Origin of the sequence: Prescottella equi (genome assembly GCF_020171745.1) — a bacterium.
Classification (GTDB): Bacteria; Actinomycetota; Actinomycetes; order Mycobacteriales; family Mycobacteriaceae; genus Prescottella; species Prescottella equi_A.
In genome coordinates, this window is the sequence record NZ_JAIVAH010000007.1 from 229461 (window position 1) to 287131 (window position 57671).

The 57671-nt window shown below is 67.6% G+C and carries 51 protein-coding genes and 1 pseudogene (2 of these 52 cut by a window edge); 17 read left to right on the forward strand and 35 right to left on the reverse strand.

Going from position 1 to position 57671, the window contains the following annotated elements; translation table 11 throughout:
* A protein-coding gene (locus LCL87_RS06120) for a non-ribosomal peptide synthase/polyketide synthase (RefSeq protein ID WP_225017711.1) crosses the window boundary here: on the reverse strand, positions 1-3017 show its 5' portion. It extends 21334 nt beyond the left edge of the window; the window shows 3017 of its 24351 coding nt (coding positions 1-3017); it begins with the start codon at positions 3015-3017; the stop codon falls past the left edge of the window.
* Between the two features lie 174 nt (positions 3018-3191).
* On the opposite strand from LCL87_RS06120, the gene LCL87_RS06125 reads away from it, so the two are divergent.
* The 4 genes from LCL87_RS06125 to LCL87_RS06140 all read left to right on the forward strand — a co-directional run bounded on the left by LCL87_RS06125 (position 3192) and on the right by LCL87_RS06140 (position 6576).
* Entirely contained in the window at positions 3192-3917 is a 726-nt protein-coding gene (locus LCL87_RS06125) for a TetR family transcriptional regulator (RefSeq protein ID WP_225017713.1), read from the forward strand.
* 156 nt (positions 3918-4073) lie between these two features.
* Entirely contained in the window at positions 4074-5231 is a 1158-nt protein-coding gene (locus LCL87_RS06130; protein WP_225017715.1) for an acyl-CoA dehydrogenase, read from the forward strand.
* Between the two features lie 167 nt (positions 5232-5398).
* On the forward strand, positions 5399-5563 hold the full coding sequence (locus tag LCL87_RS06135) for a hypothetical protein (RefSeq protein ID WP_225017717.1): 165 nt from the start codon (positions 5399-5401) through the stop codon (positions 5561-5563).
* 164 nt (positions 5564-5727) lie between these two features.
* Positions 5728-6576 carry a 3-hydroxybutyryl-CoA dehydrogenase gene (locus LCL87_RS06140; protein ID WP_225017718.1) on the forward strand — a complete coding sequence of 283 codons (849 nt, stop codon included), beginning with the start codon at positions 5728-5730 and terminating at the stop codon, positions 6574-6576.
* A gap of 66 nt (positions 6577-6642) precedes the next feature.
* Here the strand turns inward: LCL87_RS06140 and LCL87_RS06145 are convergent, their stop codons facing one another.
* The 6 genes from LCL87_RS06145 to LCL87_RS06170 form a co-directional block, all read right to left on the reverse strand.
* Positions 6643-6780: a hypothetical protein gene (locus LCL87_RS06145; protein WP_225017720.1), complete on the reverse strand. Its 138-nt coding sequence runs from the start codon at positions 6778-6780 to the stop codon at positions 6643-6645.
* Between the two features lie 223 nt (positions 6781-7003).
* Positions 7004-7678: a hypothetical protein gene (locus LCL87_RS06150; protein WP_225017722.1), complete on the reverse strand. Its 675-nt coding sequence runs from the start codon at positions 7676-7678 to the stop codon at positions 7004-7006.
* 92 nt (positions 7679-7770) lie between these two features.
* Positions 7771-7989, reverse strand: coding sequence for a hypothetical protein (locus LCL87_RS06155; RefSeq protein ID WP_225017724.1), 219 nt, complete (start codon positions 7987-7989; stop codon positions 7771-7773).
* 2 nt (positions 7990-7991) lie between these two features.
* Positions 7992-9149, reverse strand: coding sequence for a 3-ketosteroid-9-alpha-monooxygenase, oxygenase component (locus LCL87_RS06160; protein WP_225017726.1), 1158 nt, complete (start codon positions 9147-9149; stop codon positions 7992-7994).
* 132 nt (positions 9150-9281) lie between these two features.
* A complete protein-coding gene (locus LCL87_RS06165) occupies positions 9282-10088 on the reverse strand; it encodes an RsiV family protein (RefSeq protein ID WP_237691781.1) in 807 nt (268 codons plus the stop codon).
* 48 nt (positions 10089-10136) lie between these two features.
* Positions 10137-10646 (reverse strand): WKL family lipoprotein, encoded by a 510-nt coding sequence (locus LCL87_RS06170; protein WP_225017729.1) that lies wholly within the window; start codon positions 10644-10646, stop codon positions 10137-10139.
* Positions 10647-10815: 169 nt separating this feature from the next.
* Here LCL87_RS06170 and LCL87_RS06175 point away from each other — a divergent pair, with 169 nt between their 5' ends.
* Positions 10816-12279: an MFS transporter gene (locus tag LCL87_RS06175; protein ID WP_225017731.1), complete on the forward strand. Its 1464-nt coding sequence runs from the start codon at positions 10816-10818 to the stop codon at positions 12277-12279.
* A 47-nt stretch (positions 12280-12326) separates the two neighbouring features.
* Here the strand turns inward: LCL87_RS06175 and LCL87_RS06180 are convergent, their stop codons facing one another.
* The 3 genes from LCL87_RS06180 to LCL87_RS06190 form a co-directional block, all read right to left on the reverse strand.
* Positions 12327-13181 (reverse strand): alpha/beta fold hydrolase, encoded by an 855-nt coding sequence (locus tag LCL87_RS06180; RefSeq protein WP_225017733.1) that lies wholly within the window; start codon positions 13179-13181, stop codon positions 12327-12329.
* Positions 13178-14503 carry an MFS transporter gene (locus LCL87_RS06185; RefSeq protein ID WP_225017735.1) on the reverse strand — a complete coding sequence of 442 codons (1326 nt, stop codon included), beginning with the start codon at positions 14501-14503 and terminating at the stop codon, positions 13178-13180. The genes LCL87_RS06180 and LCL87_RS06185 overlap by 4 nt, the downstream gene beginning before the upstream one ends.
* Positions 14504-14810: 307 nt before the next feature.
* On the reverse strand, positions 14811-15497 hold the full coding sequence (locus LCL87_RS06190; protein ID WP_225017737.1) for a TetR/AcrR family transcriptional regulator: 687 nt from the start codon (positions 15495-15497) through the stop codon (positions 14811-14813).
* Positions 15498-15646: 149 nt separating this feature from the next.
* Between LCL87_RS06190 and LCL87_RS25770 the strand changes: the two genes are divergently transcribed.
* The 6 genes from LCL87_RS25770 (at position 15647) to LCL87_RS06215 (ending at position 21227) form a co-directional block, all read left to right on the forward strand.
* Positions 15647-16588, forward strand: coding sequence for a PDR/VanB family oxidoreductase (locus tag LCL87_RS25770; protein WP_225017739.1), 942 nt, complete (start codon positions 15647-15649; stop codon positions 16586-16588).
* Between the two features lie 173 nt (positions 16589-16761).
* Positions 16762-17892 (forward strand): Rieske 2Fe-2S domain-containing protein, encoded by a 1131-nt coding sequence (locus tag LCL87_RS06200; RefSeq protein WP_225017741.1) that lies wholly within the window; start codon positions 16762-16764, stop codon positions 17890-17892.
* Between the two features lie 75 nt (positions 17893-17967).
* Complete coding sequence (locus tag LCL87_RS25775) at positions 17968-18099, forward strand: hypothetical protein (protein WP_510850700.1); 132 nt, start codon at positions 17968-17970, stop codon at positions 18097-18099.
* Positions 18096-19433, forward strand: coding sequence for a zinc-binding metallopeptidase family protein (locus LCL87_RS06205; RefSeq protein ID WP_225017743.1), 1338 nt, complete (start codon positions 18096-18098; stop codon positions 19431-19433). The genes LCL87_RS25775 and LCL87_RS06205 overlap by 4 nt, the downstream gene beginning before the upstream one ends.
* Complete coding sequence (locus LCL87_RS06210) at positions 19426-20388, forward strand: DODA-type extradiol aromatic ring-opening family dioxygenase (protein ID WP_225017745.1); 963 nt, start codon at positions 19426-19428, stop codon at positions 20386-20388. Before LCL87_RS06205 ends, LCL87_RS06210 begins: the two co-directional genes overlap by 8 nt.
* Positions 20385-21227, forward strand: coding sequence for an alpha/beta fold hydrolase (locus LCL87_RS06215; RefSeq protein WP_225017746.1), 843 nt, complete (start codon positions 20385-20387; stop codon positions 21225-21227). Before LCL87_RS06210 ends, LCL87_RS06215 begins: the two co-directional genes overlap by 4 nt.
* A 62-nt stretch (positions 21228-21289) precedes the next feature.
* Here the strand turns inward: LCL87_RS06215 and LCL87_RS06220 are convergent, their stop codons facing one another.
* The 8 genes from LCL87_RS06220 to LCL87_RS06255 form a co-directional block, all read right to left on the reverse strand.
* Positions 21290-22726, reverse strand: coding sequence for an amidase (locus LCL87_RS06220; protein WP_225017748.1), 1437 nt, complete (start codon positions 22724-22726; stop codon positions 21290-21292).
* A 99-nt stretch (positions 22727-22825) separates the two neighbouring features.
* Entirely contained in the window at positions 22826-23815 is a 990-nt protein-coding gene (locus LCL87_RS06225; RefSeq protein WP_225017750.1) for an ABC transporter ATP-binding protein, read from the reverse strand.
* Positions 23815-24882 carry an ABC transporter ATP-binding protein gene (locus tag LCL87_RS06230; RefSeq protein ID WP_225017752.1) on the reverse strand — a complete coding sequence of 356 codons (1068 nt, stop codon included), beginning with the start codon at positions 24880-24882 and terminating at the stop codon, positions 23815-23817. The genes LCL87_RS06225 and LCL87_RS06230 overlap by 1 nt, the downstream gene beginning before the upstream one ends.
* The gene (locus tag LCL87_RS06235) at positions 24879-25985 is read right to left on the reverse strand and encodes an ABC transporter permease (protein ID WP_225017754.1); all 1107 of its coding nucleotides are present in this window, start codon (positions 25983-25985) and stop codon (positions 24879-24881) included. The genes LCL87_RS06230 and LCL87_RS06235 overlap by 4 nt, the downstream gene beginning before the upstream one ends.
* Positions 25978-26931 (reverse strand): ABC transporter permease, encoded by a 954-nt coding sequence (locus tag LCL87_RS06240; protein WP_225017756.1) that lies wholly within the window; start codon positions 26929-26931, stop codon positions 25978-25980. Before LCL87_RS06240 ends, LCL87_RS06235 begins: the two co-directional genes overlap by 8 nt.
* A 64-nt stretch (positions 26932-26995) precedes the next feature.
* Positions 26996-28609, reverse strand: a complete 1614-nt coding sequence (locus LCL87_RS06245; protein WP_225017758.1) for an ABC transporter substrate-binding protein — start codon at positions 28607-28609, stop codon at positions 26996-26998.
* 31 nt (positions 28610-28640) lie between these two features.
* Positions 28641-30245 (reverse strand): amidohydrolase, encoded by a 1605-nt coding sequence (locus LCL87_RS06250; RefSeq protein WP_225017760.1) that lies wholly within the window; start codon positions 30243-30245, stop codon positions 28641-28643.
* Positions 30246-30444: 199 nt separating this feature from the next.
* On the reverse strand, positions 30445-31155 hold the full coding sequence (locus tag LCL87_RS06255; protein WP_225017762.1) for a GntR family transcriptional regulator: 711 nt from the start codon (positions 31153-31155) through the stop codon (positions 30445-30447).
* Positions 31156-31684: 529 nt separating this feature from the next.
* Between LCL87_RS06255 and LCL87_RS06260 the strand changes: the two genes are divergently transcribed.
* Entirely contained in the window at positions 31685-33289 is a 1605-nt protein-coding gene (locus tag LCL87_RS06260; protein ID WP_225017764.1) for an ABC transporter substrate-binding protein, read from the forward strand.
* A gap of 75 nt (positions 33290-33364) precedes the next feature.
* On the opposite strand, the gene LCL87_RS06265 is transcribed toward LCL87_RS06260, so the two are convergent.
* The 3 genes from LCL87_RS06265 to LCL87_RS06275 form a co-directional block, all read right to left on the reverse strand.
* The gene (locus LCL87_RS06265; RefSeq protein ID WP_225017766.1) at positions 33365-35089 is read right to left on the reverse strand and encodes an amidohydrolase family protein; all 1725 of its coding nucleotides are present in this window, start codon (positions 35087-35089) and stop codon (positions 33365-33367) included.
* Positions 35082-36062, reverse strand: coding sequence for an alpha/beta hydrolase (locus LCL87_RS06270; protein WP_225017768.1), 981 nt, complete (start codon positions 36060-36062; stop codon positions 35082-35084). Before LCL87_RS06270 ends, LCL87_RS06265 begins: the two co-directional genes overlap by 8 nt.
* Before the next feature lie 110 nt (positions 36063-36172).
* Positions 36173-36799, reverse strand: a complete 627-nt coding sequence (locus tag LCL87_RS06275; protein WP_225017770.1) for a TetR/AcrR family transcriptional regulator — start codon at positions 36797-36799, stop codon at positions 36173-36175.
* A gap of 100 nt (positions 36800-36899) precedes the next feature.
* Between LCL87_RS06275 and LCL87_RS06280 the strand changes: the two genes are divergently transcribed.
* Entirely contained in the window at positions 36900-38519 is a 1620-nt protein-coding gene (locus LCL87_RS06280; protein ID WP_225017772.1) for a flavin-containing monooxygenase, read from the forward strand.
* On the opposite strand, the pseudogene LCL87_RS06285 reads toward LCL87_RS06280, so the two are convergent.
* From LCL87_RS06285 to LCL87_RS06295, 3 genes and pseudogenes are all read right to left on the reverse strand, one after another.
* Positions 38506-39008, reverse strand: a pseudogene (locus LCL87_RS06285) (nucleoside deaminase). The gene LCL87_RS06280 and the pseudogene LCL87_RS06285 sit on opposite strands and share 14 nt — an antisense overlap.
* Before the next feature lie 35 nt (positions 39009-39043).
* Positions 39044-39514, reverse strand: coding sequence for a cyanase (cynS, locus tag LCL87_RS06290; RefSeq protein WP_225017775.1), 471 nt, complete (start codon positions 39512-39514; stop codon positions 39044-39046).
* 54 nt (positions 39515-39568) lie between these two features.
* Positions 39569-40135, reverse strand: coding sequence for a carbonic anhydrase (locus LCL87_RS06295; protein ID WP_225017777.1), 567 nt, complete (start codon positions 40133-40135; stop codon positions 39569-39571).
* A 111-nt stretch (positions 40136-40246) separates the two neighbouring features.
* On the opposite strand from LCL87_RS06295, the gene cynR reads away from it, so the two are divergent.
* Together cynR and ilvD are read left to right on the forward strand one after the other, a co-directional pair.
* Positions 40247-41203 carry a transcriptional regulator CynR gene (gene cynR / locus LCL87_RS06300; protein WP_225017779.1) on the forward strand — a complete coding sequence of 319 codons (957 nt, stop codon included), beginning with the start codon at positions 40247-40249 and terminating at the stop codon, positions 41201-41203.
* A gap of 24 nt (positions 41204-41227) precedes the next feature.
* Positions 41228-42964 carry a dihydroxy-acid dehydratase gene (gene ilvD, locus LCL87_RS06305; RefSeq protein ID WP_225017781.1) on the forward strand — a complete coding sequence of 579 codons (1737 nt, stop codon included), beginning with the start codon at positions 41228-41230 and terminating at the stop codon, positions 42962-42964.
* Between the two features lie 18 nt (positions 42965-42982).
* Here ilvD and LCL87_RS06310 read toward each other — a convergent pair whose 3' ends face one another.
* From LCL87_RS06310 to LCL87_RS06325, 4 genes are all read right to left on the reverse strand, one after another.
* Positions 42983-44284 carry an MFS transporter gene (locus tag LCL87_RS06310; protein ID WP_225017783.1) on the reverse strand — a complete coding sequence of 434 codons (1302 nt, stop codon included), beginning with the start codon at positions 44282-44284 and terminating at the stop codon, positions 42983-42985.
* Positions 44285-44331: 47 nt separating this feature from the next.
* Entirely contained in the window at positions 44332-45978 is a 1647-nt protein-coding gene (locus LCL87_RS06315; protein WP_225017785.1) for an AMP-binding protein, read from the reverse strand.
* A 252-nt stretch (positions 45979-46230) separates the two neighbouring features.
* Positions 46231-46887 carry a S1 family peptidase gene (locus LCL87_RS06320; protein WP_225017901.1) on the reverse strand — a complete coding sequence of 219 codons (657 nt, stop codon included), beginning with the start codon at positions 46885-46887 and terminating at the stop codon, positions 46231-46233.
* Positions 46888-47071: 184 nt separating this feature from the next.
* Positions 47072-47833, reverse strand: coding sequence for a DUF6319 family protein (locus LCL87_RS06325; protein ID WP_225017787.1), 762 nt, complete (start codon positions 47831-47833; stop codon positions 47072-47074).
* 124 nt (positions 47834-47957) lie between these two features.
* Here LCL87_RS06325 and LCL87_RS06330 point away from each other — a divergent pair, with 124 nt between their 5' ends.
* The gene (locus LCL87_RS06330) at positions 47958-49001 is read left to right on the forward strand and encodes an adenylate/guanylate cyclase domain-containing protein (protein WP_225017789.1); all 1044 of its coding nucleotides are present in this window, start codon (positions 47958-47960) and stop codon (positions 48999-49001) included.
* Here LCL87_RS06330 and LCL87_RS06335 read toward each other — a convergent pair.
* Positions 48921-49664: a TetR/AcrR family transcriptional regulator gene (locus LCL87_RS06335; RefSeq protein WP_225017790.1), complete on the reverse strand. Its 744-nt coding sequence runs from the start codon at positions 49662-49664 to the stop codon at positions 48921-48923. The two genes, LCL87_RS06330 and LCL87_RS06335, sit on opposite strands and share 81 nt — an antisense overlap.
* Positions 49665-49737: 73 nt before the next feature.
* On the opposite strand from LCL87_RS06335, the gene LCL87_RS06340 reads away from it, so the two are divergent.
* Positions 49738-51303, forward strand: a complete 1566-nt coding sequence (locus tag LCL87_RS06340; protein WP_225017792.1) for an MFS transporter — start codon at positions 49738-49740, stop codon at positions 51301-51303.
* 7 nt (positions 51304-51310) lie between these two features.
* Here the strand turns inward: LCL87_RS06340 and LCL87_RS06345 are convergent, their stop codons facing one another.
* The 6 genes from LCL87_RS06345 to casG all read right to left on the reverse strand — a co-directional run.
* Positions 51311-52117, reverse strand: a complete 807-nt coding sequence (locus LCL87_RS06345) for an ATP-binding cassette domain-containing protein (RefSeq protein ID WP_225017794.1) — start codon at positions 52115-52117, stop codon at positions 51311-51313.
* Positions 52114-53169 carry an ABC transporter ATP-binding protein gene (locus LCL87_RS06350; protein ID WP_225017796.1) on the reverse strand — a complete coding sequence of 352 codons (1056 nt, stop codon included), beginning with the start codon at positions 53167-53169 and terminating at the stop codon, positions 52114-52116. The genes LCL87_RS06345 and LCL87_RS06350 overlap by 4 nt, the downstream gene beginning before the upstream one ends.
* A complete protein-coding gene (locus tag LCL87_RS06355; RefSeq protein ID WP_225017798.1) occupies positions 53156-54043 on the reverse strand; it encodes an ABC transporter permease in 888 nt (295 codons plus the stop codon). Before LCL87_RS06355 ends, LCL87_RS06350 begins: the two co-directional genes overlap by 14 nt.
* Positions 54040-54981 carry an ABC transporter permease gene (locus tag LCL87_RS06360; protein WP_225017800.1) on the reverse strand — a complete coding sequence of 314 codons (942 nt, stop codon included), beginning with the start codon at positions 54979-54981 and terminating at the stop codon, positions 54040-54042. Before LCL87_RS06360 ends, LCL87_RS06355 begins: the two co-directional genes overlap by 4 nt.
* A 39-nt stretch (positions 54982-55020) precedes the next feature.
* Positions 55021-56598 carry an ABC transporter substrate-binding protein gene (locus LCL87_RS06365; protein WP_225017802.1) on the reverse strand — a complete coding sequence of 526 codons (1578 nt, stop codon included), beginning with the start codon at positions 56596-56598 and terminating at the stop codon, positions 55021-55023.
* A 371-nt stretch (positions 56599-56969) separates the two neighbouring features.
* Positions 56970-57671: the end of a steroid-24-oyl-CoA synthetase gene (casG, locus tag LCL87_RS06370; protein ID WP_225017803.1), read on the reverse strand. 942 nt of this gene lie beyond the right edge of the window; 702 of the gene's 1644 nt are visible here — the last part of the coding sequence; the start codon falls outside the window, past its right edge — the gene reads right to left on this strand; its stop codon occupies positions 56970-56972.

Here is a 57671-nt window from a genome sequence, read left to right on the forward strand (position 1 = left end):
GTGATCGTTATGTCCCCGACGACGGCGTCACCGTTCCCGGCGACCGCCGCGAGGATCCCACCGAACCGCTCCGCGAAGGCGCGGACGGTGTCGTCGTCGAACACGTCCCGCGCGAAATGCATTGCTGCCGAAAGCCCGCCAGGCTCGCCGGACGGATCGACGTGTTCACGCACACTCAGCTGCAGTTCGAACTTCGCGACACCGGCATCGGTTTCGGTGACGTCGAGGGCCAGCCCCGGAAGCTCCATCCGCGACAGCTCGGCGTTCTGCACTTCGAGCATCACCCCGACGATCGGCGCACGGGTCGGGGAATGCTCGGTGGCGAACTCCTCGACCAGTCGCTCGAACGGCAGTTCGGTGTTCGCGAGCGCACCGAGGTCGGTCTCGCGCACGCGGGCCAGCAGTTCGACGAACGTGATTCCGGCATCGACATCGGTACGCAGCACCAACGTGTTGACGAACATGCCGACGAGGTCGTCCAGTTCGGGTGCGCCCCGGCCCGCGACGGGAGTGCCGACGGCAACATCAGGTCCGGCGCCCAGACGCGACAGCAGGATCGCGAACGCCGCGTGCAGCACCATGAACAGGGTGCAGTCACGGTCGCGGGCCAGTGCGAGCAACCGGCGGTGGACGTCCGGGGTGATCTCGAACGGGATCCGGCCGCCGTCGGCGGACGGAGTCGTCGGGCGCGGACGGTCGAGTGGCAATTCGATCACGGCGGGCAGTCCGGCGAGCCGGGTGGACCAGTAGCGCAGTTGTCGCGCCGAGATCGAGTCGGGATCGTCCTCGGCGCCGAGCATCTCCTTCTGCCACAACGCATAGTCCGCGTACTGCAGCGGGAGCGGATCCCAGCCGGGTGGCCGGTGCCTCAGCCGGGCGGTGTAGGCGGCCATGACGTCGCGCGTCAGCGGCGCGACCGACTGCCCGTCGGCCGCGATGTGATGGACCACCACCGCCAGCACGTGCTCGGTCGGCCCGATCCGGAACAGATTCGCGCGCAACGGCGGATCCCGGGTCACGTCGAATCCGACGGCCGCGTCGGCCCGCACCGCGTCCCACACGGCGGCCCGGTCCGCGGCCACCGGCAGCAGCTCCGCGGCGACGCTCTCCGCGGGGAGGATCACCTGGCGCGGGCCGTCCTCGTCGGCCGGGAAGACCGTGCGCAGCGCCTCGTGCCGCTCGACCACGTCGGCGACGGCACTGCCGAGAGCCGCCACGTCGAGCTCTCCCTGCAGCGTCACCGCGAAGGCGATGTTGTAGACCGGCGAGCGCGGGTCGAGTTGGTTGACGACCCACATCCGGCGCTGCGGCGCAGACAGCGGCAGCCGGCCGGGCCGGCCGCCGGGGCCGAGCAGCGGCGGGGCGGACGCGGCGGTCCGGTCCACACCGGGCTCCGCGGCGGCCTCGACGTGCCGCGCGAGCTGCGCCACCGTCGGCCACTCGAACAGCTCGCGCACCGTGAGCGCCGTGCCCAGCGCCGCGTTGACTCGGGCCACCACCCGCGTCGCGACCAGCGAGTCGCCCCCGAGGTCGAAGAAGCTGTCGTCGGGGCCGACGGCCCGCCCGGTCCCGAGCACGGCGGTGAACGCCTCGGAGATCTCCTGCGCGGCAAGGACGCTGGGCGCGGGCAACTGTGAATCGTCCGCACCGGAATCCGGAAGTGGCTCCTCCACCGCAGGTTCCGGGGACGGCACCGGCCCGCCGGTGTCCAGCGTGGCGAGGGGAACTCGCGGAGCGGCGAGCGTGAACCGTTCCAGGAACGGGACGAACAGACGGTGGTAGGCGACCTCCAGATCCTCCGGGTACCGCCCGGGATTGGCCCGGAAGTCGACGTAGGTCCGCACCGGCGAACCTGATTGGTAGACGTTGACCAGCAGGTCGTCGACCGGCCCCGACGTGACAATGTGGAATTCGGTGTCGAGGTCGCCCATCACGATCTCGGGATGGAAGAACATGACGTTGACGATGGGGGCGGCCAGCTCGTCGACGGCGTCCCGCTGGATGTCGGTGCGGCTGCAACGCTGATGACGCAGGGTCGCAACCAGTTCGAGCTGGACCCGATCCGTGATCGAGCCGACGGTGTCGTCGTCCCGGATCTCGATCGGCAACGGGACCAGGTTCACCGCCATGCCCCCGGACCGGCGCAGGACCGCGGTGGTGCGCGCGGACACCGGGATGTTCACCAGGACGTCGGACCGCCCGGTCATCCGGTTCAGGAAGCACGCGAACGCCGCGAGAATCCGGGCGGCCGCGGAGGCGTCGGTCTCCGCGCCGTCGGACAGTGCGCGAACAGCGTTGTCGGACAGGGCGGCACCGACGAGCCTGCTCGCCGCTACCGCCGGCGCGCGCGAGTGCGTCAGCCCGGTCGACCGAACCCGGACGAGTCGGTCGGACCAGTACGCCCGGTCGGCTTCGTGGCGGTCAGATGCCCGGTAACGTTCGTCGATCTCGTGGAGCGTGACCAGATCCGCGGCACGGGCGGGTTCGGGTTCCCGGCCCCCGATCGCGGCGGTGTAGAGATCGGCGATGCGGTACAGCATCGTCGCGGCACCGAAGCCGTCGAGAGCGATGTGGTGACTTCGGCTGTACCACAGGTGATGTCGATCCCCCACCCGCAGGATCACGGTCTGCACGAGCCGGTCCACGGACAGGTCGATCGGCGTCGATATCTCCCGGCGCATCCAGGCGTGGGCGGTCCGCAGCGGATCCGCCTCGGCCCGCAGGTCGATCAGCGCGATCGACGTGTCCCGCGCGGGGTCCACGTACTGGACGGGTTCGCCGTCGACCGTGACGATCCGGAGGAACGGCGACTGGAACTCCTGCGCGGCCCGCACGTTGACCTCCCGAAGGAGGTCGATGTCCAGCGGCCCGTGTATCTCGACGTACTGCGCGATGAACAGCGGAACCTCGGGCACCAGCTGCTGCGCGAACCACAGCGCGCGCTGAGCCTCCGACAGCGGGAACCGGCGCGATCGAGGATCGGCAAAGCGGGGTTCGGGAGGTTCGGCAGAGTCCACGTATCGCCCCCAAGGAGGTTCGCTTCGCCACGGTGGCCCGCGCCACCGTCGTCCGACGAACACTCCCTCGGGCGGAAGCCGTCCCACGACGGGCAGCGCCTTACGTGCAGTATCCGCCCGCCGCGCAGTGCGGTCCAGATCGGCTGGTCAGGCGTGGTGTGGATACTGGCACGCATGAGTGAGCGCGTCGAGGGCACGGGACCCGACACAGGCGGCGACACCGCGGACTTCCGGGTGCACGTCGCGACCCAGGCCATCCGCCTCTTCGCCGAGCACGGGTACGAGGCGACCACGGTCGATCAGATCGCGGCGGCCGCGGGCGTCTCGCGGCGGACCTTCTTCCGCCAGTTCCGGTCGAAGGAGGACGTGATCTTCGCCGATCACGAATCACTGATCGCGCAGGCGTCCGCCTTCCTCGCGAGCACGACCGCGGATCCGTGGGAGGCGGTCTGCGATGCCGCCCACCTGGTGTTCAATCGGTATCGCGAGAACCGAGAACTCTCGGTGCGCCGCTACCAGGTGGTCCAGCGCGTGCCGGCACTGCGTGACCGCGAACTCGTCACCGGATACCGGTACGAGCGGGTGTTCAGCGACTACCTCCGGGACGCCGTGCCCGCGGCTCCGCCCCTCGACGTCGTCGGCTTCACGGCAAGCGTGACGGCGTGCCACAACTACCTGCTCCGGGCCATGATCCGGGGTGACGAACACGCGACGCCCGAGGCGCTGCGCGGCGCCCTGGCCGAGATCCGACACAAGTTCGCCCCCGGCGTCGCCACACCTCGGGGCGCCGCCACCTCCACCCCCGGCGAGTCGGTGACGGTCGTGACGTACCCGGCCGGCACGCCGGCCGACGAGGTGGCTCGGCAGGTGCGCCGGCAACTCGAGGCCCGCCAACCTTGACTGGCACTAAGTGCCATGCTTGACTGAGGGCATTCGTGGACGTACGTACGCGATCGGTAGAAACGTGCCGAAGAGTACGCACAGCCAGCCCAACCAGGCCTGGCACTGAGTGCCCGAACACTCGGCGCCGGCGCCCGCACGACGAGGAGCGTCCCCATGTCCGGCAATCCCGATTTCCCCCTCTTCCAGCTGAACGAAGAGCACGACGAGCTGCGGGCCGCGATCCGCGCCCTGTCCGAGAAGGAGATCGCGCCGTACGCGAAGGAGGTCGACGAGAAGGCCCGCTTCCCCCAGGAAGCGCAGGTCGCGCTCGTGAACTCGGGCTTCAACGCCGTCCACGTCCCCGAGGCCTACGACGGCCAGGGCGCCGACTCGGTGGCCACCTGCATCGTGATCGAGGAGGTCGCGCGCGTCTGCGGTTCGTCCTCGCTCATCCCGGCCGTCAACAAGCTGGGCACGATGGGCCTGATCCTCAAGGGCTCCGAGGAGCTCAAGAAGCAGGTCCTGCCCGAGATCGCGGCCGGTGCGATGGCGTCGTACGCCCTCTCCGAGCGTGAGGCCGGGTCCGACGCGGCGAGCATGCGCACCCGTGCGAAGGCCGACGGCGACGACTGGATCCTCAACGGCTCCAAGTGCTGGATCACCAACGGCGGCCAGTCCACCTGGTACACCGTGATGGCCGTGACCGATCCCGACAAGGGCGCCAACGGCATCTCCGCGTTCATGGTCAACAAGGACGACGAGGGCTTCGTCGTGGGACCGCTCGAGCACAAGCTCGGCATCAAGGGCTCCCCCACCGCCGAGCTGTACTTCGAGAACTGCCGCATTCCGGGCGACCGCATCATCGGCGCGCCCGGCACCGGCTTCAAGACCGCCCTCGAGACCCTCGACCACACCCGTCCGACGATCGGCGCCCAGGCGCTCGGTCTCGCGCAGGGCGCGTTCGACGCGGCGCTCGCATACACCAAGGACCGCAAGCAGTTCGGCAAGTCCATCGCGGACTTCCAGAACACCCAGTTCATGCTCGCCGACATGGCGATGAAGATCGAGTCCGCCCGCCTCATGGTCTACACCGCGGCCGCTCGTGCCGAGCGCGGCGAGAAGAACCTCGGATTCATCTCCGCCGCCGCGAAGTGCCTGGCATCGGACGTCGCGATGGAGGTCACCACCAACGCGGTCCAGCTGTTCGGCGGCGCCGGCTACACCACCGACTTCCCGGTGGAGCGAATGATGCGAGATGCGAAGATCACCCAGATCTACGAGGGCACCAACCAGATTCAGCGTCTGGTCATGTCACGCGCACTGCTCAAGTGACGCACGGTTCCGCTGCGAAGGTTCCCCCGGTCGGGCTCCCCGGCGTTCAATGAGGGAACGGCGCCCACGGGTGCCGCAGTAGGTGACAGCACGGTTCGAACCGGGTACTGCGCCAAGCAGGCCGTTCGGGGGCCGGCACCGTGACCGACGCAGGGGAGTTGATACGCATGGGTTCGATCAGCATTCTCGGTGAACTGGTGGACGTCCTGGGCCAGCTGATGGCCATCATGGGCGGTGAAGGACTCGGAGGCGGTGGCGGCATCGGCGGCGGCCTGGGAGGCGGCAGCCTCGGTGGCGGCGGCGGCCTGGGCGGTGGCAGCCTCGGCATCTGACCGTTTCGCGGCACTCACGATGTCCGTCACCCCGGCGCCGGAGCTTTCGACGCCGGGGTGACGGATGCCCGGCCCCTGAATAGCAGAATGATCCGGATAGCAGAATGACCGTGACAGCACTTCGCCCGACGGCGAGGTGACGAGACGACAGTGGAGATTCGACTGTGGAGCTAGTTGGTGTGATCGGTGGCGGCACGATGGGTGCCGGCATCGCCGAGGTGTGTGCCAAGGCCGGAAGCAACGTCCTGATCCTCGAGACCAAGCAGGAGTTCGCCGACGCCGCCCAGGCCCGCGTCGCGAACTCGATCGGCAAGGGCGTCGCCCGCGGCAAGATCACCCAGGAGGAGGCGGACGCCGCCATCGCCCGGGTCCGGGTCACGCTCGACATCGAGGAGTTCGCCGATCGCGATCTCGTCATCGAGGCCGCACCGGAGATCGAGGCGCTCAAGTTCGAGATCTTCGGCAAGCTCGACAAGATCGTGAAGCCGTCGGGCATCCTCGCGACCAACACGTCGTCGATCCCGGTCATCAAGATCGCCAACGCGACGCAGCGTCCGTCGCAGGTCGTCGGCGTCCACTTCTTCAACCCGGTCCCGGTCATGCCGCTGGTGGAGATCGTCGTCAGCCTGGTCACGTCGGAGGAGACGGTCGCGGCGGTCACCGAGTTCGCGCGCGACACCCTGGGCAAGAAGGCCGTTCGCGCGGGCGACCGCGCCGGCTTCATCGTCAACGCGCTGCTGATCCCGTACCTGTGCGACGCGGTCCGCATGCTCGAGTCGGGCTACGCGTCCGCCGAGGACATCGACGAGGCCATGAAGGGCGGCTGCGGCTACCCGATGGGCCCGCTGACGCTGCTCGACACCGTCGGCCTGGACGTCGCGCTCGCGGCAGCCGAGTCGCTGTACGCCGAGTTCGCGCAGCCGAACTACGCGCCGCCGGCCCTGCTCCGTCGCAAGGTCGACGCCGGCCACCTCGGCCGCAAGACCGGCCAGGGCTTCTACAGCTACAAGTAGAGACTGCATACGCCTCCGGCCCGCATCCCTGCACGGGATGCGGGCCGGAGGCGTTCTGCCGAAAGATCAGGCGGCGGGGAACAGCGCGCCGAGGGCGCCGATCACCGACAGGATCGCGCCGAGGCCGCCGATGATGGTGCCGACGCCACTGACGACGGGCTGGATCTGCTTGAGCAGGGCGAGATCAGCGGTGGAAGAACCCATGTCGAAAACTCCTCACAGTGAATGATGTGTCCGCGCTTCGCGGCGCGTCCCGGGTTGCTGCACGGTGCCCACGACACTAATCGCGAGATCCGGGCAGAGATTCTGCGAGACAGTCGATTTCGCTTCGGCCTGCTCGAATCTCCGTGAGTTATATTCACGTGACCCGGCAACGGTCCCGGAACGATCGGGTGTCGAACAGGCGAACAGAAGCGGTCGAATCGGGTCAGCCGACCGCCAGAGAGCGGATGATCCGGACAATTCCGGAGAGAGGCGTCTGTCGGTCCGAGCAGTCGTAGTTGGGTACGCGTCCGTTCCCCAGGTTGAAGTAGGTCCCCACCTGGCCGAGTGCCGGAAGAACCGGCGGGGTCGTGCACGCATCCGCGACGAGGCACGGGTAGTCGGCGAACAGTGCCGCGAGACGCTCACGATGGGGTGCGGATATCCGGAACCCGGGATCTATCAGCGATACGGTCTCCACCTGGAAGTACTCGACGCCGGCGGCTACGAGTCGGTCCAGATGCCTGCGAGTGTCGAGCAGGCCGACGTCGTCCTTCATGACGAAGAGGCCGTTCGCGATCTTCGGAACCGGCAGCCGCGCCAGCAAGTCCAACTGTTCGGCCGCCGCCGATTCCTTGGGTGCGTCGACGACCGTGAATTCGAAATAGGTGGGCCGGAGCGCCTCGACGGCATCGACGACGTCCTGCGCCGACAGGGCCGCCGAGGCATCGATGTACAGCGATGTCCGCGGGCCGACCAGGTCCTGCAACATCGTGAACGTGCCCGCGTCGACGACTCGCCGGTCGGTTGTCGCGGCGTCGCCCAGGCAGATACCCACGATGTCGACGCCGCGCAGCTTGTCCGCCTCGCGGCGCGAGGTCACCTGGTTCACCTTGATCACAGAAACCTCCCCCGCGTAACCCGACCCCCGGATAGTAGGCGAGGTCCCCCGCTCGCGCGGGGGACCTCGTTCACGCACGGCACGAACGGAACTCAGTCGTCGAGGACGCCTATCCGCCCCTCGACGGCCGCCCGCGCAATCGATTCCTGCATCGCCGGGCAACTACGGGCGCGCGACACGGGGTCGGCGGCACCGTCCAACGCCTGGCACGCGGCACGCGCCTCGGCCGTCCACTGCACGGACGTGTGCTGCCAGCTGTTCTTGGCCACCAGCACCCGGCAGCCACAGCGGTCGCACTCGACAGGGTCCACGACTACGCCTGTTCCGCGGCCGCGCGGCGGGCCAGGTTGTCGGCCACTTCCTGCTTCCACGACTCGACCGGCTTGGTGGTGTCGAGCTCGAACTCGAAGCGGTCCACCATGTCCGGGGTGACGTCGGCGACGTCGACGTAGAACTGCTCGTACCAGCGGCGCAGCTGGTAGACCGGGCCGTCCTCGTTGGTCAGCAGCGGGTTCTCGATGCGGGTCTTGTTCTTCCAGATCTCGATGTCCTGCTCGAAGCCGATCCCGATGTAGCCGATCATCGCGTCCACCAGCTGGTCCGCGATCTCGGCGGGAACCTGCTCGGTCTTCTTCACCGAGATGCCGTACATCAGCACGAACTTGTCCGGCGCGATCGGGTAGTGGCAGTTGATCAGGACGGACTCGACGTCGTACTTGTCGTAGTGGTAGATCAGGTCGTCGATCATGAAGGACGGGCCGTAGTACGCGGCGACGGACGTGTTGCCGACCAGCTGCGGCACGTCCGGGTCGGTCCACTCGGTGACGTCGTCGCGGCCGACGCCCTTCTGCTCCTGGATCGCGACGTGCCCCTCGAAGATGTTCTTGAAGTACGTGGGGAACGAGTAGTGCACGTAGAAGAAGTGCGCCATGTCCACGACGTTGTCGACGATCTCGCGGCAGTTGGTGTCGATGATCAGCGACTTCCACTGCCAGTCGGTCCACTCGGCGTCGGTCGAGCGCATCGGGGGGATCGTGACGTCGGCCGGCGGCGGGTTGCCCTCGGGGTCGTTCCACACGAACAGCAGTTCGTCCTGCTCCATCGTCAGCCACGCGCGCGTCTTCGCGACCGGGGGCACACGACGCGCGTAGGGGATGTCGGTACAGCGGCCCTTGCCGTTCCAGCGCCAGTCGTGGAACGGACACGCCACCGAGTCGCCCTTGATCGTGCCCTGGCTCAGGTCGCCACCCATGTGGCGGCAGTACGCGTCGAGGACCTTGAGGTCGCCCTGGCTGTCGGCGAACACGACCAGCTTGGTGCCGAAGGCCTCGACCGAGTGGGGCTTGCCGTCGCGGAATCCGTCGACGAGGCCCAGGCAGTGCCAGCCGCGGGCGAAGCGCGCCGGCGGGGTGCCCTGGTCGATGATGCGGATCTCGTCGGTGTCGACGTCCCCGGCATGCACGGAGGTCATGATCAGTCCTTTCGTCCCACGGTGCACGCAGGCGGGCTGTGCCGGTGCTCCGTTCGAACCTCCAATCTCCCGACGCCGAAGCCCCGTTTCCAGAGGCCCTCCCGTTGACTGGTCATTCGTTCGGTGACTCGATCAGCTCGACACCACGGGCACGAGTTCCGGCGCCACGACGTCGGTCAGCCGGTCCCAGGGGACCGTCACCACGATCAGCCCGATCGCGTGCGGGCCCACCTGGTAGTCGGTGAAGTGGAGTTCCATCCCCGCCGGGGTGGCCACCCAGTTCGCGAAGTTCTCCCGCTTCGGCTCGATCCCTTCGCGCTGGAAATCGGGGCCGGCGGCCGTCGTGGGCAGAAGACGCGCGGACTCCTCGGACAGCCGGTTCAGGCCGGCCTGGAGGTCCGGGAACAACCGATCGAGGGTGATGGGTTGCGCGTCGTCGGCATCGATCACCACCGTCGCGACGAGCGGCGTCGGATGCGCGCCGGGCGGGTCCGCGTTCCACGACGTCACCAGGAGCCCGCTGACGACCCGCGCACCGATGTGCACGACGGCCGACCGGTCGGTGGATTCGAGCGTGAACCGGTCCCCCGGCCAGCCGTCGATCTGATCCTGCAGCGCCGCCCGCATCGACTCGTCGAACTCGGTCACGACGGCGGGGTCGCCGCCCTCGATCTGCGGCACCACGACGTCGTACCGGACCCGACCGGTGTCGCCCGCGACACGCACCGAGGTTGCGGTGTAGGCGTTTTCGTTCGCCGTTGCGGTCGGCAGGGTGGACGACGCGGAGGCCGACGCCGACATCGTCGACGGAGCCGCCGTCACCGTCACGCCTCGTGTCTCGGCCACGCCGTCGGTTTCGCTCGAACAAGCCGACACGGTGAGGAGCATGCCGGCGGCCGACGCTACGGCCGCTTTGCGAAGGATCCGCGAGTTCGCCATCGCTCCATCATCACTCCCGACGCCTACCGCGGCACGGCAACGGCAAGCTCACGCACACGCCGGAGACGTGAGCCCCGCGACGCTGACGATGCCGCACGCGTTGTCCTTCGACAGCTTCCACACACCGTCCTCGGCGACGAAGGTCATGACGCTCTCGGGTGCGGGCTGACCGTCGAGTGCCATGACGACGGTCGCCGCGACCGTGCCGTCGCCGAGGTCGGTCACGTCGGTGACCTGTGCGGACGCCTTGTTCACCTTCGCCGCCTCGACCACCTGCTCGATCAGCTGCGGATCGGTCTGCGCGCCCTGGACCAGCGCGATCTTCTCCGCTGCGGGGACCGTCTCGTCGAACGCGCGCGCCAGGTTCGCGTTCAGTTCGGCGGGTGTCGGCGCGGCGATGAGCTGCGGTGTCACGGTCGTGGACGACGGCGGAGGCGACGGCGAATCGCCGGGTTCCGCCGGCTCGGAGCACGCGGCCGTCGCGAGCGCCGCACCGCACAGGATCGCCGCCGCAAGCACCTTCGGACTCCGCTTCGCCCCACCACGCATCGACATCATGCCGCTCCATTCGTCCGGTTTCCCTCGAATGCGCAACGGTAGAGGCGCTGCAGACCAGCAGAGACCGATACGACGGCGCGGCGCCGAACTCTTACCGTCTCCTCACGATTGACGAGCGGACGGCCCGAACCCCTTCCCGTCGCGGTCGGTCGCGAGCACCATCGAAGAGATGACCGCTCCGGCGCTCCACCTGAAATCGGCTCGAGGTCGGTGGGTCGTGGCCGCGACCGTTCTCGGCTCGTCCCTCGCGATGCTCGACGGCACGGTCGTGAACGTCGCGCTGCCCCGGATCGGTGAGGACCTCGGCGCCGAGGTCGCGGGCCTGCAGTGGGTACTCAGCGGCTACACGCTCACCCTGGCGTCACTGATCCTGTTCGGTGGGGCGCTCGGCGATCGGGTGGGACGTCGACGAGTATTCGTCTGGGGCACAGTCTGGTTCGCAATCGCGTCCGGTCTGTGCGCGCTCGCACCGAATGTCACGATCCTCGTCGCCGCGCGCCTGTTGCAGGGCGTCGGCGCCGCCCTGCTCACCCCGGGAAGTCTCGCGATCATCTCGGCGTCGTTCGACGACGAGGACCAGGGCGCGGCGATCGGGCTGTGGTCCGGACTGGGCGGGGTCGCGGCGGCCGTCGGCCCCCTGCTCGGCGGCTGGCTCGTCGAGGTCGCGGGCTGGCGCTCGGTGTTCCTGATCAACCTGCCGCTCGCCGTCGCCGTCGTCTGGGTGTCCGCGCGGCACGTGCCGGAGACGCGGGATCCGCACCCGCCCGAGCGCCTGGACGTCCTCGGGTCCGCGCTCGCCGCGCTGGCGTTGGCTGCGCTCACCTACGGACTGATCGAGACGACATTGTGGGCGGTGATCGCCGGTCTCGTCCTCATGGCGGCGTTCGTCGTCGTCGAGCGACGATCCCGGTACGCGCTGGTGCCGGGATCCCTGTTCGCGTCCCGCGTGTTCGTCGCCGCCAACCTGGTGACGCTGGCGGTGTACGCGGCGCTCGGCGGGGTGTTCTTCCTGCTGCTGCTGCAGCTGCAGATCGTGTCCGGCTACTCGCCGCTGGCCGCGGGCGTCGCGTCGCTGCCCATCACGATCCTGATGCTGCTGCTGTCGTCGCGGGCCGGACGGTGGTCGCAGGTCCACGGCCCCCGCATCCCCATGACGATCGGGCCGCTGCTCGGTGCGGGCGGTCTGCTGCTGATGCTGCGGATCGGGCCCGGTGCGTCGTACCCGACGCAGGTCCTGCCGGCGGTGCTGGTGTTCGGACTCGGGTTGGCGGCGCTCGTCGCGCCGCTCACCGCGGCCGTGCTCGGTTCGGTGTCGTCGGATCAGGCGGGCATCGCGTCGGGCGTCAACAATGCCGTCGCGCGCACCAGTCAGCTACTGGCGGTGGCCGCGCTCCCCGCGCTCGCCGGGATCGGCGCCGACGCCCTGACCGACCCCGTGGCGTTCGCGTCGGGTTTCCGGGTCGCGATGCTGATCTGCGCCGGACTGCTGCTGGTCGGGGCAGCGATCTCCGCGGTGATGATTCCCCGGAAGCCCGCACCCGAGGCACCGACAGCCGAAACGGCGGGCGAGAGCGTCGCGTGCCAACCGCACTGCGACGTCACCGCGCCCGCCGTTCAACCTCCCACGAACTGAAGCGTCGACGACGCCTGAAGACCGAGAGCGGTAGCCGGCGACTCTGCTCACTCGTCGATGTGCGCCTCGATCAACGCGACGAAATCGGCGGGATGGTCGACCATCGGAGAATGCCCGGCCCCGGGCATCTCGGCGGAGACGGCGGTCGGGATCCCTCTCACCAGCGCGGCGGCGTGATCCCGAGTGCGGGCGCAGTCGTCGCTGCCACGGATAACCAGGGTCGGTGCCGCAATAGAACCGAGGCGCGGCGTGAGATCCAACCGACGAGCCGCGGCGAGGACCGCAGCCAAGAAGTCAGGAGGGGTCTGCTGCACCATCGCGACGAACGTCGTCCACGTCGCCGGATCAGTGCGGCCTGTGAACAACATCCCGACCGTCTCCTCGATCGCAGCGCTGGACGCGGCCTCATCGGAGTTTGCCGCCTGGATCCATCGGTCGACCGCGGCCGCAAATCCCGGCAGTGTTCGGTCGGTACTCGCTCCGGTACCCACGAGCACGAGCCGCCGCACCCGCTCGGGATGAGTGGATGCCAGAATCTGGGCGACGATGCCGCCGACCGAGTTGCCCAACACATCGGCTGAGCCGATCCCCTCCACATTCATCATCGCGATCACGGCATCGGCGAGTCCGGATGGATCGGCAACACCCGTCCAGTCACCGCCGGCCAGGGAATAGAAGTCGACCGCATAGCAGGGCCGATGAGTCAGCGCACCCACCACCGGCGTCCAGAATTGCCAGCATCCAAACCACGGGTGCAGGAGCACGACCGGAGTTCCCTCACCGGCCCCGGACACGTGGTAGCTCAGCGCAGTGTGCGCCACCGCGACTTCTCGTCTTCGACTCTTGGTCACCCTTCTTCCCTTCGTATCGAAATAATCTGGGGCCGAGATCTGTTCGGTCACTCCGACAGGTACTCGGGCAGCTTCTCGGCCGGAGCACACCGTACGGATTCCTCCGGCTCCGGGATCTTCAGCAGGAGACCGGCGCACAGGGACACCACCGCCGTCCCCGCCATGTACAAAGCGATCGGAAGCCAGCTACCGGTCGATTCCAACAGCACCGCCGAAAGTGGCGGCGCTACAGCATTTCCGGCGATAAGCCCGAGAGTGAATCCGATCGACATACCGGTGAATCGCACCGATGGCGGGAACACCCGAGAGAAGTAGACCGGCACGACCGCGTAGTTGGCGGAGTAGCCGGCGAAGATCAGCCCGAACCCGAGCAGCATCAGCCAGTACTGACGAGTGTCGAGCAGTGCGAACCAAGCGAAGGGCAACACGACGAGAGACAGGGCCCCGCCGATGAACATCCTGCGGATGCCCACTCGATCGGCGAGCCCGCCGAACAACGGAAGACACACCAGCACGACAACCGTGGCCGGGAGCAGGACTTCGAGCATGGCACTCTTGTCGAGGCCGAGTCCTTCCTTACCGTATGTCAGGGAGAACACCGTGGTCATGGTGAATGCGCTTCCCGCGGCAACGATTCCGAGAGCGACGAGCACGACGGTCCGAATGTGTCCGTTCGCAATCGTCACGATGGGGCGCTCCTGGACGCCTCCACGCTTCTTGACACCCGCGAAGTCTGGCGTCTCCTCCAGCGCGACTCGGGCAATGAGGCCGATTACCACGAGAACACCGCTGAGCAGGAACGGGATACGCCACCCCCACGACTGCAGATCGCCGTCGGGTAGCTGCAGGATGAGCAGGAAGATCAGATTGGCCAGCAAGAGGCCGGTGGTGGCCCCGGTGTTGACAAGGGCGCCGAAGAAACCCTGTTTGCGGCGTTCGGAGTGCTCGACGGTCATCAGGACCGCACCGCCGTATTCGCCTCCGACCGAGAACCCCTGCAGCAAGCGCGCGATCACGAGCAGAGCGGGCGCGGCCAGGCCGATCTGGTCGTAGGTGGGCAGTAGTCCGATCATGAAGGTCGCCCCTCCCATGAGGACCAGAGTCATGATCAGCGCAGTCTTGCGTCCGATCCGGTCACCGAGATGACCGAACACCAGTGCCCCGACAGGCCTCGCGATGTAGGCGACCGCGAACGTCGAGAGTGCCAGGAGGGTGCCCACGGCCGGGTTGGCCTGGGGAAAGAACAGCGGCGCGAAGATCAGCGAGGCCGCCAGTCCATAGCAGGAGAAGTCGTAGTACTCGATGGTGGTGCCGATCCAGCTGGCGAACACAGCTTTCCGGCTCTGGGATTTCGGGTGCGAAGTTCCGGTCATCGTCGTCCTTCGGAGGGGGCCGGCCGGGTCTGGCGGCCGGATCGAGGTGGGACGTCAGTTCGGTGCGGGCACACACGTGCCCACAGGGCGATGAGCAAAGCCTGATGAATCGAAAGACCTTGTGATGCGGGCGATCACGACGATGGGACGCCCGCTCGAAGTCGTACCGTCGACCGGTGCACCGATCGACCGTACGCTGATTCGTACTATGTACGGTGCAGTGCACGCTGTCAATCGGTGGCGCGAATTCTCCGTGAACTCGGAGCCGACAGAACAACCCGGTCCGTGCCGGGGCGGGCAGTAAGGATCAGGCGCCGTTGCTGCCGTCGATCATCCGGACCACACTTTCGACGAACGCCTCGAGCCCGAACTCGAAATGCTCGTCGGACGCGAGGTCGGCGACATCGGCGGCGTGCGCAACGACCTGCGGGAACTTCTCGATCGGCAGACCCGCGTAGAAATGCCGCCGCTGGCGACGCTGCTCGGCCGCATCCGAGCCGTTCCGGCCCCACGGCCGTGGCGCCTGATAACTGGCAAAGCCCAGCGCGTAGGTGACCAGAAATCCGTAAGACCGCACGGCGACCGGGCCGGGAACGCCGGCGTCGACGAGCTTCTGGACCACCGCTTCCATGGCCCCACCCAGAGCGGCCTGACTGTCGGTGACTCGCGTGGCGAACAGGCGCACCACGGCGGGTTGTTCGCGCATTGTCGAGAGGAAAGCGCCTCCGACCGTGCGCAGCGCCTCGGCCGGATCCGCGTCCAACTCCTCGGGGAGTTGCATCCGCCCCAACACATGGTCGGCCATCGCGTCGAGTATCTCGTCCTTGCTGCGGAAATGCCCGTAGAGGGTCATGGCACCCACACCTAGTTCTGCCGCGAGGCGCCGCATCGTGAGACGGTCGAGGTCTGATTCGGCGTTGCAGATACTCAGCGCCACCTCGACGATTCGCTCGCGGGTGAGCGGGCGGGCGGAGCGCTTCTGCTGTCGCACCATGAGTCTCCTCGGATCATTCGGCTTCCCAACCGTACCGGACACTGTCCGGTCGCTCGTACGCCCAGGTGAGGACCAGTTCCCCTGCTCGAGATGCACGCGCTATCCGATCGGTGTACCGTACGCCGTACGGACCGTCAGAAGGGAATCAAATGGACAGGGAGACAGGGGTTTTAGAACTCGAAGTCGTAGCACTACGACGCGAGTCGGAGGACGTCCTCTCCGTCGAGCTCGCCGACCCGGAACAGCGGGCACTACCGCCCTGGTCACCAGGCGCGCACATCGACCTCGGGCTGCCCGAACACATCCGTCAGTACTCACTGATCGGCGATCCCGGGCACAACCGTAGCTATCGGATCGCAGTCCTTCGGGAGCCGGCTTCGACCGGTGGCTCCCGGTACGTACACGAGGTGTTGCGACCGGGCGAACTCGTCGAAGTCGGCGGTCCACGAAACAATTTCGAGCTCGTTGACGCAACGAACTACGTGTTCGTGGCTGGCGGCGTCGGCATCACGCCCCTGCTACCGATGCTGCGGCACGTACAGTCCCGCGGTTGCAGTTGGCGCCTACACTACGGCGGCCGGTCACGACGATCGATGGCCTACCTCGACGAACTTGCGGCCTACGGCGAACGCGTCGTGATCCGGCCTTTCGACGAGTACGGTCATCTCGACCTCGAGTCCGCCCTGGGCGATCCGGCCGACGGCACCGCGATCTACTGCTGTGGGCCTGAGGGACTGATCGCGGCCGTCGAACAGCGGTGCGAGGAATGGCCTTCCGGCACATTGCACGTGGAACGCTTCGCGTCCGCGTCTCGCGACGACGAATCCGAACTATTGCCGTTCGAGCTGGTCCTCGATCGTTCCGGGTTGCGCGTTCCCGTGCCGGCGGCCACGTCGGCCCTCGACGCCCTCGACGCCCTCGGCATCGTCGTGCCGAGCGCGTGCCGGGACGGGGTCTGCGGTAGTTGCGCCACGAAGGTGCTTTCCGGCGTCCCACTGCACCGTGATTCGGTCACGCCCGAGGACTGCACCGACATCCTCATGCCCTGCGTGTCGCGCGCACGGACCCCCGAGCTCGTTCTCGACCTCTGATTGCGGTTCACCCCGGACAGCCTGGCGCTCACGTGCACGGCTGCCACAATCCCACGTCTGGAGAAATCGTGAGCACTACAGCCGAACCAACGCCCGCCGTCGCTCCCCGCCGCGCCCGGCGTTCGCGAACCACCCCCCTTACAGCCGAACCACAACCACAGACGGGCCCCCCTGTGCAAGGAGGCACCGACTGGAAGGCATGGCCGAAGTACAACTCTGCGACCGTCGGACTTCGCAACTACTGGTACCCCACCATCTGGGCACACCAGGTTCAGGAGAAGCCGGTTCCCATCACGCTGGCGGGCGAACGGATCGTGTTCGTCCGTGACGGCAAAGTCGTGCGCGGCCTGCACGATCGGTGTCCACATCGCGGAGTCCCGCTGTCGCTCGGCAGGCGACAGTACCCAGGCACCATCAGCTGCGCGTATCACGGTTGGACGTTCGGTCTCGAGACCGGCGAACTGAAGGCGGTTCTCACGGACGGCCCGGACAGCCCCATCTGTGGCAAGGCGTCGGTGGCGACCTATCCCGTCGAAGAGCGACTGGGCCTGCTCTGGGTGTACATCGGTGACGTCGCCGAAGGCGATGCTCCGCCACCGGTCGAGCGGGACATCCCGGCGGAGCTGACCGAGAACACGCTCGTACTCGGCGGCAGAAACGAGGTACGAAATGGTAACTGGCGTTTCGCAGCCGAGAACGGGTTCGACGAGGGCCACGCGAAGTACCTGCACAACACGGCATTGTGGCGGCTCTTCAAGATCATGCCGGCATGGAACGAGACACGCATTGTCGAGCGCGACGGATGGCTCATCCGGGTCCAGGACAAGCTGCACTGGGAGGCCGACTTCCCCGGCGTCGGCCGGTTCACCAACAAGCGCTGGTGGAAACGCATCCCACTCCCCGACCGCCCGGGCAAGAACGGCAACGCCAATCCGGTCATCGACGCGATGGACATTCCCGGATTCGTATCGATCCGATTGCCGGGGTTGCTCCGGGTCGCGTACCCGAAGTTCATCCACTACGAGTGGTACGTCCCGGTCGACGCCGACCACGTCCGCTACGTGCAGATCATGGTGCGGTTCGAGACCGGTGGCACCGCACTCGCGTTCAAGGCGAAGTACCTGGCCGCGTTCCGGTGGCTCTTCCACGGTCAGTTCACCCGTCAGGACGCATGGATGGTCGACGTCACCGATGCGCCCCCGGAGCGGCTCTACCGGCCGGACCTGTCGATCTCGGCGTGGCGCCGGCACATCGAACAGGCGTCTCCCGCTGTCCAGCCGATCGAGCGCCGCGTCGGTCACTGACCTACCGCTCGCAGCCGCAGCGACGCCGTCGCGGTACCGGTCGTCGTCTTCCTCACCGACAGGAGTCGAATCATCATGTCCCCCCGCATCACCGCTATGGCGGTCGTCGCCGTCACCTCAGCGGTCGTCCTCGCGCAGCGCACGCACCTGCTCGCGCGACTCGGTCGTGGCACCACGGTGCGTTCCGTAGCCAAGGGCGCCCGATGATCGCCCTCACCGAAGAGCAGGAACGGTTCGTCTCCGAGGCGTGCGCGCACGTCCGCCCGGAGCGGCTCACCGAACTGGTCGTAGCGATGGTGAATATCCCGAGCCCGACCGGCGAGGAGGCCACGCTCGCCCGATTTCTCACCGAGACCCTCGACGATATCGGCCTGCAGGCGCACTACCAGCAGATCGACGAGCACCAGGGCAACGCCGTAGGTCGACTCCGGGGCACGGGTGCCGGCGAGGACGTGCTTCTCTATGCCCCGATCGACACCCTGACCGTCGGCGACGCTACCGAGGACGTCCCCTGGGTCGGACCGGAGTTGCGGGCGGACATGCGCCCCCGCGCCGAGGTCCACGGCGATCACATCCTCGGGCTCGGCGCCAGCAATCCCAAGGGCCACGCCGCGGCGGTTGTTGCTGCGGCAGAGGCGATCACACGTAGCAGGGTTCCGCTGCAAGGCGATATCCTAGTCGGGCTCGGGGCAGGCGGCATGCCGACCAATGCCCGTCTCACGCACGGATCGACCCGGCACAATACCGGCCAGGGCGTCGGCTGCTCGTTCCTCCTCGAACAGGGCTGGTGGGCCGATCACGCGCTCATCGCCAAGCCTGGCTGGGCGGTCGCGTGGGAGGAGGTCGGCTTGTGTTGGTTCGACGTCCGCGTCGGCGGAACCTATACGTACGTCGGCAGTCGACATCGGATGCCCTACCGGAACGCGATCGACTGTGCCGCAACCGTCGTCGCCGGCCTCGAACGTTGGTTTCCCCGATACGCCGAACGACACACCGACGGCCTGGTCGCACCGCAGGGCATTGTGTCCTCCATCGAGGGCGGTAGGCGACGGCTGGCCGCGGTCACTCCGGCGGAGTGCCGGCTACGGGTCGACCTCCGTATCAGCCCCCGCACTTCGCCGGCCGAGGCGCGGCGAGAGTTCGGAGCAGCCCTTGCCGCGATCTGTGCCGAACATCCGGACCTGGACGTCGACTGGGACATGGTGCTCGCCATCCCGGGCACTCACACCCCAGAGGACGCTCCGGTCGTCGCCGCCGCGAAACACGCGTGGGAACGGCTCGAGGGTCGCGCCCACGCACCAATTGTCGCGAACAGCGGCGCCACCGACGCCAACATCCTGCGCTCCCGCGGCCTCTCGACCGCACGAATCGGGATGGACCGCATCGGCCCGGATGCCCCATTGCCCCTGGACTTTCCGTCGGGGATGAATGTGATCGACATTCGGGAAGCGGTCCGACTCACCCGGGCGATCGTGCACACTGCGATCACCCTGTGCACGCGGCCCCGTTCGACAAGACCGACGGGGGCCGGCGATGAGTGAACTCGTCCTGGGCATCGGCGCCTCGCACAGCACCTTGATGAACACGCACTGGGACGAGGTCGCCGATCTCGCTGCGGCCCAGCGCTTCCGAGACGGCCTGGCCACCGCGCGTGACGCCCTCGCCGCCGCCGAGCCCGACGCAGTCGTAATCATCGGATCCAACCACTTTCGTGGCATGTTCCTCGATCTCATGCCGGCTTTCACCATCGGAGTGGCCGAGGTCAACGGCGCGGGCGAAGCAGGGACGCCGGACGGCGCCCTTCCGGTCGACACCGCCCTTGCACGAACACTGGTCGACGGGCTGGTGTCGCAGGGTTTCGATCCCGCCTTCTCGCTGCGCCTGACCGTCGACCACGGCATCACCCACTCGCTGCAGCACCTGATCCCCGCGCTCGACGTTCCGATCGTGCCGGTGGTCGTCAACATGTTCGCACCGCCACTACCGACGTTGCGACGCTGTCGCGACCTCGGCCGGGCACTGGCTGCGGCGATCCACGGTGACGGCGCGGACAAGCGCGTCGCCGTCATCGCCTCCGGGGGGCTGTCCCACCGGCTGCCGTGGCCGAAATGGTTCGCGGCATTGTCCGACGACGACCGATTTCTCGTCGAAGCCTGGCTGAACGGCCGCAACAACTGGGGCGATTACGAGGTTCGGCGCCGACAGATCGTGCGCGCCGCACACCCGGACATCAACGAGGGATTCGACGAGTGGTTCTTGAAGACACTCGAAACCGGTGATGCTACGGCACTGCTCGAGTGGACCGATTCCGACCTCGAGACAGAGGCCGGGAACGGCGCGCACGAGCTACGGGCCTGGATCGCGATGACAGCGGCGCTGGCGGAGCTCGGCCCGGTCACCGCAACCACCCTCGCGTACGGCGCCGTCCCGAACTGGCTGACCGGCATGGGCGTCAGTGTGCTCACCCCATCCACAACCGAGGAGATCATCGAATGACAATCTGGACGGACCTCGCAGGCACCGACTTCGAGGTGTCGCACAGCCCGATCGACGGTGCGCAGACCCGGGTGCTGCGCGCCGGCAGCGGCGACGCGGTCGTAATGCTGCACGGAACGAGCGGACACCTCGAAGCTTTCGTGCGTAATATCCCGGTCTTCGCGGAGCAGTTCGAGGTGCACGCGCTCGACATGCTCGGACACGGATACACCGACAATCCGGGCGGGGACCTTCGCATCCCTCGATACGTCCGGCACGTCCTCGACTACCTCGACGGCCGCGGCATCGAGCGGGCGCATTTCGTCGGTGAGTCGCTGGGCGGATGGGTCGCCGCACGCCTGGCCGCCGACAATCCAGAACGTGTCGGCCGCATCGTGTTGGTCGCGCCCGGAGGCACAGTCGCCGATCCGCAGGTAATGGAACGCATCCGCACCAGCACCCGGGCGGCCGTCGAGTCCGACGACCGCGAACTGACCCGCCGCAGACTGGAACTACTGATGCACGACCCGGCGAACGTCACCAGGGAGTTGGTCGACGTCAGGCACACGATCTACCACCGCCCCGCCTTCGTCGACGGCATCGATGAACTGTTGTGTCTGCAAGAGATGGAGAATCGCACCGAAGACCTCCTCACGGCCGAGCAGATGGCACGGATCTCAGCGCCGACCCTCATCGTCTGGGGAGCACAGAATCCGTTCGGCGATGTGCCCGAGGCCCATCGCATGCAGCAGTCGATCCCCGGCTCCCAGCTCGAGGTCTTCCCAGAGTGCGGGCACTGGCCGCAGCACGAACACGCGGATCGGTTCAACGAGCTTGCCTTGAAGTTCTTCGCAGGGTGAGCGCACGGTGCGGCCGCCGAGAACTGTTCGGCGGCCGCACCATTGCCCGAAGAGACGTTCGCTCAGCTCACCACCATCGGCCACACCGGAGCGGTGCTCCACGGGTACGCGGCCTCGAGCTGCGCGGCCACCCGGATCAGCAGATCCTCACGACCGTGCGCGGCCACCAGCTGGGCACCGAGCGGCAGACCCGTCGAATCCTTGCCCAGCGGAAGCGAAATCGCCGGCTGCCCACCACTGTTGAACGGCGACGTCAGTGCGCCGTACGCACCGGCGTGCTTCCACATGGCCTCGAGATCCATCGAGTCGAGCACGCCCAGTTCCGGTGTCGGCCGGCACAGCGTCGGCGTCAGCAGCAGGTCGTACTCGGTGAAGTACCGGCCGATCTCCCGTCCGGTGAGCTCGAGCGCCGCATAGGCGGCGGCCAGGTCGGTGACGGACTGCGACTTGCAGCGTTCGTACTGCACACGCGCCATCGTCTCGAGGTCGTCGTCGCGCAGTTCCCGGCCCAGTTCGGCGAGCCGGTGGTCGATCTCCACCGCCATCGGGGCCGACATCAGGTACTGCATCGCCGCGCCGAGCGCCTCGGGATGGAAGGTGGGCGCGGCCGTCTCGACGTGGTGGCCCAGCTTCTCGAGCATGACGCCGACGTCCGACGCGACCGCCGCGCAGTCCGGGTGGACCGGATCCCCGCCCGGCATCGTCGTGGTGATTCCGATGCGGAGCTTGCCCGGATCGGCGCCCACCTCGTCGACGTACGGGCGAACCGGCGGCGCGATACCGAACGGCGCCCCCACCGCGGGTCCCGCCGTGAGGTCGAGCAGCAGCGCGGTGTCCCGAACACTCTTGGTGACAGCGTGTTCCACCGACAGCGGCCCGGACAGCGGAGCGCCCGAGGGCATCCGGCCGCGGGACGGCTTGAGGCCCACCAACCCGTTGGCGGACGCCGGAATCCGGATGGAGCCGCCACCGTCGCTGGCGTGCGCGGCCGGGGTGATGCCGACCGCGACGGCCGCACCCGCGCCACCGGACGAGCCGCCGACGCTGTGGGTGAGCCGGCGTGGGTTCCGGGTGGGGCCGAACAACACCGGCTCGGTGCTCGCGTTCTGGCCGAACTCCGGGGTGTTGGTCTTGCCGATGATCACGAGCCCGGCTCGCCGGTAACGCGCCACCAGCTCGGTGTCCGCCTCGGCCATCCGGCCCGCGAACAGCCGCGAGCCGTTCGAGGTCGGCAGCCCCGCGACGTCGGCGTGAAGATCCTTGATCAGGAACGGGATTCCGCGCAGCGGAGCATCGGCCGGGACCGACTCCACCTCCGCGAGTGCCTCCTCGGCGCGCGCGGCCACCACCGCGTTGACGGTGGAATTCCGCTCGGCGAGGCGTCCGAGCGCGAACTCGACCACCTCGCGGGCCGACACGTCACCGCGTCGGATCGAGGCGGCCAGCCCGGTCATGTCCTGACCGTCGAACACACTCTCCATCGACTTCCCCATCGACATACCTGTTCCTCCCACTCACTCCCCGCGTTTTGCGCACTTATCGCGCTCCGGGCACCGGAGTTTCCGCGACAAGTGCGCAAAACGCGGGAGATAGATGTGTCAGACGTTGTGGCAGGCCACGAAGTGCTCGGGGGCGACCTCCCGGAGCAGTGGCTCCTCGGCTGCGCAACGGTCGGTCGCCAGCGGGCAGCGGGTGCGGAACCGGCAGCCCGACGGCGGATTGAGCGGCGACGGCAGGTCGCCCTCGATCTGCGGTGTCGTGTCGGCCTCGCCGCGGAGCACGTCCGGGTCGGGGATCGACGCGAGCAGCAGCTGCGAGTACGGGTGCCGCGCCTGCTTTTCCATGTCGCTGCTGGGCGCGATCTCGCACACCTTGCCCAGGTACATGACCATCACCCGGTCACTGATGTTCTTGACCACCGCCATGTTGTGCGCGATGAAGATCATCGTGAGCTCGAACTCGGTCTTCGTCTGTTCGAGCAGGTTGAGGATCTGCGCCTGGACCGACACGTCCAGACTCGACACCGGCTCGTCGCAGATGAGGACCTTCGGCTTGAGCATCATGGCGCGGGCGATGCACACGCGCTGACACTGGCCGCCGGACAACTCGCCCGGGAGTCGGTCCCACACCATGTCGGGGTCGAGTCCGACCGCCTGGAGCAGTTCCCGCCCCATCTGGTCGAGACGTTCCTTGTTCTTCTGGCCCCACATGCGGGGGCCCTCGGTGACGAGGTGCTTGACCTTGCGACGCGGATTGAGCGAGGAGATCGGGTCCTGCATGATCATCTGCATCTGCGCCCGGATCTTGCGCAGCGCAGACGGACTGAGCGTGGTCAGCTCGATACCGTCGATCTCGACGCTGCCCGACTTGGGCGCGGGCAACTGCAGCACGGCGCGGCCGGCCGTGGACTTGCCACAACCGGATTCGCCGACGATGCCGAGGGTTTCGCCGGGCAGCAGATCGAAGCTGATGTCGGACACGGCATGCACCGTCTGGCCACGTCCGGCCGGGAACTCGACGACGAGGTTCTCGACCGCGAGCACGGGCTTGTCGTCCCTGCGCAGATGCGCAACTCCACTACCGGCCATCAGATGGTCTCCACTTCCAGCTCACGAACTTCTGCGCCCACAGCAGCAGGCATCCCGAGGTCGGCGACGCCGTCCAGCGGGAAGTGGCACGCCACCTCGTGCGGGTGACGGGCGCCGACGGTGTCCGGGGCCGCGGTGAGGGTCGGTACGACCTCGCGGCACTTGGCCTGCGCGTACTTGCACCGGGAGGCGAACGAGCACCCCACCGGCGGCTTCGTCATGTCCGGCAGGCCACCGTCGATCGACTCGAGCCGGGTGTGCGGTTCCTGCTCGAGGCGGGGAACCGCGGCCAGCAGTGCCTCGGTGTACGGATGCCGGGGGTTGGCGAACAGCTGCCGGGTCGGCGCCGTCTCGACGATTCGTCCCGCGTACATGACCGCGACGCGATCGGTCTGTCCGGCAACGACTCCGAGGTCGTGACTGACCAGGATGCCGGCCATGCCCATCTCGGTGCGCAGCGAGTCGAGCAGCTCGAGGATCTGCTTCTGCACTGTCACGTCGAGCGCGGTGGTCGGCTCGTCGGCGATCGTCAGCTTCGGATCGCACGCGAGTGCCATTGCGATCACCACACGCTGGCGCATACCGCCCGACAGTTCGTGCGGGTACTGGTCGATCCGCCGCGTCGGCTCGGGAATCCGGACCTTGCGCAGCAGTTCGATTGCGCGTTCCCGCGCCTGGGTCTTGTCCAGGCCGAGGTGGGCGCGCAGCGACTCGGTGATGTGGGTGCCGATCCGCTTGAACGGATTGAGCGCCGACATCGGGTCCTGGAACACCATCGCGATGTCCTTGCCCCACATCTGCTGCTGTTCCTTGCGGGTCAGCGCCTGCATGTCCCGGCCCATGAAACTCACGGTGCCGGTGACGGTGGTGGTGCCGCCGTTCGAGACCAGACCCATGATGGTCTGCCCCAGAACGGATTTACCGGAACCGGACTCGCCCACCAGGCCGAGGGTCTCACCGGCGTCGAGTTCCAGGGACACCTGCTCGACCGCACGCAACTGTCCGCGCTTGGTACGGAACCTGGTGGACACACCGTCCACCGTCAGGATCGGTTCGTTGCTACTCACAGTTTCACCTCCCGGGTGCCGCCGGTCTTCTTCTGGGCCTTCTCACCGACCATGTTGAACGCGAACACCGTCAGGAACAGGAACACACCGGGCACCAGAACGATGTACGGATGCTGCTCGAAGACATTGCCCTGGCCCTCGGAGATCATGTTGCCCCACGTGGGTGACGGCGGCTGGATGCCGAGACCGAGGAAGCTCAGCGACGCCTCCGCCACGATCATGACCGAGATCATCACCATGCCGAGCGAGAGCAGCGGCAGGGCGACGTTCGGCGCGATCTCCCGCAGCATCACGCGCCACCGTGTGGCGCCCATCGCCCGTGCCGCCAGGACGAATTCGCGTTGCGAGAACACCAGCGTGTTCGCTCTGGCGATTCGCACCATGCTCGGTATCGCGAGCACGGCGAGGGCGAACGACACGTTCCGCAGGTTGGGCTGCAGGACGGACGCGAGTGCGATCAGCAGGATCAGTGCCGGAACCGCGAGCAGCGAGTTGGTGAGGATACCCACGATCCGGTCCACCCAGCCACCGAAGTAGCCGGCCAGGATGCCGATCGCGCCGCCGATGAGGATACCGATCGCGACAGCGGCGACCGCCACGATGAGCGACGACCGGGCTCCGTAGATCGAACGGGCCAGCATGTCCAAACCGAAGTTGTTGGTACCCAGCGGGTGCGACGAGAACAGGCTCGGCGATGCGTAGCTCTTCGCGCTGAGGGTCTTGGTGGTGTCCTCATGTTCCGCGAGCGGCAGCAGCGGCGCCAGGATGGCGGCCGCGATCAGCACCGTCAGCCACGCACACGACAGGATGAACGTCAGGTCGAAGTCGGAACCGAAGCGGGCCAACCCCAGGCGACGCACGCCCATGTACAGCACGACGAGGCCGACCACGAAGATCGCGACCCGCGCACCCATCATCAGCACCGGCACCACACCCAGAACCGCGCAGACGACGCCCACGGCGGTCAGGATCGAGCCGATCCGATACAGATTGCGGCGCTCGGCCAGATCCTTCGCGTTCGCCAACTCCTCGGCGCCCGCGTCGTCGAGCACCCGGCCGGTGAACGCCGGCATGTCGATATCGTCCATCTTGGTCTCAGACATGGGCTCGTCGGCTCCTTGGGTCGAGGTATCCGTAGGAGATGTCGATGACACCGTTGGCGACCACGTAGATGACCGCGATCACCAGGACCGCTCCCTGCACCATCGGCATGTCACCCTGCTGCGCCGCACGCACGATCAGTGAGCCCATGCCCGGGAGAGAGAACAGCGTCTCGACGATGACGGTGCTACCGATCATCGACCCGAGCACGATGCCCAGCATCGTGATGAGCGAGAACGACGACGGCCGCAGCGCATCGCTGAACAGCAACCGCGCGTTCGACATTCCCTTTGCCTTGGCGACCAGGATGAAGTTTTCCTTCAACGTCATCACGAGGTCGCTCCGCAGGATGCGGATGAACATCGCCATCTCGAGCAGGCTGATCGTGATCGCCGGCAGGATTGCGTGATACAGGTTCTGCCCCAGTCCTTCCGAGACCCGAACCCACTGCGACCGCGGGAACCATCCCAGGTAGTTGACCATCACCATGATCAGCAGCAGACCCGACAGGAACGACGGGATCGACAGCACGCCGAACGTGCATGCGCTGATCGCCCGGTCGATCCAGCCGCCCTGATGACGGGCCGAGTACATCGCCAACGGCACCGCGACGACGATCGCGATGAACAGACCCATCACCGCCAACTGGATACTCACCGGCAGTGCGGCACTGATGCTGTCGGTCACCGGCCCCTGCGGCGGCACCATCGACTGCCCCAGATCGCCCTGCAGCGCACCGGACAACCAGTCCCAGTACCGAGTGAAGAAGGGGTCGTTCAGCCCCATGTCCGCACGAGCCTGCGCGTACTCCTCCGGCGAACGTCCCTCGCCAAGCATCGCGACGGACGGATCACCCGGAATGAGCGAAACGAGTGCGAACGTGCCGAGACTGACGACGAAGAGCACGACGATAAGCTCGATCACCTTGTCGATCACGGTTCTCGTCATCGCCTCATCGCCTCCTTCCTGTGTTCATGGGCATACCAATCCGATTGAGTTCGCCGATCCGGCACTATGACGCGGATTCGGAAGAGAGCCAGGCGTTTCCGAACAGCATGATGCCATCGGCGCTGGGGGTGATGCCGTGCGAATTCTTACTCCACGGGATGAAGTACTTACTCGCGTTGGCCACGATCATGGGTGCGGTCTCGTTGACGAGAGTCTGAATGTCCTCGAGGACCTTGCGGCGTTCGTCGTCGGTCGGCGCGGTCTGCAGCTTGCCGAGCAACTCGTCCATCCGCGGGTCCTCGTAGCCGAGAACGTTCGACGTCGATTCGCTGTAGAGGTTGCCGTACATCCGCACGAACGGCGACTCGTCGAGGATGTTGAATCCCGCGTAGCCGATGTCGTAATCGTGCTTGACGTACATCATCTTGGTGAGGTCGTTGACATTCGAGTTGTAGACGATGTCCACGGTGAAGCCGACGGCCTGCAACATCGACTGGATCGCGAGCGCACGGCTCTGCGATGCGGGATCGTTCAGTCCGGCGTAGGTGAGCTTGCCGTCGTAGCCGTCGGCCTTGGCCTCGGCCAGCAACGTCTTCGCGGTCTCCGGATCGAACTTCGGACCGGCGACATCGCCGTGCCACTGCGACCAGGACTGGAACATCTCGGTGCCCGGCATGCCGAGCCCGCCCTCGCCGCGTTCGTTGAACGTATCCGGGTTGAACGCGAGCACGATCGCCTTGCGGACCCGTTCGTCCGACGCGGCCCGGCCCTCTCGCTGGTTGATGGGGCCGACGCCGCCGATGTTGACGGTGTAGACGTAGCCCACGTCGCCGGCCTCGAGAGCGCTGTGCACGGTGTCCGCGGCCCGCAGGTACGCGGCCTGGACTCCCCCGCTGTGCAGCGCATCGATCTTGCCCTGCTCGCTGACGATCGCGGGGAACCGAAGCTTGGCCAGGTGCGGCTTGCCGTCCCAGTACCCCGGATTCGCCGCCAGCACCAGTTCGTCCTGCGTCGCGAACTTCTCCACCGTGAAGGGGCCCGCACCGACGGCGGCGAACTTACCGCTCGCCATCGACGAGGGCGCCACGATCATCCCGGGGCCGGAGGTGAACAGGATCGGGAACTCGTTCCACGGCTGCTTCAGCGTGAACACGACCGTCGACGGATCAGGCGCGGCGACGTCGGCCACCGACGCCTTCCACACCTGGGCGTGGGTGCCCTTCTTCTCGAGGTAGTGATCGATGCTCCACCGCACCGCCGCCGCGTCGAGCACGGAGCCGTCGCTGAACTTCACGCCGTCCCGCAGCTTCAACGTCCAGACGGTGTTGTCCCCGTTGGGCGTCAGCGACTGCGCCAACTGCGGCTGGTACTCCTTGGTCGCCGTGTCGTAGCGCATCAGCAGGTCGTAGATTGCCGCCATCTCGGTGCCGCCGGTGGCACCGCCGTCCTGGCGATCGGCCGGATCCAGGCTGCTGACGCTCGTGTAGGTCGCGTACGACAGCGTGCCGCCCGACGTGGGATCGCCGCCGTCGGCCTGTTCGCCGACGAGGCCCGTCGTCACCTCCGAGGCATCCGTCGAGGAACCGGAACCGCCACCGGCGCAACCGGCCAACAGAACCGTTGCGGCAGTGAGCGCGGTCAGGAGTGTCCCGGCCCGAGCCAGCGAGGATCGCGTCATTCGTACCTACTTCCGTCGACTCGAAACACGACTAGGAAAATGCGGGGTCGGTGGAGTACACGACACGACCCGCCACGACGGTTGCGAGGACTGCGATGTCCTTGATCGCCGACGGCGGGACGCCGGTCGGATCACCGTCGAGGACCACGAAATCGGCGAACCGGCCGGGGGCGATGGCTCCCTTGACCGCGGACTCACCACCGAGTCGGGCGGCGGACGTGGTGTAGCCGGCCAGCGCGGTCGCGGCGTCGATGCGTTCCTCGGGGCCGAGGACGGCACCGCCCCGAGTGACGCGGTTGACCGCGGTGTGCATGGTGAACAACGGGTTCACCGGGGTGACCGGGCTGTCGCAGTGCAGCGCGAACGGAACCTGTGCGGCGCTGATCGACGCCAGCGGGCTGATCCGGCTGCCCCGCTCCGGTCCGAGGAACCGATCGCGGTGCCGATCTCCCCAGTAGTAGACGTGGTTGACGAACACCGACGCCGACACCCCGAGATCGCGCATCCGCTCGATCTGATCGTTCCGCAGCGCCTGCACGTGTTCGAGTCGGTGCTGGAGCCCACCCGGAAGCTGCGCTCCCCCGGCAGCGGCGATCGCCTTCTCGATCGCGTCGAGCGCGAGGTCGATGGCCCGGTCGCCGTTGGTGTGGATCGCGACCTGCCGGCCCGCCTCGTGGCACCGGCCGACCATCTCGTCCAGATCCGCGGGTGGAATCGCCATCTCGCCGCAGTGGCATCCGCCGAGATCGTGGTACGGCTCGGTGAGGGCCCCGGTGTGGAGCTGGATCGACCCGTCCGAGATCAGCTTGACGCCACCGATCTCGAGGTGGTCGTGGGCCTCGACCCGGGGCTCGCCCTCGACGGTGAAGCCTTCGAGTGTTCCGAACCCCGCGTACACGCGCGCCCGGAGGGGCAACTCGCCCTGGTCGAGCAGCCGGCGGTAGGAGTCGATCACCGCGGGCGTGACGAACATGTCATGGAAGCTCGTGACGCCCACCGAGGCCATCTGGCTCAGCGCCCGACGCAGTCCCTCGTCCAGTTCCTCACCCGTCGGCATCGACTCCTCGGGCGGCACGACCAGACGCATTGCGGGAATCTCGCGGAACTCACCGGTCGGATCGCCGGCCGGATCCCGAACGACGACACCGCCCTCCGGCTCCGCCGTGTCGCGGTCGATTCCCTTGTTCCGCAGCACGAAGGAGTTCACGTACAGCCCGTGGCCCGACAGGTGCCGCACCACGATGGGGTGGTCGACACTGGCACGATCGAGATCGGCTGCGGTGAGTCCGCGGTCCTCGGCGACCAGGCTGTCGTCGAACCCCGACGCGGAGATCGGCTGCCCGGCGGGAGTCTCGGCCGCCCGCACCGCGAGCGCGGCGATCAGCGAACCGATGTCCGGGCACGCATCCGATCCGGCATCGACGTTGACACTGTTCATCCCCGACATGTGCGGGTGTACATGAGTTTCGATGAATCCGGGGACGATGGTGCGCCCACCCAGATCGACCACCTCGGTCTCCGGACCGGCCAACGCCCGGATGTCCTCGTCCGAACCGACGGCCACGAACCTGCCGCCCGACACCGCGAAGGCAGTGGCGGCCGGGGCACCCGGAGCCGGTACGACGACGCCTCTCACGTGGATGCGATCGATGACCGTTACATCCCTGGTCGTCGCACTCCGGTCCAACGTTCGACTCCCTCGTGAGATGTGGATCACATAGCGTTTTGAAGAGGCTAGCGCACAATAGAATTCATGTCATTACTTGGGTCGGGGCTACTCTCCAGTAGATTTCCCCAGACCTCCAGACCACCCCGAACACGGGCGGCCGACGCCGTCAGTCGGTCGACAGCTGCGCACCCACCGCTGTCACGATGGAGTACCGATCGGCCGGATGGGTGTGGATGCCGACGGCCTCGAGTGCGCCGTTCGAGTCGACGTGCCGATGAGTGACAACCAGTGCAGCACTGGGACTTTCCGCACCCAGCGCCTGCGCGAGGGCCGGCGTCAGGAGCGTCCCGGTCACCACCTGCTCGATACGCTGGCGCACCAGGTTCCTGATCCCGATCCTTCCGGTCAACACCATCCGGCGATGCGGTAGGTCCGACCTCAGGTACACCTCGCTCCAGCAGAACGGGGGCATCACCGAACCTCGGATCACCCGCGGCCCCGAAACGCGATACCACTCGGAACCGACCGGCACGCCAATCCTCGTTGCCAGATCACCATCTGCCACAACGGTATTCGAACAAGGATCGAGTATTCGGGTGTGCTCCACGAACGCGAGCATCCCGAGACTGCTCGTCACGAATGCCTGGTGCCCGACGACCGGTTCCGGAGACTCGACCGTGGTACCCGCTCCGCGACGGCGGCTGATCATTCCCGCATCTTCCAGATGCTTGAGCGCCTGCCGCACCGTGCCTCGGGCGAGGGATCGGGTTTCACACAGTTCGGCCTCGGTCGGCAACTTGTCGCCCACTGCGAACTCACCCGACTGGATCCGAGAGATCAGATCCTGCGCGAGCAGCACATGCTGCGGGTCTGTCACGGAACAGAGGCTCTCCGCCCGTCGCAGGACACGGATAACGCGCGAACCACCAGGTACATCGAGAGGGTCCTCCCGTCTGACGCCGGCCGTTGTCGGTCGCCGAGGTCCTCGCCGAGGCCTGTGGAAACCATCCACAGGCCGAGGCGAGAACTTTGTCTATACAAAGCTGTGTTCCGGACAATCTAGGACACCTATCTTGGTTCCACAAGAGTTTTGGTGAAATTCATTTCGGTCCGTCACGGTGGTCGGCGGCGGCACGCGCGGAGCCCCGCCGAGATCGGTCTCCTCTGCTAACGAATACCGCTGCAACGCTGCGGAATCACCAGTTCGCCCGATTCCTTGTGGACACCCGTCGGGGCGGCTAGAGTCCGTTTCTGCAACGACCCCGACTGCACCGAATTCCGGTGCGATCGTCCTCTTCGACCGGGCCAACCAGCCCCGTCGACTCAGAGATCCAATCGATCATCCGGACGGGCCATCCGGCCCGTACCGACTGGCAGGCGTCGACCCCGACCGTGGAGGTTGGTACATGAAGAAGTATTCGAGAAGGCTCGCCCGAACGATGGCCGTCACGGTCGTCGGTGCGGTCGCGCTTGCCGGCTGCGCGTCGTCGGAGAGCTCCGACGCGAATAGCGGATCCGGCGCAACCACGACCGCCTACGGCATCCTGGGCGACCAGGGCGACGGCGGCACGCCCGTGTCGGGCGGAACCCTGAGCTTCGCCTCCTACGCACCGGTGACGAACCTCGATCCGGCGGCGACGCAGCCGGCCGGTGCCACCGGCGGCACCGAAATGGCTGCCGTCTACGACGTTCTGATGCGATACGACTCCCAGTCCCGGAGCTTCGAGCCCCAGCTCGCGAAGTCGTTCGAGGAGAGCCCGGACTTCCTGACCTGGACGCTGAAGCTCCGCGACAACGTCAAGTTCAGCGACGGCACCCCGTTGAACGCCGACGCCGTGGTCGCCAGCATCAACCGCTACAACCAGCGGCGCGGCGCCAACTCGCAGGTCTACACCCAGATGGTCAAGAGCAACGTCGCGCAGGACCCGTCGACGGTCGTCTTCACCCTGAACCAGCCGTGGCGTACGTTCCCCGCGATGCTCGCCTACGGTCACGGCATGATCGTCTCGCCGACCGCTCAGCAGGGCGACAAGTTCACCCCGATCGGCGCCGGCCCGTTCACGCTCGTCAGCCTCCAGCCGCAGCAGGAGCTGCAGCTCAAGGCGAACCCCGACTACTGGGGTGGCGCGCCGAACCTCGACGGCCTGAAGTTCGTGGCGATCGCCGGTGAGCAGCCCAAGGTCGATGCCCTGAAGACCAACGGCATCGACGTGGCCTACCTCCGCAACGCGCAGACCGTCAATGCTGCGAAGGCCGAGTTCCCCGGCTACGTCGACACCACGAGCATGTCGATGGTCGGACAGCTCAACAACGCTCCGGGACGCCCCGCCGCCGATCCGCGCGTTCGCCAGGCGATCGCGTACGCAGTCGATCCCGAGGTCCTCAACCAGCGCGTGCGCGCCGGCGAGGGCATGCCCGGCACCGACATGTTCCAGCCGTGGTCCGAGTGGTTCGGCAACGTCAGCGGCATCAGCCCCGACGCCGCCAAGGCCAAGGAACTGCTCGATCAGGCCAAGGCCGACGGCTTCAACGGCAAGATCACCTATGTCGGCGTCAATGACCCCGATGCGCAGCAGCTCGCTCTCGCGGTGCAGGCACAGATGAACTCGATCGGCTTCGACGTCTCGCTCGAGTACACCAGCAGCATCACCGACATGGTCAAGCGGCTCTACATCGACCGCAACTACGACATGAGCTTCGGCGCGTACAGCATCGCCGACGTCGCTCCCGAGATCCGGCTCTTCAGCTCGCTGTCGAGCACCTCGACCAACAACATCCTCGGCTACAAGAGCCCGGAGATGGACGCACTGCTCGGCAAGGTGCTCTCGGCACCGGACGACACCGCCAAGCGTGCCGCGATCGTCGACATCCAGAACCTCGTGAACACCGACCAGCCGTTCCTGTCGTGGGGCGCCGGAGTCAACTACGTCGCGTGGTCGCCGGACGTGTACCGGGCCAACCCGACCGTCGACGGGATCATCCTGTTCGACAAGGCATTCAAGAAGAACTGACACGGCCGAGGTCACTGAAAGCGGATGCCCCCGCCACTCTCACGAGTGGCGGGGGCATCCGCTTTCGACTGTCGGTCAGGAGAGACTCGGTGCGGACTGCGCACCCCGCACCAGACGGCCCGGCAGGGCACCGGTGTGCCGGCCGTCCTCGACGATCACCTCACCGGCCACGACCGTCGCGACGTACCCGGTCGCGGTCTGCATGAGGCGCCGGCCGCCGGTCGGCAGGTCGTACAGCACCTCGGGATGGTCGGCCTGCAGCCTGTCGAAGTCGATGACGTTGAGGTCGGCCCGGTAGCCGGGGCGGACCTGCCCGCGGTCGAACAGCCCCACCACGGCCGCGGTGTCGACCGTGTGCCGCTTGATCAACCACTCGACGGGGAAGAGCTCACCCGCCTTGCGATCGCGGCCCCAGTGGGTGAGCAGCGTCGTGGGGAAGCTGGCGTCGCAGATCGCGCCGCAGTGCGCACCGCCGTCACCCAGCGCGGGCACGGTGTCCGGCCGCGCGAGCATCTCCCGGACCGCGTCGAGATTGCCCGCCGAGTAGTTGAGCATCGGGAAGTAGAGCAGTCCACGCCCGTCCTGCGCCATCATCGCGTCGTAGGCGACCTCGGCGGCCGGCACTCCGGATCGATCGGCGAGTGCTGCCACCGAATCATTCGGTCCGGGTTCGTAATTCGGCGGATCACCGAGCAGGAACAACTGGTCGAACCGGGTCGACAGGCGATCGACGAATTCGCTGTCGGTCTCGGGCTTCTCGGACAGGATCGCGGCCCGGACCTCCGCCCGCCGCAGCTGCTCCACCCTCTCCTCGCGCGGAAGATCCGCGAGCGCATGGTAGCTCGGGTACGCCATGAACGGGTGCCAGCTCAGCTCCCAGCCCAGCATCACTCCGACGGCGCGGGGAGCTACCTGACCGGTGATCGGAATACCCTGTTTCGCAGAGATTTCCGCGAGCCCGTCGAGCAGTCCGCGCCACTTGTCGGGGGCGCGGTCACTCTGCACGACCGACACCGACATCGGCCGCTGCGCGGCCTCGACGATCGCGCTGACGAACTCCATCTCCTCCGGTTGGTCCATGAAGTCGGAGATGAAGTCGATGACGCCGGCGCCGGCCTTCGCGAGACCCGCCGCCATGCCGGTGAGCTCCTCGCGCGAGGCGGTCAGGCTCGGCGTGGGCTCGCCGGCGGACGTCTTGTGGACGGCGGACCGGGAGGTGGACCATCCGAGCGCTCCCGCCTCCACGGCCTCGGCGACGAGATCGCGCATGCGATTCATCTCGTCCTCGGTCGGCCGCGCGAGGTGGTCGCCGCCACGCCGACCCATCACGTAGGTCCGGAGCGCGCCGTGCGGCAGCTGTGCCGCGAAGTCGATCGCGTGCGGGGTGTCGATCGCGTCCAGGTAGTCGGGGAAGGTCTCCCAGTTCCACGTCATCCCCTCCGCCAGAACGCTTCCGGGGATGTCCTCGACACCCTCCATGAGGCTGATGAGCCAGTCGCGCTGCTCCGGCTTGACGGGGGCGAAACCCACACCGCAGTTGCCCATCACGACGGTGGTGACGCCGTGCAGCGACGACGGGGTCATCAGCGGATCCCACGTGACCTGTCCGTCGTAGTGCGTGTGGATGTCGACGAATCCGGGGGTGACGAGCTTGCCCGACGCGTCGATCTCGCGGCGGCCGGGTTCGGTCACCTCGCCGACCAGTGTGATGCGCCCGTCGTCGACGGCGACGTCGGCGGCGCGCGGCGGTTCACCGGTTCCGTCGACGACGAGCCCACCGCGGATCACCAGATCATGCATGAACGCCTCCTGTGGTCGAATTCTGCTTCACTGCTTCGTTTTCGAACAACGCCGCGGCAGCGCGGACGATCGCCGACGCCGCCTCCGCGGAGGTCGGCGAGACACCGGTGAACTGCAGGAACCCGTGGGGCAGCGACGGGAAGTGCAGCAACTCGACCGGCACACCGCAGTCCCTCAGCCGTTCGGCATATTCGACGCCCTCGTCGAGCAGCGGGTCGTGGCCTCCGACGACCACGACGGTGCGCGGCAGTCCGGACAGGTCGGTGTCCCGGAGCGGTGACACCAGCGGGGTCGTCCGAGTGTCGGGGTCGGGGCAGTAGTGGTCGAGGAACCACTGCATCTCGCGGGCACCGAGGAATACACCCGAGTTCTGCGCGTACGAGTCCCGCCCGAGATCGGCGTCGACGACCGGGTAGATCAGCACCTGACCGACGACGTCGATGGAGTCCTCGCCGCGGGACAGGGCGGCGCACACCGCCGCCAGGTTGCCGCCGGCGCTGTCTCCGGTCACCACGACCGGACCGGCAAGTCCCTCCGATCCGGCTGCCACCCAGCGCAACACCGTCATCGCGTCGTCGGTCGCCGCGGGGAACGGATGCTCCGGGGCGAGCCGGTAGTCCACGCTCACGACGTCGACTCCGGCCGCCTCCGCGAGCATGCGGCACGTCGCGTCCGCGTAGTCGAGGTCCCCGGTCACCCACCCGCCGCCGTGGAAGTGGACGACCGTTCCCGGGGACTTACGCACCGACGGCCGGTACAGGCGCACGCTCACGTGGTCACCCACCGAATGCGCCGTGACCTCCGCGACCTCGGGTCCGGGCGCGCACGATTGCATCGCCGCGCGGATCCGTTCCCGCGCCCCGTCCGGGCCGAGTTCCACCATGGGCGGGAGGCCCGATCCCGACACCGCGGCGGCCACCGCTTGCAGTACGGGATCCAGTTCTGTTCGAGTGCCCTGCATGCCACTTGTCATGAATTAGAATCTAACTCTAGTCTGACGGTATGACAACGGTCACACTCGACGCTCCGTCGCCCTCAACGCGTCTGCGAGGCTTTACTTCTCATGCCCGCGGAGCGGCACCGTCAGGATCGGGGAGCGACCGCGAAGACCAGGTCGACCGTGCGATCGAGCAGGCGATGCACCTCCGCGACCTCCTGCCGGCCGAGGCCGAACAGGGTCAGTTCGTGGGCCAGGACCGCCGTCACGATCGCGACGACGTCCGACGCGTCAGCATCGGGAAGATCGTGGAGGTGTTCCCGATACGAATCGATCACCTCCGAGGAGAACTCCGCGAACAGAGCGCACACGAGCGGGTCGGTGGACTGTCGGAGCAAGGTCTGCAGTCGCAGGTAGGTCGGGTACTCCTCGAACCGATCGACCGAGTGGTGCAGCCGGACCCGGATGCGTTCGGCCGGAGGCAACCCCGGATCGGGCGCCTCGCCGTGCTTGATCGGATCGCCGGCGGACCAGTCGAGCAGCACCGCGGCGTAGAGGTGCTCCTTGGAGGCGAAGTAGCGGTAGACGGTCCCCAGCGCGACGCCCGACCGCTCGGCGACATCCCGGATCTGGATGCGCTCGAAGTCGTCGGCCACCAGCAACTCACCGGCGGCATCGATGATGCGCTGCCGCCGCTCCCGCTGCCCCTTCGGCAACGCCGCGGGGTCGGGCAACGTCGGCCTGTCGGGCCGTTCCGGATCGCCTGCACCCACGCTCGTACGCCTCCCATCGCGCCCGCCGGGCCGGCGGGACAACTGCTGCACCGATGCTACTGACCCCTGCTCACCCCACTACGAAACGAGGTCTACCCCGATGCCGAACAACGATTCCCCCGAGCCGACCTACGACGTCGTCGTCGCGGGCGCCGGATTCGCCGGCCTGTACGCACTGCACAGCCTGCGCCGGCGCGGCATATCGGTGCGCCTGTTCGAGGCCGGCGACGGTGTGGGCGGGACGTGGTTCTGGAACCGCTACCCGGGCGCGCGGTGCGACGTCGACAGCGCCGACTACTCCTACTCGTTCGACGATGCCCTGCAGCAGGAGTGGGAGTGGACCGAGCGCTACCCGACGCAGCCCGAGATCCTGCGCTACCTCGAGCACGTCGCCGACCGCTTCGGACTGCGCGAGGACATCACCTTCGGCACCCGAGTGACGTCGGCGCACTTCGACGAGGGCAGCGGCCTGTGGACGATCGGCACCGACTCCGATACCGGCAGCGACACCGTCACCGCGCGCTGGACGGTCATGGCGACCGGCGCGCTCTCGACGGCCCGACTGCCCGCGATCGACGGTCTTGACTCCTTCGCCGGCGAGATCCTGCACACCGCGCAGTGGCCCACGGAGGGTGTCGATTTCACCGGCAAACGGGTCGGGGTGATCGGCACCGGCTCGTCCGGGGTGCAGGCGATCCCGATGATCGCACAGCACGCGGACCGGCTCACGGTGTTCCAGCGGACACCCGGATTCGTGATCCCCGCCCGGAACCGCCCGCTCGACGCCGGTGAACTCGCCACGATCAAGGCCGACTACCCGACCCGACGGCAGTTGCAGCGCGAGTCGCACGGCGGCTGGATCCTCCCGCCGCCCGTCGGATCCGCACTGCAGACCGCACCCGAGGTCCGGGTCAAGGAGTACGAGGCGCGCTGGGCCATGGGCGGACTCGCCTATCAGACCACGTTCGACGACGTCATGACCGACCTCGCGGCCAACGAGACGTCCGCGGAGTTCGTGCGTTCCAAGATCCGCGAGACCGTCACCGACCCGGTCACGGCAGAGGCGCTGTGCCCCAAGGGGTATCCCCTCGGGGCCAAGCGAGTCTGCATCGGCACCGACTACTACGAGACCTACAACCGCGACAACGTCGAACTCGTCGACCTGAGATCCACACCGATCCGGGAGATCGTGCCCGCGGGAATCCGCACCGACGCCGGCGTGCACGACCTCGACACACTGGTCTTCGCCACCGGATTCGATGCCCTGACGGGCGCGCTGGGTGCGATCGACATCCGCGGCCGGGACGGCGTCAGCCTGCGCGAGACCTGGCAGGACGGTCCGCGCACTTATCTCGGCGTCGCGGTGGCCGGGTTCCCCAACCTGTTCGTCATCACCGGCCCCGGCAGCCCGTCGGTGCTGTCGAACGTCGTCGTGTCGATCGAGCAGCACGTCGAGTGGGTGATCGACTATCTCGATCACATGCGCGAACGTGGTGCCCGGTTCGCGGAGGCCACCGCACAGGCGCAGGACGAGTGGGGCGAGCACCTCACGACGATCGCGGCCGGGAGCATCTACCAGCAGGCCGACTCGTGGTACCTCGGCGCCAACGTGCCGGGCAAGCCGCGCGTCTTCATGCCCTACCTCGGCGGCGTCGGCAACTTCCGCAACCTGTGCACGCAGATCGCGGCGGACGACTACCGCGGGTTCACGACGACGTAGTCGGGCGTCCGAGGTGCCGTGTCAGCCGCCGTTGCGGTCCCGCCAGTAGCGGTACACGTCGACGGCGTCGGCACGCTCCTCGTAGCGCATGGGCAGCCGGCGATCCTGCCAAGGCTTGGCGAACTCGTCGTAGAACGTGGCGAGTTCGAAGTACTTGCGGTCGTCGACGTAGTAGGGCTCGTACTCGTCACGGGTGGTGAGGAAGACGACCTCGTCGGGCGAGCAGTAGTACAGCGACCCCAGACACATCGGGCACGGGTGGGCGAGAACGTAGATGGTGGTGCCGGTCAGGTGCTCGGTGCCCAGTTCGGTGCAGGCCTGACGGACGGCGAGGATTTCGGCGTGGGCGGTGGGGTCACCGGTCTGGGCCACCATGTTGGGGCTCTCGGCGAGTACCTCACCATCCTTGACGATGACGGTCGCGAACGGGCGGCCGCCTTCGGTGACGTTCCGGCGGGCGAGGTCGATGGTGCGCTGGACGAAGTCCATGAGGAGTCCTCCGAAGGTTGGTTGGGGGTGGGAGATCAGAACGGCTTGGTCGGCAGGTACTTGCCGTTCAGGGTGATGACGGCGCGCTCGCCGCCCTCGGGGTCGGCGACCTTCTGCACGTCGAGGGTGAAGTTGATCGCGGAGATGATGCCGTCGCCGAACTGCTCGTGGACCAGGGCCTTGAGGGTGGTGCCGTAGACCTGGAGCATCTCGTAGAAGCGGTAGATGGTCGGGTCGGTCGGGATGCCGCCGGGAATCGAACCACGGGTGGGGACGCACTGCAGCAGCATCGCCGCGTCCTCGTCGAGGCCGAGCAGTTCTGCGACGGCCTCGGCGGACTTCGCCGGCAGCGGGTGCTGGCCGAGCACCGCGGCGGTGGTGAAGGCCACGGACAGGCCGGATGCATCGGCGATCTGCTGCCAGGAGAGATCCTTGCGGGTCTTGGCATCGACAGCGGCGACGGCGACGGCCTGGCGGGCGGCGGGATCGAACTGGGACTGGATCATGATCGGTTCTTCCTTACTTCTCGGGGTGGACTGCTTCAGGTGGGGTCGACTACTTCAGGCGGACACATCCACGACCTCGCCGGCCGCGATGTCGAATACCCACCCGTGGAGGGCGACCTTGTCCTCTGCCAGCGCACGGGCGACGGAGGGGTGGGTGGCCAGGTTGGCGAGCTGCGCGTGAACGTTCTGACGGACCAGGGCTCCGACGTCGCCGACCGCGGTGGTGCGGGCCCGGGAGGCGTCCGCGTGCCGCAGCCATGCGGCCACCGCGGGCGCAGTGCTGAGGTCGTGGCTCTGAGCGATCGCGGTCATCGCACCGCACGCCGAGTGGCCGCAGACGACGATGTCCCGCACGCCCAGAACGGCGACGGCGTACTCGATGCTCGCTGCCACGCCGTCGGCCTCGGGGGTGTACGCGGGCACCAGGTTGCCGGCGGTGCGGATGACGAACAGGTCCCCCGGGTCGGTGCCGGTGATCAGTTCGGGAACCACACGGGCGTCGGAGCAACCGATGAACAGCGTGTGCGGTGTGTGATGGGTGGCCAGGTGAGCGAAGAGTTCCGCCTTTTCCGGGAAGACGTCCTTCCGGAAATGAGCGACTCCTTCGATGAGATCCTGCATGGGTCACGTCCTTCGTGGGTGGCTTACGCAATCCACCGTGCACGAACTGCACCTATAGAGTCCAAGACTTACTATCCATGCAAACGATTGCTCCCATCTATAGTGAGCGTCATGGCCGCCCTCGAACTGCGCCACCTGCGCTACCTGATCGCCGTCGCCGAACACGGCAACTTCACCCGCGCGGCCGAAGACCTGCACATCTCCCAGCCCACGCTCTCGCAACAGATCAGGCAACTCGAGCGGGCCGTCGGTGTGCAACTGCTGGACCGCACCGGCCGCACCGTGCGACTCACCGACGCCGGTGCCGTCTACACCGACCACGCCAGACGCGCACTGCGCGACCTGAACGCCGCCGAACGTGCAGTTCACGACGTCCAGGACCTCTCCCGCGGGCATCTACGACTGGGCGTCACCCCCACCTTCACCGCCTACCTGATCGGCCCACTCGTCGCCGGACTCCACACCCGCTTCCCCGGCATCGGACTGACCCTCACCGAGACGACTCAGGACCGCATCGAGGCAGCACTGCTCGCCGACGACCTCGACCTCGGCATCGCCTTCGCGGGCACACACCCGACCGGCATCGCCGCCACCCCGCTCTTCACGGAAACCCTCAGCCTGGTGATCGGCGGCTCGCGAACTCCGGGGACACCGGAGACTCCGAAATCCCTAGCCGTGCAGGACCTTCAGGAACAGCCACTCGCACTCCTCAGCGGCGACTTCGCCACGCGCGGCCACATCGACGCCTATTTCGCCGACCACCGGATCGAACCTCGAATCATGGTCGAGGCCAACACCATCCAGGCGCTCACCGAGATCGTGCAACGTACATCCGTGGCCACCGTCCTACCGGACGCGATCACTCACGACCACCCGCACCTCGCCCCCGTCCCACTCGACCCTCCCCTGCCCGCCCGCACGGTCACGCTCCTGGATCGACGAGGCGCCTATCGCAGCGCCGCGGCCCACGCGTTCATCGGACTCACTCGCGACATCGTCCGTGCCCGCGGCTACACCCCGCCGCCCGCGGCCCGTGGTTACATGGACTTCGAAGCACGCCGTCCGTGACGATCGATCGTTGGGAGCAGCGCCGTGACCACCTCGTCGAAATCCCCGGAGTCGAACACCCCGGAGCAGGGCAGACCGGACATCAAGCCACGCAGCCGCGACGTCACGGACGGGCTCGAGAAGACCGCGGCCCGCGGCATGCTGCGGGCGGTCGGCATGGGCGACGACGACTGGGACAAGCCGCAGATCGGGATCGGGTCGTCGTGGAACGAGATCACCCCGTGCAACCTGTCGCTGGACCGACTGGCCGAGGCGTGCAAGGACGGGGTGTTCGCGGCCGGCGGCTACCCGCTCGAGTTCGGCACCATCTCCGTCTCGGACGGCATCTCGATGGGCCACGAGGGCATGCACTTCTCGCTGGTGTCCCGGGAGGTGATCGCCGACAGTGTCGAGACCGTGATGCAGGCCGAGCGCCTCGACGGCTCGGTCCTGCTCGCCGGGTGTGACAAGTCGCTGCCCGGGATGCTCATGGCGGCCGCCCGTCTGAACCTCGCCAACGTCTTCCTCTACGCCGGGTCGATCCTGCCCGGCATCGCGAAGCTGTCCGACGGCACCGAGAAGGAAGTCACCATCATCGACGCCTTCGAGGCGGTCGGCGCGTGCTCGCGGGGCCTGATGAGCCGCGAGGACGTCGATGCGATCGAGCGCGCGATCTGCCCCGGCGAGGGTGCGTGCGGCGGTATGTACACCGCCAACACGATGGCGTGCGCGGCGGAGGCACTGGGGATGTCGTTGCCCGGCAGCGCCGCTCCCCCGGCCACCGACCGGCGGCGCGACGGCTACGCCCGACGCAGCGGGCAGGCCGTGGTCGAGATGCTGCGCCGCGGCATCACCACGTCGGACATCCTCACCAAGGAGGCGTTCGAGAACGCGATCGCCGTCGTCATGGCGTTCGGCGGCTCCACCAACGCGGTTCTGCACCTGCTCGCGATCGCGCACGAGGCGGAAGTGGCGCTCACGCTCGACGACTTCGCCCGCGTCGGGGCGCGCGTCCCGCACCTCGCGGACGTCAAACCGTTCGGAAGGCACGTCATGATCGACGTCGACCGCATCGGCGGCGTCCCGGTGATCATGAAGGCCCTGCTCGACGCCGGGTTGCTGCACGGCGACTGCCTCACCGTCACCGGACGCACGCTCGCCGAGAATCTCGCGGACATCGCGCCGCCCGACCCGGACGGCAAGGTCCTGCGCGCGCTGTCGTCGCCGATCCACCCGACCGGAGGCATCACGATCCTGAAGGGCTCGCTCGCGCCCGGCGGCGCCGTCGTGAAGTCCGCGGGGTTCGATTCGTCGGTCTTCGAGGGCACCGCAAGGGTTTTCGATCGCGAACGCGCCGCGATGGATGCGTTGGAGGACGGCACCATCACGGCGGGCGACGTCGTGGTGATCCGCTACGAGGGCCCCAAGGGTGGGCCGGGGATGCGGGAGATGCTGGCGATCACCGCCGCGATCAAGGGCGCCGGACTCGGCAAGGACGTGCTGCTGCTCACCGACGGCCGGTTCTCCGGCGGCACCACCGGACTGTGCGTCGGGCACGTCGCCCCCGAGGCCGTCGACGCCGGACCCGTCGCGTTCGTCCGCGACGGCGACAAGATCCGGCTGGACGTCGCCAACGGCGTCCTCGATCTCCTGGTCGACGAGAAGGAGCTCGCCACCCGCCGAAGCGGGTGGGAGCCCCTGCCTCCGCGCTACACGCGCGGCGTCCTGGCGAAGTACACCAAGCTGGTCGGATCCGCCTCCGACGGCGCCGTGTGCGGATAGGTTCCCGGCAACGACCGATCAGGCGTCCTCGAGACGGATCCCCTTGGTCTCCCTCATGAACAGGCACGCGAGGCCGGTGAAGGCGCACAGCACCATGATGTAGATGCTGAACGCCCACCCGATACCCTGCCCCACCAGGAGCTGGTTGAGGTAGGGCGACGATCCGCCGAACACCGCGACCGAGATCGAGTACGCGAAGCCGATGGCCTGCGTCCGCAGCTTGGTGGGGAAGCTCTCGGACAGGGTCGCCGAGAGGACCGATGCCGGGATCGACACCACAAGCAGTGCAACGGTTGTCGCGACGAGCAGCGTCCAGCCCGCGGAGGTGATCATCGCCGTGAGCGGGAACTGCAGCACGAACATCAGTCCGGCGAATGCGAAGAGCATCGGTCGTCGGCCGATCCGGTCCGAGAGCAGCCCCCAGAACGGCAGCGACACGAGCGCGATCAACTGGGCGACGACGAGCATCCAGTACGCGGTGTCCGGATTCATGTTCTTCTGCGTGATCGCGTAGGTCGAGATGTACGACGTCCAGGTGTAGTGCGCCGCAGTGATTCCGGACGTCATGCCGATCATCAGCAACACCGCGCGCACGACCGTCGCCCGAGGAATGCGAGGGCTGTCGTCGCCGGCCTGGGCGTCGAAGACCTCGCTTTCCTCCATGCTGCGGCGCAGGTACAGCGCGACGAGCGCGAGCATCGCACCGATCAGGAACGGGATGCGCCAGCCCCAACTCGCCACCGCACCGTCCGACAGCACCGACGTCACGCCGCCACCCACCGAGTACGCGAGCGCGGATCCACCGAAGATGGCGATGAAGGCGACACTTCCCCACATTCCACGGCGGTGCGGTGGCGCGATCTCACTCACGTACGAGTACGCCGTCGCGGACTCGCCGCCGTGCGCGAATCCCTGAGTGATGCGCGCGGCCAACAGGATCACCGATGCCCAGATGCCGACGGACTCGTACGTCGGCATGATGCCGATGACGAGACTGCCGCCGGCCATCATCAGCATCGTGGTCACGAGCACGAACTTGCGGCCCCGCCGGTCCGCGATCCGGCCGAACACGATGCCGCCGAGCGGTCGCATGAGGAACCCGACCGCGAAGACGGCGAGGGTCGACAACAGGGCGGAGACCGGGTTGGAACTGTCGAACACGACGGCGGCGATGAACGGGGCGAACACCGCGTACGCACTCCACTCGTACCACTCCAGCACGTTGCCGACCGCGCTTGCGAGGAGCGACTTCTTCTTCGATCGGATGTCCGATCCGGACGTCGACGCGAGCCGATCCCTCTCGATGACCTCAGATGCCACGGACTACTCCAGCCTTGTCGTTGGATAGGTTTGTCAGATAACGGGATTCAGGACGCCGACTGCGTTCGCAGGTCGGTACGCCGGATCTTTCCCGTGAGAGTCTTGGGGATGGCGTCGACGATGTGGACGCGCCGCGGCCTCTTGTAGGCGGCCAGACGATCGCCGACGAACGCGACGAGTTCCGATTCGTCCACGTCGGCGCCAGGGTTGAGTGCGACGTACGCGACCACTCGTTCGCCCTGGTAGTCGTCGGGTTCACCGGTCACTCCCGCCTCGTAGACACCGGGGTGCTCGTGCAGCGCGCTCTCCACCTCCCGCGGCCACACCTTGTAGCCGGAGACGTTGATCTGGTCCTTGAGACGGTCGACGAGGTGGATCCAACCGGCCTCGTCCATGATCGCGACGTCGCCCGTGCGGAGCCGACCACCCGGAAAGGTCTTCGCAGTGTCGTCCGGACGCCCGAGATAGCCCGAGATGATCTGCGGTCCGGCCAGTTCCAACTCACCCGGCGTCCCGACCGGGACCGGTTCGCCGCGCTCGTCCACGATGCGCGCCTCGACGAGGGGCAGAGGGATGCCGATCGCCAGCGATCCACTCTCGGTATCGACAGGGGCGCGCACGCCCGGAGGCACTGCGACGACCCCCGAGGACGTCTCGGTCATCCCGAACGCGTTGTGGATGTAGTGACCGAATCGGTCCTCGAACTTGCGCACCGTGGCCGGGGGGATCGGTGCCCCACCCGAGTAGAGCGTCTTGACCGAGGCGAAGTGCTCGGCCGACGCGCCGGGCACCCGGTACAGCGCGTTGAAGACGGTGATCGAGCCGATCGTGAACGTCACCCCGTGTTCGACGAAGGCTTCGAGAGTGACCTCGGGATGGAACCGATTGGCGAACACGAGCGCACAGTCCCGCACCAGCGCCACCACCGCGTTGATCACGGCGCCGGTGATGTGGAAGAGCGGCGCCACCGCGAACACGACGTCGCCGTCGGCCATCCCGACGAAATCGCCGTAGGTGCGCGCCACCGCGAGGACGTTCGCATGCGTATTGCGACTACCCTTCGGCGCGCCGGTCGTGCCCGAGGTGTAGGCGACGATCGCGAGGTCGTCCCCGTTCAACCGAAGCTGCGGAGGCCGACTGCCGCGGTGACGCGCCACGACGTCGGCCATGGCCTCGCCCACCGGACTCGGGCTCCGATCCGCCTCGGCGAAAACCCGAGGGTCGTTGCGGCTCTGGTAGTCGAGATCGCAGGTCGTGACGATCCAACCGACCGAGGTACCCCGCAACGCTTCGGCGGTCACCGATGCGACGGTGTCGGCGCAGATGAGCCCCACGGCGCCGGCATCGGCCACCAGATGCCGAAGTTCCTGGCCGCGGTACATGGGATTGAGCAACAGCGCCGCGGCCCCTACCTTCCACAGGGCCAGCATCGAGATCGCGTACTGCGGGATGTTCTGGAGGTAGATCCCGACACGGTCACCTTGGCGAACCCCCCTCTCCTGCAGTCCCACAGCGAGCGCATCCGACTCCTCGTCCAGCTCCCTCGAGGTGAGCGTCCCGTCGAAGTACCGCACCGCGACACCGTCCGGATGGGCGGCGACACGCTCCTTCCATGCGTCGACGAGGGACTCGGACCGCAGTTGCGGCTGCGGATCGACATCGTTCGGATAGAGACGAACCCACTTGTGGGACACGAGACCAACTCCCTTCCAGCAGCGAACCCGAACGAGAAACCGTTCGCGGCGTCGCCCGACCGGACATTTCCAACAAACGACCGACCGATCGATCGCTCGGTAATGGTTAGCGAGTGTTACGGGTCACACATCCACTGTCAAGTGGGAGCCTCCTGCGAGCGCCTGCAGGTTCGGCGAATCCCCGTCAGACGGAACGTGCCGGACCCGAGAGCGGGTCCGGCACGTTCCGGAGAATGCGGTGGCAGCGGTGCGTCAGATGGGTCTGTAGCCCGCCCCGACGCCACCTGTCGCATTGATGTTGTCGATGATCGCCGTCATGTTGGTGCCGAGTTCCGGACCGAGGCAGGCCACCCCGAGATAAGCGTTCACCATCGCGACCAGAGTGGTCCCGACGACGACCGGCGATCCGGAGTCACCCTCGATGACGCACATCTGCGTCCACGTCTCCTGCGACTGCAGGAGGTCGCCGTAGACGATGCCGCACGTGTGCCCGGTGGTGCGCCCCTGCTTGCACGCGGTGGCCGGGAACTGGGCCGGCTTACCGATGTCGGTGATCGTGACCTGGCCGATCGTGTTCACCGGGGTGACCTTCGCGGGATCGAACTCGATCACCGCATAGTCGTAGTCGGAGTTCGACACGACGAACCGGCCCACCACGCCCGCATCCGGATCGGACTCGGGCACCACGGGCCAGCCCGCCTCGCCGCAGTGACCCGCGGTGATGCCGACGAGTCGGCCGGCGTTGTCGTGCCCGATCGTGGTGAGCGTGCACTGATACATATCGTCGATCACGATTCCGGACCCGCCGCCCAGGACGGCTCTGGGTGGCGCCGCGGTCGCGGTGCCGACGCTGAGCATGCCGGCGATCACCGCCAACGCCGCGAAGATCAAGGAAAGTCGCTTGAGCATGTTGCCCTCCCGCTTGGCGCTACGAATGTGCCATCGGTCGATCACCGCCACATGCCTGCTGTCAGCCTTGCTTGCACGCCCCCGGCCGCTTGCGCGCCCGAGTCGGCGGGACACTCACCGGCAACTTTCCCACCCGAGCGTCGACGCTCGGGCGGGCTTCATCCGATCGTCACCCAATCGCCGACTAGGAGGTCGCCCCCAGCGCTTCGAGGGCGCGTCGCGCATCCTCGAGTTCCTTCGACAATGCGGCAATTCGCTGCTCCGCAGCCTCTCTGGCTGCGGAAATGACCGATTGGACCGCCTCGAGCGCAACGTCGTCGCCGAGTTCACGCATCGCGCGATCGACGGCGTCGGGACTGACCGGAGTGGCCTTGCCGGGGCGCTTCGCGCCGTGCGTCACGGTCACGGTCCAGTCGTTCTCGGCGCCGGCGTGAATCGTCACGCTCACACCACCCGGGGCCTTCTTCGCGCGGCGCGGCGCGGGCGCTGCGGGCGCAGTGCTGGTGACCGGGGCAGGCGCGGGGGCCGGCTTGGGTGCGGGCGCTGCCGCCGCGGGCTTCGGGGCGGGGGCGGCTGCGGGCTTGGGCGCGGGCACCGTCACAGGCCTGGGCGCCGGGGCTGCTGCGGGCTTGGGCGCGGGGGCCGCCGACTTGGCCGGGCGGGCCGGCTTGGCCGGTTCCGGCGCCTTGCGGGTCATGCGCAGTTCCTCCGCTTCGAACGGAAGCTCGTCGTTGACCCCCTTGGGGCTGATGATGACCGTGTTCCCTTCCACGGAAACGACTTTCGCCGAGCATCCGGCCTCGATACCGAGGCTCGGGGTGGCCTCGCGCAGGTATACGGTGGCGCGCTTGCCCTCGGCGACGGCTGCTGCCAGCGTCTCGAGGTTCTCCGCGGTGAGATGTTCCGGCGTTGTCGAGCCTGCTCCAGAACGACTGCGGGGCGGCATGATGGGGTCCTCCTGGTACAGACTGACTGCTTGCACCGCTACCTTCCCACAGGCACCCGACAGTCGTTGCGGCCCGCCATCGCGTGGTTCATTCTTGGGGCGACCATCACGAAAGGGGCGTGCGTTGGAACTCTCCGAGCACCTCGATCCCACCGTGCTCGGCCTCATCCAGTCGGAAGTGGAGCAGACGCTCCTCGGCGGCCCGCGCCGGTACACCCGCGAACAGGTGGCCGAGCTCGCCGGCGTGCCCCTCGAACGCGCGCAACGCCTGTGGGTGTCGATGGGTTTCGCGATCGACGCCGACCCCGACGCGACGATGTTCACCGACGCCGACGCCGCCGCGTTGAGGGGTCTGGTCGCCTTCGTCGACAGCGGGGCGCTCGCCCCGGACGCAGCGGTCGCGGCCACCCGGGCGCTCGGTCAGTCGATGTCCCGGCTCGCGGAGTGGCAGGTCGCGGTGCTCAATTCACACCTGGCCGAGGAGCTCGCCGCCACGCACCTGGACGCCGGCACGCTCGACGAGCAGTCCCTGCGCGACGCCGTCGGCGCGCTCACCTCGGGACTGCTGCCCACCGTCGAGGCGCTGCAGTCGTACGTGTGGCGCCGGCACCTCGCGGCCGCCACCGCGCGCCGGGCCGGCAGCGTCGGCGAGAACACCACGCACCGGACCCTCGTCGTCGGATTCGCCGACATGGTCGGCTACACGAGCCTGACCCGCCGGATCCGGGTCGACGAGCTGAGCTCGCTGCTCGAGGACTTCGAGTCGCAGACCACGTCGATCATCACGCAGGGCGGCGGCTGGGTGATCAAGAACGTCGGCGACGAAGTGATGTTCGCGGCCGAACACGCATCCGACGCGGCACGGATCGCGCTGGGACTGCAGGACGCAGCACAGGCCCACCCGGAACAACCGGATCTGCGCGTGGGCCTGGCCCTCGGCCCGGTCCTCGTCCGCTTCGGCGATCTGTTCGGCGAGGCCGTCAACATCGCGGCGCGGCTGACCAGCGCGGCACGCCCGGGGACGGTGCTGGTCGACGCCGAACTGTCCGCGGCGCTCGTGGACGACGACGGCGTCCAGCTGCGCTCGCTACGCCCCTTCCGCGTCCGCGGCTACTCCCGGCTCCGAGCCTTCGCCCTGCGTCCCGGGCGGGACCGGGACGAGCGCTGAGGCGCGGGAGCGATCGGACTGCCTGGCCGCGAGGAAGTCGTCGACGATCCTCACGCACGCGTCGGGCCCGAGCGGCGCGAGGGTCGCGAGCCGCGTGAAGACGAGCGGCCCGACCAGCTGCGCGAGCGCGAGGTCGTAGTCGAAAACGCCCAGCTGGGTCTTCGCCTCGTCGGTGCCGAGCACGCGGTCGAACGCCGCCCGATACTGCACGACGACGTGTTCACGCAGCGACCGGAGCTCGGGCCGGTTCTTCCCGGGCTGTTCGGTGGCCTCGAGGTCCGAGGCGCTCGAGTAGTCGTCGAGTGCCGGTCCCATCCCCAGCCAGCACAGCGCGGTGATGTGCATCGGCGCGTCCTCGATCATCCGCGCCTGGGCGGTGAGCAACTCGATGAGCTGTTCGCGCAGGTCACCGGCGACGGCGGCCTCCGGCGCGGGTGCCACCAGCTTGCCGAACGCCGCGGCCACCAGTTCGGTGCCGCTGTCGAAGTGCCGGTACAGCGTCGCCCGCGCCACCTTCGCGAGTTTGGTGACCGCGTCGATCGTCACCGCCTCCGTGCCGCCCTTGACGAGCAGGGTCGTCGCCGCGTCGAGCAGCCGCGCCCGCGACCGGGCCCTGCGGGGGTCCTGCTCGGCCGCCGCTCCGTCCCTGTCTTCCGTACCCATCCGCCACCACCTCTTGTGGAACCATCAGTCCACCTACGATACTGACAGTCTTGTTTCCTACGGGGAGGCCCGCATGGCTGGAAAGTACACCGGAACGGCCGACCGGATGACCCGGGGCCAGATCTGGACGCTCACCGTGTCGTGCGCGGCGGTCGCCCTGGTCGTGGCCGCGATGGCGGCGCTCAACACCGCGCTCGCCGACCTCGCCCGGGACACCGGGGCCACGCAGTCCCAGCTCACCTGGATCGTCGACGGCTACACCCTGGCCCTCGCCTGCCTGCTGCTGCCGTCCGGCGCCCTCGGCGACCGCTACGGACGGCGCGGCCTGCTCGTCATCGGCCTGCTGCTGTTCGCCCTCGCCTCGGCGTCCCCGATCGTGCTGGACAGCCCTACCCAGATCATCGGCGCCCGCGCGGTCGCGGGCCTCGGTGCCGCGTTCGTGATGCCGGCGACGCTGTCGATCCTCACCGCGAGTTTCCCTGCGGCACAACGCTCCAAGGCCGTCGGAATCTGGTCGGGCGTGGCGGGATCGGGCGGCATCGCCGGACTCATCGGGTCGGGCCTGCTGCTCGAGAGGTGGTCGTGGCACGCGATCTTCATCGGCCTCGCCGGTGTGTCCGCCGTGCTGTTCGCGCTGGCCTTCACCATCCCCTCGTCTCGGGACGAACAGTCCCACGCGTTCGACGTCCGCGGGGCGGTCCTGAGTGCCGGTGCGATCGGACTGTTCGTCCTCGGCATCATCGAAGCGCCGGGGCGGGGTTGGCTCGATCCGTGGGTGCTCGCCGCGATCATCGGGGGCCTGGCCGCCGGGGTGCTGTTCGCGGTCGTCGAGGCCCGTACCGAACATCCGCTGCTCGACGTGCGTCTGTTCGGCAACCGCACGTTCGGCGTCGGTGCGGTTTCGCTGCTGATGCAGTTCCTCGCGACGTTCGGCCTGTTCTTCCTCATCATCCAGCACCTGCAACTGGTGCTCGGGTACTCGCCGTTGCAGTCGGCCCTCGCGCTCGCGCCGATCGCCGTGGTGGTCATCGGGCTGTCGGTGGCGGCGCCGTGGCTGATTCCGCACATCGGGCTGCGCGTCCTCACGCTCGTCGGGCTCGCGGTTCTCGGCGTCTCGCTCGCGCTGATCGGGCAACTGGACGCCGACAGCACGTACCGCGACGTCGCCGTGCCGTTGCTGATCGCGGCCGTCGGCCTCGGCCTGTGCACCGCGCCCGCGACGACGGCGATCGTGCAGAACACCCCCGCGGCCAAGCAGGGCGTGGCGTCCGCCGTCAACGACGCGACCCGCGAGATCGGTGCCGCGATCGGTGTCGCCCTCGCCGGCAGCGTGCTCGCGGCCGGATACGGACGCAACATTGCGCCCGCCGTCGACGCGGTGCCCGAGCAGGCCAAACAGCCGGTCGGCGACTCGCTGGCCGCCGCGCTCGAAGTGTCGAAACTGGCGGGCCCGCAGGGCCGGCAGCTAGCGGACTTCGCGAAGGAGTCGTTCCTGCACGGCATGCAGGAGGCCTCGCTGGCGCTGGCCGGCGTCATGCTGGTCAGCGCCGTCGCGCTCGGATTCTGGGCGCCCGGCGGGCGCGGGATCGCGTCGATCGACGAGGAGTCCGGGGTGGAGTCGCTGGCCGACGTCGACTGATCCCGGATCAGGCCGGGCGTGCCGCTCTCGGGACGGGGACGGGGATGGCGTCGAGGAGTTGGCGGGTGTAGGCCTGTGTGGGCGAGGCGTAGATCTGCTCGACGGTGCCGGTTTCGACGACCTCGCCGGATTTCATGACCATCACCCGGTCGGCGATGACCTCGATCAGTGCGAGGTCGTGACACACGAACAGGTAGGCCAGGCCGAGTTCCTCCTGCAGGTCCCGCAACAGGTTCAGCACCTGCGCACGCACCGAGACATCCAGCGCGGCAACGGGTTCGTCGCACACGATCATCTTCGGCTCCAGCGTCAACGCCCGGGCGATCGCGACGCGCTGGAGCTGTCCGCCGGACAACTCGGCCGGGTACCGGCCGAGGTACCGGGGCCCGATACCGACCTTGTCGAGCAACTCCTGCGCCCGGGCCCGGCGTGCAGCCCGGTCGAGGTCGGTGTGCACGATCAGCGGTTCGATCACCGCGTCGGCCACCGTCATCCGCGGGTCGAGCGAGGAATGCGGATCCTGGAAGATCATCTGCATCCCGCGCCGCATCGCCCGCAGCCGGGCGGGCTTCGCGGCGCGGACGTCCTCGCCGTCGAAGACGACCGTGCCGGTGTCGGGTTCGATCAGGCGCAACACCATGCGCCCGACCGTGGACTTCCCGGCGCCGGACTCGCCGACGACGGCCAGGCATTCCCCGGCGTCGAGGGTGAACGAGACATCCTTGACCGCGTGCGTCCACCCGGTCCTGCGGCCGAGGAAGTCTCGGCGGGTGGAGAACGACTTCGTCAGGTTCGCGACCTCGAGCAGACTCACGACGCGCTCACTCCTTCCAGGTGCAGATCCGTCACCCGCAGGCAGCGGGCAGCGCGTCCGGGGGTCGTCGCGGCCAGCGCGGGATGGGTGGTGTCACACAAGCCGGCGGCCGCGTGGGTGCAGCGGTCGTGGAAGTGGCAGCCGGCCGGCCACTCCCCCGCCGCGGGGATCCGACCCGGGATCGCCGTCAACCGGCGATCGGTGCCGGCACCCGGCCGCGGGATCGAGGCGAGCAGTCCGGACGTGTACGGGTGCTGGGGCGTGAAGAACACCTCGTCGGCGCGGCCGTCCTCGATGACCTCACCGGCGTACATCACGACGACCCGCTCGCACAGTTCCGCGACGACGCCGAGGTCGTGGGTGACGAACAGCAGCGAGATCCCGGTCTGCTGCTGCAGATCCCGCAGCAGGTCCAGGATCGTCTCCTGCACCGTCACATCCAGTGCGGTGGTCGGCTCGTCCGCGATCAGCAGCCGCGGGTTGCACGCCATGACCATCGCGATCATCACCCGCTGGCACATGCCGCCGCTGAACGCGTGCGGGTACTCGCGCACCCGGTCCGCTGCCCGCGGGATCTGCACCAACTCGAGCATCTCGACCGCCCGCGCCATCGCGGCCTTGCGGTCCAGACCCAGGTGCTTGCGCACCGACTCGGCGATCTGATCACCGACCGTGTAGGCGGGGTTCAGGGACCGGATCGGCTGCTGGAAGATCATGCCCATCCCGGTGCCGCGCAAACCCCGCCACTCCTTGGCGGGCAGCTGCGTCAGATCGCGGCCGTCGAACTCGACGCTGCCGCGCGCGATCCGGCCCCCGGTGTCGGGCGTCAGCCCCATCACCGCGAGCGAGGACACGGTCTTGCCGGACCCGGATTCACCCACCAGGGCGACGGATTCACCGGCGGCGACGTCGAAGGAGACCCCGTCGACCGCGGTCACCCACTCCTTGCGGCCGGCCGGGAACTGCACCGTCAGATCCCGCACCCGCAGCAGCGGCGTGGCGGGGTCGACCGGGGCCCGATCGGGGCGAACGAGCGTGTCAGTTGTTGCCATTGCGACTCCTCGTCAACGCCCGGCGCACACCGTCGCCGAGATACGTGAACGCCAGCACCGTCAGGAAGATCATCACGCCGGGCGGCCACACCAGATACGGGGCCAGCTGCATGTTGGACGCCGCGGTGCTGAGCATCGATCCCCAGCTCGCCGCCGGCGCCTTGGCACCCAACCCGAGGAAACTCAGGCTCGCCTCCGCCGCGACCGCGGTACCCAGCGAGACGGAGATGACCAGCACGATCGGGGGCATCACGTTCGGCAGGATGTGCCGGACGATCGTGCGGGACGTCGTGCACCCCAACGCCACCGACGCCTCGATGTACGTATCCCCGCGCACGTCCATCGTCGACGCCCGCGCCACCCGATAGAACCGTGGTGCCATCACCAGACCGACCGCGAGCATCGCGTTGGTGATGCCCGATCCCAGCACTGCGACGATCGTGATCGCCAGCACCAGCGACGGGGCACTCATCAGCGCATCCATGATCCGGGTCAGCACCGTGTCCACCCAACCGCCCCGGTAACCGGCGATCACGCCCAACGGCAATCCCAGCACCAACGCCAGCGCCACCGCCTGCAGCGACGCCTGCAACGAGATCCGTGAACCGTAGATCAACCGGCTCAGCACATCCCGGCCGTAGTCGTCGGTCCCGAGCCAGTGCGCCGACGACGGCGGCTGCAGCCGGTTGACCACGTCCTGCGCGTACGGATCGTACGGCGCGATCAGCGGCGCGAAGATCGCCATCAGCACCAACAGCAGTACGAATGCCCCGGCGATCGCCGTCACCGGACGACGTCGCACGAATCCCCACGCGCGCCCGGCGACCCCCGGGACGCGGTCGGCGGTAACTTCGGAAGGCAAACTCGTTGTCATGCGCGCACCTTCGGGTTGAAGTAGCCGTACGAGATGTCGACCAACAGGTTCACCAACACCACCACGCACGTGGTGAACAGCACGAACCCGAGCAGCACCGGAACATCATGGTTCTGCACACTGTTGACCGCCAGCGATCCCATTCCCGGCATGCTGTAGATGATCTCGATCGTCACCGCGCCGCCGAGGACCTCCGCGACCCGGAACCCCAACACCGTCACCACCGGGATGCACGCGTTCTTCAGACCGTGCTTGAGGACCACACTGGCCGTGCCCAGCCCGCGGGCCTTCGCGTTCAGGATGTAGTCGCTGCCCATCACCTGACCGAGCGCCGAACGCAACTGCAACGTCACCTCCGCCGCCGGCAGCAACGCCAGCGCCACACCCGGCAACACCAGATGCTGGAACCACGGCACCACACCATCCGACAACGGGGCATACCCGAACGCCGGGAAGATCTGGTTCGACACCGCGAACAACGACACCAGCACCAGACCGAACCAGAACGCCGGGATCGCGATCGCGATCGACGCGATCACGTTGATCGCCCGATCCACCACGCCACCCGGACGCAGCGACCCCAGCACACCGAGCACCACGCCGATCACCACGGCCAGCACCATCGCGAACCCGACCAGCGACAACGTCGTCGCCATCCGCCGCAACAACAGATCCGCCACCGACTGATTCGACAACAGCGACGTCCCGAGATCGCCGCTCAGCACCGACCCCACCCAGTCCAGATAACGCACGAACACGTTCTGATCCAGATTCAACGTCGCCCGCAACTCCGCCAACCGCTCCGGCGTCGCATCCTCACCCGCCAAGACCACCGCGGGATCACCCGGCGCCAGATCGATCAACACGAAAATCAGGAACGGCACGACCAGCAGCAGCGGAATCGCTGCCAACAACCGCCTACCGGCATAACGCAACATGGCTGCCCCTCAACAGATGTCGATGACCGTCGACGACGGCTACTTCGCGATGCCCACGTGGCGGATGTCGAACAGACCGTTGTTCACCCAGGCGATTCCGTCGATGTCCGTGACCTTGCCGGTCGCGACGGTCGCATTGGTGAGGTTGCAGATCGGCACGAACATCGCCTCCTTCAAGGTCTGCTCCGCGATGTCCTGGTACATGGGCGCGCGCTCGTCCTGCGACAGAGTCGGATTCGCTGCCTTCGTGGCGAGTTCCTTGATCTGCGGGTTGCCGTTCGACAGGTCGTACGGTCCGGTGATGTACGTGCTGACGGTCTCGGCCGGATCGACCCGCGGCGTGAAGCTGTTGGCGACCATGGACTGGAAGTCACCGGCCACGTAGCGCGGTTCGTTCTGACTGTTCGGCACCGGATTGAGTTCGGCGTCGAGCCCCGCTGCCGCGAGCATGGACTGGATGACGTTTGCGGGCTTCTCGGTGTTCGTTCCCGCACCGAAGGTCAGGGTGATCTTCGGTGCTCCGCCGACCCCTTGGACGAGGCTCTTGGCCTTCTCCAGGTCGAAGGCGTACGGGTACTCGTAGGAGTCGTCCGCCGCCCAGCTGCCGGCCGGGAACAACTGTTGACGAGGCGTGCAGGTGCCGGAGAACAACGCGCTGACCGCCGCGGGATCGATCGAGTAGGCCACGGCCTGACGAACTTCCGGCTTGGCCAGATCGCCCTGGGCCCGCATGTACACACCGAGGACATTGCGGAAGGAGACCTCGTCGACCGCGAGGGTGCCACTCTTCGCGAGCGACTGCGCCTCGACGACCTCGTTGGCGGAGCTGACCCAGCTGATGTCCACAGCGCCGGTCTTGAGACCGTTCAACCGGGTGCTGGCATCGGGCATCGCCTTGATCTCGATCCCGGCGACCTTACCGGCCTCCGGATCCCAGTTGGTGCCCGCTGCCCGCACGAGGGTGAGCGACTCCTCGGGCACGTAGGAGGCGACCTCGTACGCACCCGATCCGCTCTTGCCCGGGTTGTTGCGGATATCGGTGCCGGCCTCGATGAACTTCGGGCTGATCATCATTCCCGCGTTGTTGCTGAAGACGCCCGGCAGCTCGACGCCCGCGCCCGGAGCCAGCCGCAGCCGCACCGTGTGCTCGTCGACGACGTCGGTACCGGTGATGCTCTTCAGCGCAGCCACCACGGTGCTGCCTTCCATCGTCTGGCCGCGCTTGATGTTGGCTACCACCGCGGCCGCATCGAACGGGGCACCGTCGTGGAAGGTCACACCCTTGCGCAGCTTCAGTTCCAGGTACGAGCCGTCGGGGGCGAACTCCCACGACTCCGCAAGCCCCGGTTCGAGATTGCCGTCGGCATCGACCACGGTCAGCCGGTCGAAGATGGGCGAGAGGTATCCGTATCCACCGACGCTGGTCTGCAGATAGGGATCGAGATTCCGGGACGGCGCGGCAGTCGCGACACGCAGGGTCGCGGACGTGTCGAGATCGCCGGAGTTACCCGACGATGTCGTCGAGGACGATGCACCACCACCGCATCCGGCCAGCGCCACCGCGGCGACCGCGACCGCCGCCAGGTTCCTCGACCCACGAATCCACTTGTCCCTCATCCTGTGTCCTCCCGAAGATCCACGATCGAACCACCGATCGCGTGTACGCGCATCTGCCGTGTCGAGCTGCGGCGGGCGATTCACCTGTCCGACTGTCGTTCAGTTCGGACGGTCCGCGCCGAGTCGGGGCGCCGTCTCGACGCACCCGAAATACAAGCAGCAGAAAGTGATTCCGATCTCACCACTGCTGTGACGACAATAACAGCACGCAACGCTCGTTGCGCAAGTGGAAACGTCGATACGCAGACCCGAGCGTGCATCCGACGCCATCCACCGCGATACTCGTCCGGACAGCACTGAGCCGGTACGCACCCACGCGGCACGTACCGGCCAGTTTCTGTTGGCTACAGCATTTTTCGGGAGAATACCTACTACAGAGTAGCCAGAACTTCCACCCGCTTGACCTTGCCGGTCGCGTTGCGCGGCAGTTCCTCACCCCGGAGGACCCACCGGCTCGGCACCTTGTACCGCGCGATCCGCTCGGTCATGAACCCGGCCAACTCCTCTCCCGTCACCTGCGCATCGGAATCGACGACGACCACCGCGCAGACCTCCTCGCCGTAGTCGGCGTGCTCGATCCCGACAACGATGCACTCCCGCACCGCCGGATGCTCGACGAGGACGTCCTCGACCTCGGCCGGGTAGACGTTCTCGCCGCCACGGAGGATGAGATCGGAACGGCGACTGCTGATCCGGAGATACCCGTCCTCCATCGTGCCCAGATCGCCGGTCGCCATCCAGCCGGTCTCGTCGATCGTCGCCGCGGTCGCCTCCGGGTTGTTCCAGTACCCCAGCATCACCAGGGGGCCCCGCACGTAGATCTCGCCCTCGACACCGTCCGGCACCAACTGTCCGGCCTCGTCCCGGACCTCGACCCGCATGGTCGGGACCGCGGTGCCGACGGTGTCCGGACGGGCCGCCAGGTCGGCCGCCGTCGCGAGGGTGGCCGCCGACGACGACTCCGTCAGCCCGTACGTCGTGCCCAACGACCGACCGGCCGCCGGCAACACCTGGCGCAGCCGCTCCTTCAATGCCGCCGACGACGGCGCCGAACTGACCGAGATCGTCTGCAG

Coding starts and splice junctions, on each gene's coding strand:
- LCL87_RS06125 (WP_225017713.1), top strand. CDS start 3,192: ATGAGTGAGCGCGTCGAGGGCACGGGACCCGACACAGGCGGCGACACC.
- LCL87_RS06130 (WP_225017715.1), top strand. CDS start 4,074: ATGTCCGGCAATCCCGATTTCCCCCTCTTCCAGCTGAACGAAGAGCAC.
- LCL87_RS06135 (WP_225017717.1), top strand. CDS start 5,399: ATGGGTTCGATCAGCATTCTCGGTGAACTGGTGGACGTCCTGGGCCAG.
- LCL87_RS06145 (WP_225017720.1), bottom strand. CDS start 6,780: ATGGGTTCTTCCACCGCTGATCTCGCCCTGCTCAAGCAGATCCAGCCC.
- LCL87_RS06160 (WP_225017726.1), bottom strand. CDS start 9,149: ATGACCTCCGTGCATGCCGGGGACGTCGACACCGACGAGATCCGCATC.
- LCL87_RS06165 (WP_237691781.1), bottom strand. CDS start 10,088: ATGGCGAACTCGCGGATCCTTCGCAAAGCGGCCGTAGCGTCGGCCGCC.
- LCL87_RS06170 (WP_225017729.1), bottom strand. CDS start 10,646: ATGATGTCGATGCGTGGTGGGGCGAAGCGGAGTCCGAAGGTGCTTGCG.
- LCL87_RS06175 (WP_225017731.1), top strand. CDS start 10,816: ATGACCGCTCCGGCGCTCCACCTGAAATCGGCTCGAGGTCGGTGGGTC.
- LCL87_RS06185 (WP_225017735.1), bottom strand. CDS start 14,503: ATGACCGGAACTTCGCACCCGAAATCCCAGAGCCGGAAAGCTGTGTTC.
- LCL87_RS06190 (WP_225017737.1), bottom strand. CDS start 15,497: ATGGTGCGACAGCAGAAGCGCTCCGCCCGCCCGCTCACCCGCGAGCGA.
- LCL87_RS25770 (WP_225017739.1), top strand. CDS start 15,647: ATGGACAGGGAGACAGGGGTTTTAGAACTCGAAGTCGTAGCACTACGA.
- LCL87_RS25775 (WP_510850700.1), top strand. CDS start 17,968: ATGTCCCCCCGCATCACCGCTATGGCGGTCGTCGCCGTCACCTCAGCG.
- LCL87_RS06205 (WP_225017743.1), top strand. CDS start 18,096: ATGATCGCCCTCACCGAAGAGCAGGAACGGTTCGTCTCCGAGGCGTGC.
- LCL87_RS06210 (WP_225017745.1), top strand. CDS start 19,426: ATGAGTGAACTCGTCCTGGGCATCGGCGCCTCGCACAGCACCTTGATG.
- LCL87_RS06215 (WP_225017746.1), top strand. CDS start 20,385: ATGACAATCTGGACGGACCTCGCAGGCACCGACTTCGAGGTGTCGCAC.
- LCL87_RS06220 (WP_225017748.1), bottom strand. CDS start 22,726: ATGTCGATGGGGAAGTCGATGGAGAGTGTGTTCGACGGTCAGGACATG.
- LCL87_RS06225 (WP_225017750.1), bottom strand. CDS start 23,815: ATGGCCGGTAGTGGAGTTGCGCATCTGCGCAGGGACGACAAGCCCGTG.
- LCL87_RS06235 (WP_225017754.1), bottom strand. CDS start 25,985: ATGTCTGAGACCAAGATGGACGATATCGACATGCCGGCGTTCACCGGC.
- LCL87_RS06240 (WP_225017756.1), bottom strand. CDS start 26,931: ATGACGAGAACCGTGATCGACAAGGTGATCGAGCTTATCGTCGTGCTC.
- LCL87_RS06245 (WP_225017758.1), bottom strand. CDS start 28,609: ATGACGCGATCCTCGCTGGCTCGGGCCGGGACACTCCTGACCGCGCTC.
- LCL87_RS06260 (WP_225017764.1), top strand. CDS start 31,685: ATGAAGAAGTATTCGAGAAGGCTCGCCCGAACGATGGCCGTCACGGTC.
- LCL87_RS06265 (WP_225017766.1), bottom strand. CDS start 35,089: ATGCATGATCTGGTGATCCGCGGTGGGCTCGTCGTCGACGGAACCGGT.
- LCL87_RS06270 (WP_225017768.1), bottom strand. CDS start 36,062: ATGACAAGTGGCATGCAGGGCACTCGAACAGAACTGGATCCCGTACTG.
- LCL87_RS06280 (WP_225017772.1), top strand. CDS start 36,900: ATGCCGAACAACGATTCCCCCGAGCCGACCTACGACGTCGTCGTCGCG.
- cynS (WP_225017775.1), bottom strand. CDS start 39,514: ATGATCCAGTCCCAGTTCGATCCCGCCGCCCGCCAGGCCGTCGCCGTC.
- LCL87_RS06295 (WP_225017777.1), bottom strand. CDS start 40,135: ATGCAGGATCTCATCGAAGGAGTCGCTCATTTCCGGAAGGACGTCTTC.
- cynR (WP_225017779.1), top strand. CDS start 40,247: ATGGCCGCCCTCGAACTGCGCCACCTGCGCTACCTGATCGCCGTCGCC.
- LCL87_RS06320 (WP_225017901.1), bottom strand. CDS start 46,887: ATGCTCAAGCGACTTTCCTTGATCTTCGCGGCGTTGGCGGTGATCGCC.
- LCL87_RS06325 (WP_225017787.1), bottom strand. CDS start 47,833: ATGCCGCCCCGCAGTCGTTCTGGAGCAGGCTCGACAACGCCGGAACAT.
- LCL87_RS06335 (WP_225017790.1), bottom strand. CDS start 49,664: ATGGGTACGGAAGACAGGGACGGAGCGGCGGCCGAGCAGGACCCCCGC.
- LCL87_RS06340 (WP_225017792.1), top strand. CDS start 49,738: ATGGCTGGAAAGTACACCGGAACGGCCGACCGGATGACCCGGGGCCAG.
- LCL87_RS06350 (WP_225017796.1), bottom strand. CDS start 53,169: ATGGCAACAACTGACACGCTCGTTCGCCCCGATCGGGCCCCGGTCGAC.
- LCL87_RS06355 (WP_225017798.1), bottom strand. CDS start 54,043: ATGACAACGAGTTTGCCTTCCGAAGTTACCGCCGACCGCGTCCCGGGG.
- LCL87_RS06360 (WP_225017800.1), bottom strand. CDS start 54,981: ATGTTGCGTTATGCCGGTAGGCGGTTGTTGGCAGCGATTCCGCTGCTG.
- LCL87_RS06365 (WP_225017802.1), bottom strand. CDS start 56,598: ATGAGGGACAAGTGGATTCGTGGGTCGAGGAACCTGGCGGCGGTCGCG.